This window comes from Streptomyces sp. NPDC051219 (genome assembly GCF_040682335.1).
Lineage (GTDB): Bacteria > Actinomycetota > Actinomycetes > Streptomycetales > Streptomycetaceae > Streptomyces.
In genome coordinates, this window is sequence record NZ_JBFBAS010000029.1 from 1 (window position 1) to 56,113 (window position 56,113).

Annotated in this window: 49 protein-coding genes and 9 pseudogenes (1 of these 58 cut by a window edge); 29 read left to right on the forward strand and 29 right to left on the reverse strand. The window is 68.8% G+C overall.

Annotation, left to right across the window (positions count from 1 at the left end):
• Positions 1 to 367 precede the first annotated feature (367 nt).
• Positions 368 to 934, forward strand: coding sequence for a transposase domain-containing protein (locus tag AB0M62_RS26620; RefSeq protein ID WP_366076829.1), 567 nt, complete (start codon positions 368 to 370; stop codon positions 932 to 934).
• Positions 935 to 939: 5 nt separating this feature from the next.
• A complete protein-coding gene (locus AB0M62_RS26625) occupies positions 940 to 1,461 on the forward strand; it encodes a transposase (RefSeq protein WP_366076891.1) in 522 nt (173 codons plus the stop codon).
• On the opposite strand, the pseudogene AB0M62_RS26630 reads toward AB0M62_RS26625, so the two are convergent.
• From AB0M62_RS26630 to AB0M62_RS26640, 3 genes and pseudogenes are all read right to left on the reverse strand, one after another.
• Positions 1,407 to 1,553 (reverse strand): annotated as a pseudogene (locus AB0M62_RS26630) (RHS repeat domain-containing protein); the annotation flags it as partial. The gene AB0M62_RS26625 and the pseudogene AB0M62_RS26630 overlap by 55 nt on opposite strands.
• A gap of 4 nt (positions 1,554 to 1,557) precedes the next feature.
• The gene (locus tag AB0M62_RS26635) at positions 1,558 to 1,962 is read right to left on the reverse strand and encodes a hypothetical protein (protein ID WP_366076830.1); all 405 of its coding nucleotides are present in this window, start codon (positions 1,960 to 1,962) and stop codon (positions 1,558 to 1,560) included.
• Complete coding sequence (locus tag AB0M62_RS26640; RefSeq protein ID WP_366076831.1) at positions 1,959 to 2,813, reverse strand: IS5 family transposase; 855 nt, start codon at positions 2,811 to 2,813, stop codon at positions 1,959 to 1,961. The genes AB0M62_RS26635 and AB0M62_RS26640 overlap by 4 nt, the downstream gene beginning before the upstream one ends.
• Positions 2,814 to 3,022: 209 nt before the next feature.
• Here AB0M62_RS26640 and AB0M62_RS26645 point away from each other — a divergent pair, with 209 nt between their 5' ends.
• Positions 3,023 to 3,991, forward strand: coding sequence for an SMI1/KNR4 family protein (locus AB0M62_RS26645; RefSeq protein ID WP_366076832.1), 969 nt, complete (start codon positions 3,023 to 3,025; stop codon positions 3,989 to 3,991).
• Positions 3,992 to 4,057: 66 nt separating this feature from the next.
• On the opposite strand, the gene AB0M62_RS26650 is transcribed toward AB0M62_RS26645, so the two are convergent.
• From AB0M62_RS26650 to AB0M62_RS26665, 4 genes and pseudogenes are all read right to left on the reverse strand, one after another.
• The gene (locus AB0M62_RS26650) at positions 4,058 to 6,157 is read right to left on the reverse strand and encodes a hypothetical protein (protein ID WP_366076833.1); all 2,100 of its coding nucleotides are present in this window, start codon (positions 6,155 to 6,157) and stop codon (positions 4,058 to 4,060) included.
• Between the two features lie 293 nt (positions 6,158 to 6,450).
• Entirely contained in the window at positions 6,451 to 7,953 is a 1,503-nt protein-coding gene (locus AB0M62_RS26655; protein WP_366076892.1) for a hypothetical protein, read from the reverse strand.
• Positions 7,954 to 8,199: 246 nt separating this feature from the next.
• Entirely contained in the window at positions 8,200 to 9,873 is a 1,674-nt protein-coding gene (locus AB0M62_RS26660; RefSeq protein ID WP_366076834.1) for a hypothetical protein, read from the reverse strand.
• A gap of 259 nt (positions 9,874 to 10,132) precedes the next feature.
• Positions 10,133 to 10,309 (reverse strand): annotated as a pseudogene (locus tag AB0M62_RS26665) (short-chain fatty acyl-CoA regulator family protein); the annotation flags it as partial.
• A 1-nt stretch (position 10,310) separates the two neighbouring features.
• On the opposite strand from AB0M62_RS26665, the pseudogene AB0M62_RS26670 reads away from it, so the two are divergent.
• The 3 genes and pseudogenes from AB0M62_RS26670 to AB0M62_RS26680 form a co-directional block, all read left to right on the forward strand.
• Positions 10,311 to 10,406, forward strand: a pseudogene (locus AB0M62_RS26670) (3-hydroxybutyryl-CoA dehydrogenase); the annotation flags it as partial.
• A gap of 100 nt (positions 10,407 to 10,506) precedes the next feature.
• Positions 10,507 to 10,877 (forward strand): annotated as a pseudogene (locus AB0M62_RS26675) (5-methyltetrahydropteroyltriglutamate--homocysteine S-methyltransferase); the annotation flags it as partial.
• A gap of 290 nt (positions 10,878 to 11,167) precedes the next feature.
• A complete protein-coding gene (locus tag AB0M62_RS26680; protein ID WP_366076835.1) occupies positions 11,168 to 11,833 on the forward strand; it encodes a DUF4328 domain-containing protein in 666 nt (221 codons plus the stop codon).
• Positions 11,834 to 12,153: 320 nt separating this feature from the next.
• Here the strand turns inward: AB0M62_RS26680 and AB0M62_RS26685 are convergent, their stop codons facing one another.
• Entirely contained in the window at positions 12,154 to 12,792 is a 639-nt protein-coding gene (locus tag AB0M62_RS26685; protein WP_366076836.1) for a helix-turn-helix domain-containing protein, read from the reverse strand.
• A gap of 68 nt (positions 12,793 to 12,860) precedes the next feature.
• Between AB0M62_RS26685 and AB0M62_RS26690 the strand changes: the two genes are divergently transcribed.
• From AB0M62_RS26690 to AB0M62_RS26735, 10 genes are all read left to right on the forward strand, one after another.
• Positions 12,861 to 14,468, forward strand: coding sequence for an FAD-binding oxidoreductase (locus AB0M62_RS26690; protein WP_366076837.1), 1,608 nt, complete (start codon positions 12,861 to 12,863; stop codon positions 14,466 to 14,468).
• A 987-nt stretch (positions 14,469 to 15,455) separates the two neighbouring features.
• Positions 15,456 to 16,652: an ABC transporter permease subunit gene (locus tag AB0M62_RS26695; RefSeq protein WP_366076838.1), complete on the forward strand. Its 1,197-nt coding sequence runs from the start codon at positions 15,456 to 15,458 to the stop codon at positions 16,650 to 16,652.
• Positions 16,538 to 18,073, forward strand: a complete 1,536-nt coding sequence (locus AB0M62_RS26700; protein WP_366076893.1) for an oligopeptide/dipeptide ABC transporter ATP-binding protein — start codon at positions 16,538 to 16,540, stop codon at positions 18,071 to 18,073. Before AB0M62_RS26695 ends, AB0M62_RS26700 begins: the two co-directional genes overlap by 115 nt.
• 132 nt (positions 18,074 to 18,205) lie before the next feature.
• Positions 18,206 to 19,324, forward strand: coding sequence for an ATP-binding cassette domain-containing protein (locus AB0M62_RS26705; protein ID WP_366076894.1), 1,119 nt, complete (start codon positions 18,206 to 18,208; stop codon positions 19,322 to 19,324).
• A gap of 61 nt (positions 19,325 to 19,385) precedes the next feature.
• Entirely contained in the window at positions 19,386 to 19,535 is a 150-nt protein-coding gene (locus tag AB0M62_RS26710; RefSeq protein ID WP_366076839.1) for a hypothetical protein, read from the forward strand.
• Between the two features lie 2 nt (positions 19,536 to 19,537).
• Positions 19,538 to 20,599, forward strand: coding sequence for a succinylglutamate desuccinylase/aspartoacylase family protein (locus AB0M62_RS26715; RefSeq protein WP_366076840.1), 1,062 nt, complete (start codon positions 19,538 to 19,540; stop codon positions 20,597 to 20,599).
• A gap of 93 nt (positions 20,600 to 20,692) precedes the next feature.
• Positions 20,693 to 20,854 carry a hypothetical protein gene (locus tag AB0M62_RS26720; protein ID WP_366076841.1) on the forward strand — a complete coding sequence of 54 codons (162 nt, stop codon included), beginning with the start codon at positions 20,693 to 20,695 and terminating at the stop codon, positions 20,852 to 20,854.
• 39 nt (positions 20,855 to 20,893) lie between these two features.
• Entirely contained in the window at positions 20,894 to 21,370 is a 477-nt protein-coding gene (locus AB0M62_RS26725; protein ID WP_366076842.1) for a hypothetical protein, read from the forward strand.
• An 833-nt stretch (positions 21,371 to 22,203) separates the two neighbouring features.
• The gene (locus AB0M62_RS26730; RefSeq protein ID WP_366076843.1) at positions 22,204 to 23,325 is read left to right on the forward strand and encodes a hypothetical protein; all 1,122 of its coding nucleotides are present in this window, start codon (positions 22,204 to 22,206) and stop codon (positions 23,323 to 23,325) included.
• A 373-nt stretch (positions 23,326 to 23,698) separates the two neighbouring features.
• Positions 23,699 to 24,079, forward strand: a complete 381-nt coding sequence (locus AB0M62_RS26735) for a hypothetical protein (protein ID WP_366076844.1) — start codon at positions 23,699 to 23,701, stop codon at positions 24,077 to 24,079.
• Between the two features lie 81 nt (positions 24,080 to 24,160).
• Here the strand turns inward: AB0M62_RS26735 and AB0M62_RS26740 are convergent, their stop codons facing one another.
• On the reverse strand, positions 24,161 to 24,853 hold the full coding sequence (locus AB0M62_RS26740) for a hypothetical protein (RefSeq protein ID WP_366076845.1): 693 nt from the start codon (positions 24,851 to 24,853) through the stop codon (positions 24,161 to 24,163).
• Positions 24,854 to 25,236: 383 nt separating this feature from the next.
• Here AB0M62_RS26740 and AB0M62_RS26745 point away from each other — a divergent pair, with 383 nt between their 5' ends.
• A complete protein-coding gene (locus tag AB0M62_RS26745; RefSeq protein ID WP_366076846.1) occupies positions 25,237 to 25,929 on the forward strand; it encodes an alpha/beta hydrolase in 693 nt (230 codons plus the stop codon).
• A gap of 1,316 nt (positions 25,930 to 27,245) precedes the next feature.
• On the opposite strand, the gene AB0M62_RS26750 is transcribed toward AB0M62_RS26745, so the two are convergent.
• Positions 27,246 to 27,686: a MarR family transcriptional regulator gene (locus AB0M62_RS26750; RefSeq protein ID WP_366076847.1), complete on the reverse strand. Its 441-nt coding sequence runs from the start codon at positions 27,684 to 27,686 to the stop codon at positions 27,246 to 27,248.
• A gap of 130 nt (positions 27,687 to 27,816) precedes the next feature.
• Here AB0M62_RS26750 and AB0M62_RS26755 point away from each other — a divergent pair, with 130 nt between their 5' ends.
• The gene (locus tag AB0M62_RS26755) at positions 27,817 to 28,839 is read left to right on the forward strand and encodes an NADP-dependent oxidoreductase (RefSeq protein ID WP_366076848.1); all 1,023 of its coding nucleotides are present in this window, start codon (positions 27,817 to 27,819) and stop codon (positions 28,837 to 28,839) included.
• A gap of 1,308 nt (positions 28,840 to 30,147) precedes the next feature.
• Here the strand turns inward: AB0M62_RS26755 and AB0M62_RS26760 are convergent.
• Positions 30,148 to 30,636: pseudogene (locus AB0M62_RS26760) on the reverse strand (MarR family transcriptional regulator); the annotation flags it as partial.
• Positions 30,637 to 30,755: 119 nt separating this feature from the next.
• Here AB0M62_RS26760 and AB0M62_RS26765 point away from each other — a divergent pair.
• Entirely contained in the window at positions 30,756 to 31,271 is a 516-nt protein-coding gene (locus AB0M62_RS26765) for a YceI family protein (RefSeq protein WP_366076849.1), read from the forward strand.
• A gap of 27 nt (positions 31,272 to 31,298) precedes the next feature.
• On the opposite strand, the gene AB0M62_RS26770 is transcribed toward AB0M62_RS26765, so the two are convergent.
• The 6 genes and pseudogenes from AB0M62_RS26770 to AB0M62_RS26795 all read right to left on the reverse strand — a co-directional run bounded on the left by AB0M62_RS26770 (position 31,299) and on the right by AB0M62_RS26795 (position 35,749).
• Entirely contained in the window at positions 31,299 to 31,571 is a 273-nt protein-coding gene (locus AB0M62_RS26770; RefSeq protein WP_366076850.1) for a hypothetical protein, read from the reverse strand.
• Positions 31,572 to 32,733: 1,162 nt separating this feature from the next.
• Positions 32,734 to 33,051, reverse strand: a complete 318-nt coding sequence (locus tag AB0M62_RS26775) for a type II toxin-antitoxin system PemK/MazF family toxin (protein ID WP_366076851.1) — start codon at positions 33,049 to 33,051, stop codon at positions 32,734 to 32,736.
• Positions 33,048 to 33,287: a hypothetical protein gene (locus AB0M62_RS26780; RefSeq protein WP_366076852.1), complete on the reverse strand. Its 240-nt coding sequence runs from the start codon at positions 33,285 to 33,287 to the stop codon at positions 33,048 to 33,050. Before AB0M62_RS26780 ends, AB0M62_RS26775 begins: the two co-directional genes overlap by 4 nt.
• A 189-nt stretch (positions 33,288 to 33,476) precedes the next feature.
• Positions 33,477 to 34,246, reverse strand: a pseudogene (locus AB0M62_RS26785) (transposase).
• A 256-nt stretch (positions 34,247 to 34,502) separates the two neighbouring features.
• Positions 34,503 to 34,949 (reverse strand): annotated as a pseudogene (locus AB0M62_RS26790) (transposase); the annotation flags it as partial.
• A gap of 257 nt (positions 34,950 to 35,206) precedes the next feature.
• Entirely contained in the window at positions 35,207 to 35,749 is a 543-nt protein-coding gene (locus tag AB0M62_RS26795) for a GNAT family N-acetyltransferase (protein WP_366076853.1), read from the reverse strand.
• A 96-nt stretch (positions 35,750 to 35,845) separates the two neighbouring features.
• On the opposite strand from AB0M62_RS26795, the gene AB0M62_RS26800 reads away from it, so the two are divergent.
• Positions 35,846 to 36,559, forward strand: a complete 714-nt coding sequence (locus AB0M62_RS26800) for a hypothetical protein (protein WP_366076854.1) — start codon at positions 35,846 to 35,848, stop codon at positions 36,557 to 36,559.
• A 505-nt stretch (positions 36,560 to 37,064) separates the two neighbouring features.
• On the opposite strand, the gene AB0M62_RS26805 is transcribed toward AB0M62_RS26800, so the two are convergent.
• Entirely contained in the window at positions 37,065 to 37,445 is a 381-nt protein-coding gene (locus AB0M62_RS26805) for a hypothetical protein (RefSeq protein WP_366076855.1), read from the reverse strand.
• Positions 37,446 to 37,932: 487 nt separating this feature from the next.
• On the opposite strand from AB0M62_RS26805, the gene AB0M62_RS26810 reads away from it, so the two are divergent.
• Positions 37,933 to 38,076: a helix-turn-helix domain-containing protein gene (locus AB0M62_RS26810; RefSeq protein ID WP_366076856.1), complete on the forward strand. Its 144-nt coding sequence runs from the start codon at positions 37,933 to 37,935 to the stop codon at positions 38,074 to 38,076.
• Between the two features lie 58 nt (positions 38,077 to 38,134).
• On the opposite strand, the gene AB0M62_RS26815 is transcribed toward AB0M62_RS26810, so the two are convergent.
• The 4 genes from AB0M62_RS26815 to AB0M62_RS26830 form a co-directional block, all read right to left on the reverse strand.
• A complete protein-coding gene (locus AB0M62_RS26815; RefSeq protein WP_366076857.1) occupies positions 38,135 to 39,310 on the reverse strand; it encodes a PQQ-dependent sugar dehydrogenase in 1,176 nt (391 codons plus the stop codon).
• A 569-nt stretch (positions 39,311 to 39,879) separates the two neighbouring features.
• Positions 39,880 to 40,359 (reverse strand): hypothetical protein, encoded by a 480-nt coding sequence (locus tag AB0M62_RS26820; protein WP_366076859.1) that lies wholly within the window; start codon positions 40,357 to 40,359, stop codon positions 39,880 to 39,882.
• Between the two features lie 3 nt (positions 40,360 to 40,362).
• Positions 40,363 to 41,457: a glycosyltransferase gene (locus AB0M62_RS26825; RefSeq protein ID WP_366076860.1), complete on the reverse strand. Its 1,095-nt coding sequence runs from the start codon at positions 41,455 to 41,457 to the stop codon at positions 40,363 to 40,365.
• Between the two features lie 249 nt (positions 41,458 to 41,706).
• Positions 41,707 to 43,014: a glycoside hydrolase family 18 protein gene (locus AB0M62_RS26830; protein ID WP_366076861.1), complete on the reverse strand. Its 1,308-nt coding sequence runs from the start codon at positions 43,012 to 43,014 to the stop codon at positions 41,707 to 41,709.
• A gap of 261 nt (positions 43,015 to 43,275) precedes the next feature.
• Between AB0M62_RS26830 and AB0M62_RS26835 the strand changes: the two genes are divergently transcribed.
• On the forward strand, positions 43,276 to 43,524 hold the full coding sequence (locus AB0M62_RS26835; RefSeq protein ID WP_366076862.1) for a helix-turn-helix domain-containing protein: 249 nt from the start codon (positions 43,276 to 43,278) through the stop codon (positions 43,522 to 43,524).
• A 260-nt stretch (positions 43,525 to 43,784) separates the two neighbouring features.
• Here the strand turns inward: AB0M62_RS26835 and AB0M62_RS26840 are convergent, their stop codons facing one another.
• A complete protein-coding gene (locus AB0M62_RS26840) occupies positions 43,785 to 44,357 on the reverse strand; it encodes an EF-Tu/IF-2/RF-3 family GTPase (RefSeq protein WP_366076863.1) in 573 nt (190 codons plus the stop codon).
• A 234-nt stretch (positions 44,358 to 44,591) separates the two neighbouring features.
• On the opposite strand from AB0M62_RS26840, the pseudogene AB0M62_RS26845 reads away from it, so the two are divergent.
• Positions 44,592 to 45,356 (forward strand): annotated as a pseudogene (locus AB0M62_RS26845) (IS5 family transposase); the annotation flags it as partial.
• Entirely contained in the window at positions 45,353 to 45,676 is a 324-nt protein-coding gene (locus AB0M62_RS26850) for a hypothetical protein (RefSeq protein WP_366076864.1), read from the forward strand. The pseudogene AB0M62_RS26845 and the gene AB0M62_RS26850, both read left to right, overlap by 4 nt.
• A 121-nt stretch (positions 45,677 to 45,797) precedes the next feature.
• Here AB0M62_RS26850 and AB0M62_RS26855 read toward each other — a convergent pair whose 3' ends face one another.
• Positions 45,798 to 46,421 (reverse strand): dihydrofolate reductase family protein, encoded by a 624-nt coding sequence (locus AB0M62_RS26855; RefSeq protein WP_366076865.1) that lies wholly within the window; start codon positions 46,419 to 46,421, stop codon positions 45,798 to 45,800.
• A 103-nt stretch (positions 46,422 to 46,524) separates the two neighbouring features.
• Between AB0M62_RS26855 and AB0M62_RS26860 the strand changes: the two genes are divergently transcribed.
• The 3 genes from AB0M62_RS26860 (at position 46,525) to AB0M62_RS26870 (ending at position 49,611) form a co-directional block, all read left to right on the forward strand.
• A complete protein-coding gene (locus AB0M62_RS26860) occupies positions 46,525 to 46,695 on the forward strand; it encodes a hypothetical protein (RefSeq protein ID WP_366076866.1) in 171 nt (56 codons plus the stop codon).
• A 273-nt stretch (positions 46,696 to 46,968) separates the two neighbouring features.
• A complete protein-coding gene (locus AB0M62_RS26865; protein WP_366076895.1) occupies positions 46,969 to 47,511 on the forward strand; it encodes a hypothetical protein in 543 nt (180 codons plus the stop codon).
• 57 nt (positions 47,512 to 47,568) lie between these two features.
• Positions 47,569 to 49,611 (forward strand): spermidine synthase, encoded by a 2,043-nt coding sequence (locus AB0M62_RS26870; RefSeq protein WP_366076867.1) that lies wholly within the window; start codon positions 47,569 to 47,571, stop codon positions 49,609 to 49,611.
• Between the two features lie 148 nt (positions 49,612 to 49,759).
• On the opposite strand, the gene AB0M62_RS26875 is transcribed toward AB0M62_RS26870, so the two are convergent.
• Positions 49,760 to 52,069, reverse strand: a complete 2,310-nt coding sequence (locus tag AB0M62_RS26875) for an AAA family ATPase (protein ID WP_366076896.1) — start codon at positions 52,067 to 52,069, stop codon at positions 49,760 to 49,762.
• 155 nt (positions 52,070 to 52,224) lie between these two features.
• Positions 52,225 to 52,939 (reverse strand): annotated as a pseudogene (locus AB0M62_RS26880) (IS110 family transposase); the annotation flags it as partial.
• A gap of 314 nt (positions 52,940 to 53,253) precedes the next feature.
• Here AB0M62_RS26880 and AB0M62_RS26885 point away from each other — a divergent pair.
• The gene (locus AB0M62_RS26885; RefSeq protein WP_366076868.1) at positions 53,254 to 53,595 is read left to right on the forward strand and encodes a hypothetical protein; all 342 of its coding nucleotides are present in this window, start codon (positions 53,254 to 53,256) and stop codon (positions 53,593 to 53,595) included.
• 257 nt (positions 53,596 to 53,852) lie between these two features.
• Here the strand turns inward: AB0M62_RS26885 and AB0M62_RS26890 are convergent, their stop codons facing one another.
• Positions 53,853 to 54,932: a winged helix-turn-helix domain-containing protein gene (locus AB0M62_RS26890; protein WP_366076869.1), complete on the reverse strand. Its 1,080-nt coding sequence runs from the start codon at positions 54,930 to 54,932 to the stop codon at positions 53,853 to 53,855.
• Between the two features lie 114 nt (positions 54,933 to 55,046).
• Between AB0M62_RS26890 and AB0M62_RS26895 the strand changes: the two genes are divergently transcribed.
• On the forward strand, positions 55,047 to 55,541 hold the full coding sequence (locus AB0M62_RS26895; protein WP_366076870.1) for a hypothetical protein: 495 nt from the start codon (positions 55,047 to 55,049) through the stop codon (positions 55,539 to 55,541).
• Between the two features lie 3 nt (positions 55,542 to 55,544).
• Here AB0M62_RS26895 and AB0M62_RS26900 read toward each other — a convergent pair whose 3' ends face one another.
• A complete protein-coding gene (locus AB0M62_RS26900; protein WP_366076897.1) occupies positions 55,545 to 56,072 on the reverse strand; it encodes a transposase in 528 nt (175 codons plus the stop codon).
• Positions 56,069 to 56,113, reverse strand: partial view of a winged helix-turn-helix domain-containing protein gene (locus AB0M62_RS26905; RefSeq protein WP_366076871.1) — the final stretch only. Its footprint extends 423 nt past the window's final position; 45 of the gene's 468 nt are visible here — the last part of the coding sequence; the start codon falls outside the window, past its right edge — the gene reads right to left on this strand; it ends in the stop codon at positions 56,069 to 56,071. The genes AB0M62_RS26900 and AB0M62_RS26905 overlap by 4 nt, the downstream gene beginning before the upstream one ends.

Consider the following 56,113-nt stretch of genomic DNA (forward strand, 5'->3'; position numbering starts at 1 on the left):
AGCCGTGTGCGGGAGAACCGCACGCACGGTTCGATGCGGCGGGGGCTGGAAACGGGGCGGACGTACTCCGCAACCGCGCCAGCCCCCGACCCTACGGTTGGGGCGGGTCCGGCCAGCGGCCCGAAACGCGAAAGTGCCTTCTGAACTGCAATGCCGGTGAGTTAGCACGTCGGTGCAGGTCAGGTGATCGACGGTGGGATGTTGGGGCGGCAATATCCCCTGGTGACGTTGCCCAGTTCGTCACCTCTGGTGATGTGCCAGCGGAGGCCGGGACGCAACAACGGAGTTCCCGGTGGGACAGAAGATCGACCAAGATCCGACCGTCCGCGAGGGAACTCCGTTGGGTGCTCAATGTGCCATCGCCCGCATGCCGTCTGCCATCGCCGAGGGTGATCAAGTCCCGTTAAAGGGGCTGGTGGCGCCGCCGGACCGGCGCTTTGGCGAGCATGTCCGTCTCGGCGTGTTGACCGAGGAGATCAGTCCTGAGCTGGTGGACGAGAGCGTGGAGTTGACCGGCTGCGGCGAGCGTCGCCGCCGATTGCTGCCGGCCCGGGCGGTGGTCTACTTCGTCTTGGCGTTGTGTCTGTTCAGCAGCTCCGACAGTGCAGGGCCACCGGGATACCGGTCGGTCCTGCGCGCGCTGAGGGAGAAACTGCGGTACCTGCCGGGCATGTGCGTGCAGTGTCTGCCCGCCAGCTCGGCCCTGACCCGGGCCCGGCAGCGGCTGGGCGACAAGCCGCTGCAGGCACTGTTCGAGCGACGATGCGGCCCGCTGGCCACGACCGCCACCCCGGGCGCGTTCGCCTTCGGGCAGCGTCTGGTGGCCTGGGACGGTACCGCGCTGGACGTCCCCGACACCCCGCCAACGCACGGGAGTTCGGGTTCACCGGCAAAGGTGGTGTCAACCAGAGCGGACACCCACAAGTCCGCCTGACGGCGCTGACCGAGTGCGGCACCCACGCCCTGATCGACGCGGCCTTCGACGCCGTGGCCAAGTTCAGCGAGCACAAACTCGCCCGCCAACTGCTGGCCTCCCTGCGGCCGGACATGCTGCTGGCCGACCGCAACTTCTCCGGCTACGAGCTGTGGGGCCTGGCCCGGGCCACCGGCGCCCACCTGGCCTGGCGGATCAAGAAGAACCTGGCCTTCGTCCCGCTGCGGGTACTGCCCGACGGGCCCTACCTGTCGGTCATGCCGACCCCGAAGGAAACTATCCGGCACGGACAAGCCAGGGCCGCCGGCCGCACACCGGCCGAGCCGCCCAAGGGCCACACCGTCCGTATCATCCAATACACCGTGACGGTCCGGCCCCGGGTCGGCCTGCCCCGCACCGAGACGTTCCGGCTGGTCACCAGCCTGCTGGACCACCGGCTCGCCCCGGCCCGCCAGCTGGCGATGACCTACCGGCCGTCGGTCGACAGCCGCCTCTTGCCGATGCGACGGCCGAGCGGATCGTACTGATAGCGCCAGCGTGTTCCGTCCGGAGTCACGACCGAGACGAGCCGATCCTCGGCGTCCCATTCGTAGCGCCATGTGTCGGGCTTGCGTGAGAGGTCGTTAAGTCCCTTTCTGGTAGAGGCCCCGTCCGGGCTGGGTGAGGAAGCCTTGGCGGGTGAGGCGTCCGAGGCGGCTGCGGGTGACGTTCAGGGCGGGGTCGTCGGTGGGCATGCCGAGGAGTTCGTGCAGGTCTCGGACCCGGAATTCCTGGTCGGGGTGCTGGTTGAAGGCGTTCACGATGGCCTGGTAGGCGGTGGACTGCTCGGCCGGCTCGGATGCGGTTCGGGTCGGTGCAAGCTCGGCGTAGACCTTTCTGGCTGTGGCCAGTTCGGCCAGACGGTCCTCGGCGTCGGCCAGGGCGGTGGCGAGGTGTTCGATCTGCCGGCGCAGGTCATCGGCCCTGACTGCGACCCGGTCGTGCTCGGCCTGCAGGCTGGTGAGGAGGTCGGTGATGTCGTTGTTCATGCGGCCGCCACGATCTCGTCGCGCCAGGCCGGGGAGGGGGTGGTGAGGCGGCGGGTCATGTTCGCGGTGGCCGCCCAGTAGACGCGGGAGACGGAGTTGTCAGGCCGGTGGTCGTACTCGCGCACCAGACGGCGGTGGAGCATCAAGGTGCCGTTGACCTGCTCGACCACCCACCGCTTCGGTTGCGGGATGAACCCTTTGGCCTTGTCCTCGGGGTTGCGGACCACTGTCTCGACGGTGATGCCGAGCAGGGCGCCGTGAATGATGGTCTCGTCCTTGAACCCCTGGTCCACCAGGGCTTTCTCCAATCGGTTCCCGCACCGCTCGGCGGCCTGCGTGAGCAGGCCCGTGCCGGCGGCGTTGTCGTGGGCGGAGGCGGCGAGCACGACGACTCCGATGATCAGGCCCAGGACGTCGACCACGAGCCCGCGCTTGCGGCCCGGTGTCTTCTTGTTCGCGTCCAGTCCCGTCGTTGTCTTGGGGACCCCGGCCGCCGCGCGGACGGACTGGGTGTCGATGACCACGAGGGACGGGTCCTCCAATCGCTTGGCCCTCTCCCGTACCTGGCAGCGCAGAAGTTCCTGTATTCGCTGGTCAAGGCCGTCCTGGCGCCACAGCGTGAAGTAGTAGAACACCGCCGACCACGCGGGCAGGTCGTGCGGGAGGTAGCGCCACTGACACCCCGTCCGGTTCTGGTAGAAGATCGCGTTCACGACCTCCCGCAGGTCACAGGAGCCCGGATCCCCCGTCGCCGACCGCGCCACCCGCCCCTGCTTCCACGACTCGATCATCGGCCTGAGCAGTTCCCACTGCTCGTCCGTCACGTCACTCGGATACGCCGGTCTCTCCATAGCCGCACAACATCACTCACACCCCGGCCAGCACGTCAGTACGTCGAACGACCACACGATCGAGCGATCACGAACCGTAGATAAAGGAACTGGAAGCCCGAAGCCGACGAGTGGGCCGCCGACACGCGCCTTACGTACGGCTCGCGGCAGTAACGTTCCGGGCGTACGCCCAGCCCCTATAACCTCGACACCAGAAAGGTTCCCTCTCCATGCCGCTCGAACTGCCCGATGACATACGTCGCAGCGTCACCCAGGCCACCACTATCACCGCGCCCGGCGTTACGGCGCTGCTGGACTACCTCGGCGGCCTCGCCACCGAACACGCCGCCGATGAGCCGAACGTCAACCGTTCCGCCGCGCTCGAAGCCGCGTCCGTCGTATACATGTGCGCAGCCGGGGCCACCCGCACCGAAGCCGACCGGCCTGGGACCCGTACGACCGTAAGCATCCTCGCCCTCGTCCGCGAGGCCGACCAGCTCGTCTGCTCGGGGATGCGTGAGTACGACGCGCACGCCATCCTCGCCCACCTGGCCGCCGGGTCCGACAACGTGCAGCCCTCCGCCCCCGACCGGCGCTTGAAGCAGCCCGCGGCACGACAGGTGACCGATGCCTGGCGGCGCATCGCCGCATGGCTTGAGGTGAACGCGCCGGCCTCGCATGCTGCGCTGCTGCCCGGCGCGACCAGGCGGGACGTGGATGTCCTGGAGCGGGAGCTCTGGGTGCCTGTTCCTGTGGAGCTGCGGGCGTTGTGGGCCCTGTGTGCAGGGGGCCGGGATGTGCAGGGTGCGGGGCTGGTTCCTGATCACGGGTGGGCGCTGATGCCGCTGGATTCCGTGCACAGGGTGTACCTGCGTCAGTCACGGTGGCAGCGGGAGCACGAGGGCGAGGGCTGGTTGTGGAAGCCGTCCTGGATCCCGTTCGCCTCGTGGTCGGTGACCGACGTCAGTACCGGTCTGTTTATCGACGCCGAGACGGGCGAGGTCGGCCATTGGGACGACACGGCTGTGCGGACCGTGTGGGACAAGTCGCTGACGGAGCTGCTGGAGGAGATCGCTGACACGCTGGAGCACCCGCAGCTTGCTGTCGGCTACCGGCCCGGTCTGATCGGTGACCGTCTGGTGTGGGGTCCTCCGCTCGCTGCGGACGAGGCCGCGCTGTGGCGGCCGTTCACGGGCTGACACGAGAGAAGGGGCGGACAGGCTGCTGCCTGTCCGCCCCTTGTGCTGTCTGCCGTCAGCCGCGGCTTACACCTTGCGCCAGGTGCAGGTCACTGCCACGCCAGAGCAGTGGTTGAACCCCGGCGTGTCGATGAAGAACCCGTCCCCGTCGGTCAGCCGCCACAGGCTGGGCTGGAGCTTGTGGAAGGCGCCCTGGTTCTGCGACGAGTCGATCGCCGCACGTCCGCACCGCTCCGTTCCGGTCGGGCCGTTGGTCGCGACGCGAGTGTCCGCGAGCAGACCGAACGACGTCGACCCGTCACCGACCCCGTTGAACACCCAGTCGGTGTAGAGCTGGGCGCACTGGTTGCCGCTGGTGACCTGGTTGAGCCCGCCCGGGTATCCGCCGCTTTCGTGTGTGGACGCCGGCGCGTACTCGTCACAGTCGGTGGTGCCGACGATGCTGTCGGCAGGGTGCTTGGTCCACGTGGTGGGGCAGACGACCTTGCGGCTGTCGTCGGACGACCAGACCGCCCCCGAGGCGTTCCTCTTGGCGGTCTCCGGACCCAGGTAGTGCGCCAGGCTGTCCCACTTCTTGGAGCCGGCGTGGTCGGGCATCCGCTCCTGCATCAGCCAGTAGTAGGCACCGGCCGCCGGGTACAGGTTGGTGTCGACGGTGAACGTCGGCTTGAAGAACGGCAGCACACAGCCCGGGGTGACCGCACCTCGGGTGATGTCGTCGCACCGCGGCGCGAGTTCCCGCATGGACGCGACGCCGCTGCTGCCGAAGTCCGCCGTCGCATCGACCGAATCACTGGCGTCGACGGTTGCGGTGATCGACCAGTCCAGATCGATCTGCTCCTTCCCGGTGCCGAGCCAGCGGGTCACCACGGTGCCCCACATGCTGCGGTAGTCCTGCGCCGAGTCGTAGTCCCAGCTCGCGCCGTCGACCGGGTTGGCGCCGTCGTCGGTCCACTGGATCGGCGCCACATCGCACGCCGAGCACGACGAGTCGATGTCCCACCGCATCGTGACGCCTTCCAACGCGGGGTCGATGTAGGTGGGTGCGATCACGAGCTGCTGGTCGAACTCGGCGAAGTCGCTGCCGGATTCGGTCTTGTTGCGGTAGGTCTTCATCCGCTGCTCGAACAGGAACGTGCCCCGGCCGATGGCCGGCTTCTTCGGATCGGCGTCGAAGAACCACAGCTCACCCTCGCCCAGGGTCTTCAGGCAGGCTTCGGTGCGGTTCATGTAGTCGAGGCCCTCGGCGGCGTTGGTGCACCAGTCGACCAGGTCGACCGCGTCGTTACCGCCCGGCGTCGACATGATCCCCGCCGACTCGGCCGACTTCGCGGTGAACGTCTGCTTGGTCTCCCGGGTCTTGCCGGGCTTCGGCGGGGCCTGCACCGACTTGGCCTTGTCCCGCTTGACCATGCGGAAGCACACCATGCGGTCGGCCTTGTCCTGCTTGGAGCAGTCGTCCTTGTCGAAGTCCGCCAGCGTCGGCGACGACTGCGCCGTGGCCGTGGACGACGTCGCCGTGGCGGACCCGTCCGGGTCAGTGCGGGTGAACTCCACCGTGGTCTGCGCGGTCGAGTCGATCCCCGACGTGGACTGCGCTGTAGGGAACGTCACGTAGGGCTCAATGCGGAACTTCGCCCACGGGGACCAGGTCGTCTCATACAGGCTGCCGTCGTAGGCGTTGGTGTGCATCAGGTAGGTGGTGCGCGGCTTCAGCCTGCCGTAGTCGACCTTGACCGACGCCGTGCTGCCGGACGTCACATACGGGGACACCAGCACCCCGTACGGGTTGGCGTCGGTCAGGTTGACCTTCGTTCCCGGTGTGCCGTCCGCATTGGCCGTGTACACCTCGAACGTCAACGTCGACTTCTCACCGTCGGCGTCGGTGACGGTGTTGCGCAGCACGACCTCGGGGGCGACGACCCGCCATGTGTCACCGGACTTGGTGAACTTCGGACCGGCGGACGGGGACTGGCCCGACACAGGCCGCGACCCGGCCATGACCGAGAACGGCTCCGCCCCGTGGACCTTGGGCGGTGCGCTCGATGGCCCCGACGGTCCGTCTGCTGCGACGGCGGACGGTATGGCGGAGGCCATCATCAGCCCGGCGACCAGGACAATCCCGGGGCGCAGGCATCGCTTTGCTATGGAGCTGTGCAACGACACGAGCTGCTGTGTCCTTTCCTAGGTAATGAGACATGTGTGCGAATGGCGCACAGTCGCAGGACAGTAGGCACAAGCAGGCAACGTGTAAAGGGTGTTACCTCGGGGGGTGCTCCAACACCCGGCTCTCAGTTCGGAGCCACCAGCGGTCCCCGAGCTAAACGCGCGATACCTCACACACCTCGTCCACGTAGCGGACTCCTCGACCGGCGGATCACCCCCGCGCACGCGGGGATGAGTCGTGTGCCGGCTTTACCTTCCACTCAGCCCGGACGGGGCCTCTACCAGAAAGGGACTTAACGACCTCTGAGATCCGCGCCTTCTGGCGCAACGTGACGCGGCCTTGGGCGTCGTGTTCGTAGCGGACATCGCCCGCCCGGTTGATGCGGGTACCGGAGTAGTCTCGGAAGCCGGTCGCTCTCTCCCCGCCGCCGGAGGGTTCGGCAGGAACGCTCGCTCCAGTCGTGTGCGCTGACCCCCGTGACTCGGCCAACCGGGCTCAGCTCGAGCTGCCGCCGACCGTTCAACTGGTCGTCGACAGCGGTGATATGACCGTCCTGCCGGTAGGAGTACGCGCGGCGCTGGACGACCCGGGCGTCGGCACTAAGCACCAGTTGATCGCTGAGACGCCCCAGTGAGTCGAAGGTGTGGTTGAGGGTTAGTGTCTCGCCGATGCGGCGCGTGATTTCACGTCCGCTCTCGTCGAACTCGAAGGCCAGGCGGTGGCCCGAGGTGTCCAGCTCGACGCGTCGCTGTGCAGGGTAGGTCCATGAGCTGACCGCCCCGCTGGGGGTGGTGCGGCGGGTACCGCGGTCCGTTGCGTCGTAGACATGGATCAGTTCACGGCCGTTGCAAATCTCCTTCAGCACCCGGCCGGCGCTGTCGCGGAGGTAACGCAGTTCGGCATCAGGCCGGCCAGCTCCGGTCATCCGGCCGGAGCGGTCGTAGGTGAAGCTGGTGATTGTGCCTGCCACGTCCTTGGTGACGATCCGGCCGCCTGCGTCGCGCTCGAACCGGAGCGTCTCCCCGAGACCGTTGGTGCGAGAGGCGAGCCTGCCCGCCTCGTCGTGCCGGTAGGCGATCAAGCGCCCGTCGAAGTCGGTCTCGCGCGCCAGTTGCCCGGCCGCGTCGCACTCGTAAATCCAGCGCAGCCCCTGGGGGTTGGTGACGTTGGAGATGCGCAGTTCGGTGTCGTGCGTGAACTCGTGGCGTACACCTTCAGGTGTGGTGCGTGCGGCGAGCAGGTCGAAGTGGGTGTACTCGAACCGGGTTGCACCCCCGAGAGAGTCAGTGCGGATGAGGCAGTTGCCTTCGCCGTCGTAAGTCCAGGACTGCTGCGATCCGTCCGCCTCGATCTGCCGGGCGAGCTTGCCCTCGACCGTCCACTCCATATAGGTCGTATGGCCGTGCGGATCGGTGATCAGAACTGGCCGTCCGAACGCATCGCGCCTGTAATGCGTGACCGTGCCCAGAGGACTCATGATGGCCACGGGAAGTCCGGCGCCGTCGCAGTGCAACCGGTTGACGGGGCCCAGGGAATCACCGAGGCCGGTGAGGTGGCCCGAAGCGTTGTGTGTGAAACGCGTCGTCGATCCGTCCGGGCGGGTGAAGGAGACCGGATTGCCGCGCTCGTCGTATTCCTGCCGCCAGGTCGCGCCATCCGGGCCGGTCACGGCTGTGAACTCCGAGAGCTCGAACAACGCATCCGCGCGCCGGGTCAGACAGGAGTAGAACTCACCCCGGAAGCATGACAGTTCCGCAAACGGATCCTGCCCGACAGCATGATGCAACAGACTCATCCCCACGGCCTTCGTGCTGAGCTTGTGTGTTCCTTGGTCGGATCACATGCTCAGCCGAAGGCCGCCTGCACGCAGGGCAGTTAGCGGACCAGTTGATCAAGTACGAGAAGCCGTTCGACACCCGAGGTTAAAGATCAAGCTAGTGCCGTGCCGACGATGCGAACACGCCAAGGTCCATGGTAGACAAGGGATTTGATGGGTCCTGATGAATCGTCGGGTACGCGTGCGGCTGCGGTTCGCGGGTCGTCAGCAGCAGCCGCCTTCCGCCGCGCCGGCGACGGCTTCGAGACGGCAGTAGCAGGACGCGTTGATCGGTACGTCCGCCATGGCGGAAGCGAGCTTCAGTTGCTGGGCCACGATCTGCGCTTCCGCACTCTTGCCCAGGCGCAGGAGACACTCCTGGAATCCGTGCAGTGCCCACACGTTGCCGGGGTGTTGCGAAGGACGCGGCAGCGTGTCGTCGAGGCCCAGGTCGGCCCGGTAGACGGCCTCCGCCTCTTCCACACGTCCCTGTTCGAGAAGCAGGGCGCCGTACGCGTGCCGTGTGGGCTGCATCCATCCCCACGGCTCGTCGTAGGGAAGGTTGTCGTCGAGTGTGATCGACCGCTCCAGTGCGGCGAAGGCGGCGTCGTGGTTCCCCTTGCGGTACTCCAGTTCGCCGTCGAGCATCTCCGACGCGATCGCGAGGATGTCGACGCAGGTGTTGTTGAACAGCATGCGTGACTCGGGTACGCGGGAGACGGCCTGACGGAACAGTTCGCGTTCGGTCTCCGCCTCGGGAATCCGGCCGGTCGCCGAGAAGGCGACGCCGCGGGCGTAGTGGAGCATCGCCGTGGTCGCGCAGTACAGCTCCGGGTCGGCGGGCAGCGGCAGTTCCAGGATGTCGGTCCAGCGGCCGAAGCGGATGACCACGTGTACCCGCATGGCGAGGAAACCCTCCAGCCAGTCGGCCATGGGCGGACTCTGCACCCTCAGCAGTTCCTCGGGGATGGAGGCTTCGAGCTGTGCGGCGGTCTCCAGGGCGGTCGCCGACTGACCGAGGAACATCGCACCGTAGATCTTGAAGTGGTAGTTGTGCGATCGGTACAGGGTGTAGAAGTTCATCGCGCCGGCCCGCGCGTAGTACTTCTCGTCGGCGGCGATCGCGGTGGTGTTGTCCGACACCACACGCCGGTAGTCCCCGCAGAGCACCTCCAGGTGTGTGGGCATGTGCTGCAGGTGCCCGGCATCCGGCACGAGGCCGCGGAGCCGGTCCGCGACGGGCAGGGCGGCCTCGGGGGTCGGGGACATCTCCATGAGGTGGATGTACATGTGCAGAAGGCCGGGGTGCGTCTTCCCGGGCCCGGTGCCGATCGCCCGATCGAGGACCGCCTTGGCCTCCAGCGTGCGGGAGCCTTCCGCCGGCAGCCCGGTCCGCAGGTCCCACAGCTGCCATGGCGTGAGGTTCATCTGTGCGTCGGCATGGAGTGTGGCGACATCGAGGTCCTCGGGAGCGAGTTCGTACACGGCGCGCATCCTGTCGGCGTAGGGCTTGTTCCACACCGAGCAGTCCTCGACCGCTTCCGCCTGCGGATACCGGTACCGCAGCGCCTGGATCAGGGCCTGCTCGACGGGAGTGGCGCCGGCCGCCCTCTCGTGGGCGCGTTCGACGGACGCGTGGGTGCGTTCGACGGTTCGGGCCAAATCCTCGCCGTCGAAGAACTCCCAGGGCTTGTTGTAGTTCGGACCGAGGGCGTAGGCGATGCCCCAGTAGGCCATCGCGCAGTCCGGATCCGCCGCGGCGGCGGCTTCGAAGCAGGAGACGGCCTCCTCGTGGTGGAAGCCGTACGACCAGAGCAGCCCGCGGTCGAACCACATCTGGGCGGACGGGGAGGACGTCGTCACGGGGCGGGTGTGGGTGCCGAGGTCGTAGTAGTCCATCCGTCTCTCCTGAAGGTACGGTCCGGTCAGCCAGGTGGCGCGTACGAGCCATTCGGCCCGGCCGGACATGTGGACGCGCCGCGACCGGCACGCACGGTCCCAACGTGGTGAGGTCTCCGGGGACACCTGTGGCCGAGGGTAGAACCGATCTCGCCCGGCCGGGAAACGCACGCGTGCGTGCGGGTTCCGCGGGTATGTCGGGGCGGTCCGGCGTCAGCCCGCCTGCTCAGGTAGGTGGCACCCAGGGTGGCGATCCCCGTCAGTCGATGCCCGCCCGCGCGCCCCGGCCACGGCGTAGGGGGACGAAGGTGCTGCTGTTCTCGTCGATCGCCGGCCGGCGGTCCAGGGGCGGTACGGCCCGCTGAGGGCAGTCGGTGCGTTCGCAGAGGCGGCAGCCCATGCCGATGGGCATGACGGAGGAAGCGTTGTCGAGGTCCCTGTACGTACCGCCGCCGCTGCTTCACCGCATGGTGGAGGCGGGGCTTCTCGGCCGTAAGAGCGGTTGCGGGTTCCACACCTGCGACCGGGGCTGAGGCGCCCGGGTCCGTCGCGTGCCGAGGACCCTCCGGCTGCTGTGGAGAGGGGCGCGGAACCAGACTGGTGATCTGTTCCTTGCCCCTCACGCGTTCGGTCGACCGGCCGAAGTTGCTGGCCGCCTCGTACTTCGGGCGGCTCCGCGACGCGCTGACCGTCTGGCCAAGGCTCCGGCCGAGGGCCTCGCCCTCGCTTCACCGAATCGGGCAGCGCCCACCTCGCTGGCCCGCGGGCTGCCCGGCAAGCGCCTGGTCGAGGGTGTCGTCAACGGGCGCAACATCTGGATCAACGACTACGAACAGTCCCTCGCCACCCTCGGCACGCTCCTCGGCCTCGCCGACCGCGTGGTCGTGTCCGCGTCCTGCTCGCTCCTGCACGTTCCGCTGGACGCCACCGTCGAACGCGACATGGCCCCGCAGATCGCCCGCCGGCTCGCTTTCGCACGGCAGACTTCCGCGCCGTTGGCTTCTGCCCGCGCTGGTACGCAACCCCCTACTGACCGGCCCACCTGGGGCAACGACTACGGCGGCGGTCGGTCAGGAGGTGGCGTCAGCGAGCTTGGTGAGCTGTTCGGAGACGACGTCGGGCGCGGCAGCGGCCTGCCGCGAGTTTCGTGGGCCCTTTGCCTCTAAAGCTGGGCAGCGTTCAAGGGCCTGGCGCAGAAGGCCCAGGTAGGGCGGTACTGTTCCGGCCACGGCGGCCGACGGGGTCGCCGTGGTGCCTCGGGGAGGGGCGCCGATTACCCGTGGGGGTCCCGGTCGTGCTCAGAAGTCCTGTCGGTCTGTCCTACGCGGTCGTGTCCCTGCTCGGCGCGATCATCGTGTCTGATGTCCTCGTACTCATCGCGGCGTTCCACGTCCGTGGCATGACGTCCGGGATGTCGGCGGACCGGCTGGACCCGGCGGTGTTCGAGGACCTGAACCTGGCCGTCGCCGAGGGTTTGTCCCTGCTGCTGTATCTGGCGACCGGGGCCCTCTTCATCATCTGGTTTCACCGGGTCCGCAAGAATGCCGGAGTCTTCGGGCCCGATCTGCACAGGGGCGGACCCGGCTGGGCCATCGGCTCGTGGTTCATCCCGATCGCCAACATCTGGCTTCCGCGCGGGGTCGCTGCCGATACCTGGCGGGCCAGCCGCCGTGACCCATACGGCGACGGCAAGGCAGAGCCGCTCACCGTGCTCAACCTGTGGTGGTTGTTCTTCGTCCTGACGCAGATCGCCGACTTTGTCGCGGGCGAGGCGTACGACGACGCCGACACGGCCGAAGAGTTCGCGACCGCGGCCGGTGTGGTGATGGGCTCGGCCGTGCTGGACATCGTGGCGGCCGTACTCGCCGCACTCTTCGTACGGCATCTGACGGCGATGCAGCACGCAAAGGCGCTGCGGGGACCTGCCGTGGGTCACAGTGTGATCCCGCCCGGGGCGTAATGCCGCCTGGCCAGGAAGAACATGGCTGTATTGCGCCGTGGGGAAGGGTGCGGCCTGCTGACAAGACCTCAGCCGTCGTGCTGGGGGGATCTGAGGGTCGCGACAGCTCCCTCGCCTTTATGCCGCCCCTGGGATCTCCAGGTCAACGTGGACCGGCTGAACGCGGCTGCCGACAGTGCGGCCAGCCACACCTCCCGCACGCAGCTGCCGGCCGGATCCGCGGCTGGTCGGACTCTGCCGTCTCCCGAGATCCTGACGCAGTCCGCTGCCCGAGCCGGCTCGCGCCGGCCGGGCCGGACGGAGCGCTTCGCGTCGACCGCTCACGTGCTCTCGTCGCCGGTGGCGAGGATGGTGTGGCAGGCCGCGAAGAGCCGTGCGCAGCGTTGCGCCATGGCTTCGGGTGACTGGTTAGGGTGGTTGACCCACCAGCGGACCAGGGCGGTGCACAGGCCGCGCCAGGCGTATTTGAGGGCGTCGGCGTCAAGTGGGTCGTTGGATCCAGCCGCGTGCAGGAGGTCAGCGGTGCCGATCGCGGCGAGGTCGTCGATGGCGCCGCGGTGGTACGCCGCGCGTTGGGCGGCGTCGCTGTCGGGCGGCAGCGTGGCGTCGTAGAGGACGAACCACGCCTCGCGCTGCCCGTCCAGGGCGGTGAACAGGGCGTGCAGCACGCGCAGGGCGGTGGGCGGCGCGCCGGAGGCGTGTTGGGCCATCGCGGCGCGGATGGCGGCCAGCAGCCGGTCGCCAACCGGGTTCAGGCAGGCGAGGTAGAGGTCTTGCTTGCTGCCGAAGTAGTGGTGCAGCAGTGGCTTGGTGACGCCCACACGGGCGGCGATGGCGGCCACGGTGGTGGCCTCGTAGCCGTGGCGGCTGAACTCCTCGGTGGCCGCGGCCAGGACCTGTCGTTCGCGCGCGGCCCTGGGCACGCCCTTGGTGCCGGCCCTGGAGGGGTGCGTTGTCATGGATTCGATATTACCCTAGGGTAATTTTCTGTTGGGTAAATTGCCTGGACCTCGCTGGGAGCACAGTCATGCCTGCCACCCCGTCCGACTCCGGCACCTCCCGCACGCGATCCTGGTGGGGCTGGGGCTACGCCGACGCCCACCCCGACGACGCCGAATGCGCCGCCATGGGCGCCCTGCTGCCGGGCACCCTGGCCCGCCCGCTGCCGATACCCCGGGTCGCCGACCTGCCCATCGCCCGTCCCGGCGCGACACCCCCGCCCGCACTGGCGCACCTGGTCACCGCCGATCCGGAAGCGCGCGCCGCACACGCCATGGGCAAGGCCTACCGCGACGTCATCCGGGCCCTGCGCGGCCGGCCCGGCCGGATCCCCGACCTGGTCGCCCGACCGACCGACGACCAGGAGGTGGCCGACCTGCTGGACTGGGCCGGCGGGCACGGCGTGGCCGTCATCCCCTTCGGGGGCGGCTCCTCGGTGGTCGGCGGAGTGGAGTACCGCGGCGACGCACACTGCGCCGTGCTGTCGCTGGACCTGACCTCGATGGACCGGGTCCTGGAGATCGACGCCGACAGCCGCTCAGCCCGCATCCAGGCCGGCGCGCTCGGTCCCGTGCTGGAAGAGCAGTTGCGGCCCTACGGCCTCACCCTGCGCCACTTCCCGCAGAGCTTCGAGTTCTCCACCCTCGGCGGCTGGCTGGCCACCCGGGCCGGAGGCCACTACGCCACCGTCCGCACCCACATCGACGACTTCGTCCAGTCCCTGCACGTGGTGACGCCCGCCGGAGCGGGGACGTCCTGGCGGCTGCCCGCATCCGGCGCCGGACCGTCGCCCGACCGGCTGTTCCTCGGCTCTGAAGGCGCGCTCGGCGTCATCACCGAGGCGTGGATGCGCCTGCAGGAGCGCCCCCGGCACAAGGCCTCGGCGTCCGTGGCCTTTGCCGACTTCCACCAGGCGCTGGACGCGGTGCGTGCCATCGCCCAATCCGACCTCTCCCCAGCCAACTGTCGCCTGCTCGATTCCGGCGAGGCCGCGCTGTCCGGCGCCTCGCACGACGGCTCCACCGTCCTGGTCCTGGGCTTCGAATCCGCCACCACCCGCGTCGACGACCGCCTCACGAGCGCCCTGGACCTGGCCCGCGCCCACGGCGGCGGCCGCGGCGGGGCGCCGACGGCGGACCGCGACGCCCCGGCCGACACGGCGGTGAGCGCCTGGCGCTCGGCGTTCCTGCGCATGCCCTACCTACGCGACGGCCTGGCCCGCATGGGCGCCGTCGTCGAGACTTTCGAGACCGCCGCCACCTGGGACAAGATTCCCGCCCTGATCGATGCCGTCCGCACCCAGGTCGGCACCGCCGCCTTGAAGGCCACCGGACACCCGGCCACCATCAACTGCCGCCTGACCCACGTCTACCCTGACGGCGCCGCCCCCTACTTCACCGTGGCCGTCGCCGGCCGACCCGGCGACGAGGTTGAAGTCTGGGACGACATCAAAGCCGCCGCGAGCGACGTCCTGCACCGCTACCGCGCAACCATCACCCACCACCACGCTGTCGGCCGCGACCACCGCCCCGGCTACGACCTCCAGCGCCCGGAGCCCTTCGCGCTGGCCCTGCGCGCCGCCAAGGACGCCCTGGACCCCCATCGCATCCTCAACCCAGGCGTCCTGATCGACTAACAGAACGGCGGCATACGGGCGAGGGCGGCGTGATCTGTCCAACGGCTTTCACGCAATGGCCCCTTCGGCAGCGGGGTACGGATGGCGATGTCCTCCACCCCGTTCGTGTCCTGCCGGACATCGCCACCACACCGATAGCCGCACCTTCGGTGTTGCCTTCTCGGGCTTCGCCCTCGGCCCGGACTGGAAGGTCAAGCCTTGGGGGTGCTGGCGTTCTCGTGAACAGTGACCGAGGCAGAAATGAGGTGCCTCCCGAAGTCGTGCTCGAGTGCTGTCGCTTCTCGGGTTCTGGCTCAGCTTCTGTTTGCGCCGTGAGGCGCTGTTGGTTCGAGTGGAGGTGGAAGACCTGCACCAACCCGCTGTCGCAGCAGCAGGGTTGAAGCTGAGGGCAGCCTGATCCGGGTGATGCCGGGGAGGGCGAGAGCGGCCCTGACAAAGCCGGGACGTACCCAGAACTGCCAGATGGGGCGGGTCCGGCAAGCGTGATGGAGAGGAGTACGCGAGGAACCGGCGTTTTACGTCTCTTAAAGGGACACCGGCTCGAACCTGGCGGATCTGGGCCGGAAGCGGTGCGTATCCAGGTCATCCTTTCGGGTGATCTGACAACTCCTGGGCCGGTCTACAAAAGCTGGCCGGGAGGCCACGAGGAAAGCCTGCGGCGTACTCGTGGCGATGCCGCAGGGACACGGTCGGGCTCCTCCTTCATGGAGCGAACCACGGTGAACACGGGAACCGTCCCGAACCTCGCCCCCTCACCTGCCTCCAGCAGACTGCCCGGGCTGGGCGCATCGACCGCTGATCGGTTGGGGACGGGGCGGAGCCGCCGTAGTACTCCGAGGCCGGGAGAGCCGGCCGCATGGGGAAGGGCGGCAGCGGTATCGAGAAGGGAAGGATGCTGCAATGCCGGAAGACGCCCCGCCGAATGGCGGAGCTCCGGGCCCTCGGGCCCGGGTACTGGAGATGCAGACCAAGCTTCACCGTTGGACGGTGGCCGATCCTGGCCGCCGGTTTGATGACCTGTTCAACTTCGTGCACGACCCGGCGACGCTGTTGGTGGCGTTCGACCGGGTCGCGGGCAACCAGGGAGCCCGGACTCCACATTGGTTCGAACGGCCTTCGGCCACAGCACGTCCGCACTCACTCCCAACGCGGCTTCGATGTCCAGGCGCGTCCGCGGCCGGCGTCGACGGCCTGACTGCCATCGATGTCGAGGAGTCGATTGGTGTTCCCGGAAAGACCGGGCCGGACCGGGAGATCGTCGCCGCGTACCCGTACCGCAACGCCTGCCTGCTGGCGACGGTGCTTCTGATCGCGCTCGGCGTGTGGCTGGACTGGCTGCCGACTTCCGGCTGGCAGGGCCCGCCGAACATGGTGCTGCCCGCGCTGGCGATGGGCGTTCCGGCGGGCGGGCTTCTCGGCCGGCTCGTCGACGACGCCCTGCCCGCCGCGTTCGGCGAACGCTGGGTCGGACTGTGGCGGGCCTCGGGTGTCTTCGCGCGGCGCATCGCATTCGCGGCGCTGCGCCGGTCCGTGCCCGCGATCGTCCCGCAGTTCGGCCTGGTCGCGGTCGGGCTGACCGGCGGGGCGGTCCCGGTGGAGACCGTCTTCGCCGTGCCCGGCATCGGTCGTACGGCGCTGGGGGCCGCCAAGGCACAGGATGTGCCGCTGCTTCAGGGCGCGGTGCTGGTGCTGCTCCTTCTCGGCCTCGCGGCGGGCGTTCTCGCCCACCTGGTGCGGGTACGGCTGCTCGGCCCCGGACTGCGGGACGCCGCCTTGGCATTGCCCGCGCCCCGGCAGGCCCCGGCGGGCCGCCTGGCCCGGGCGGTACCCGTGGCACTCGCGGCGGTCCTGCTGATGGTCACCGGCTGGGGGCTGCTGCGCGACCCGTACACCGTGAAGGCCACCGCCCGCCTATCCGCCCCCTCCTGGCCGCACCCACTGGGCACCGACGGGCTCGGCCGGGACGTACTGGCCCGGCTCGGGCACGGCGCGGCCGCGACGCTCAGCGTGGCGTGGCGGTCCGCCTGGTCAGTTATCTCTTCGCCCTCGCGATCGGCTTCCTGCCGTCGATGTCCGCCGGAGTCGCCGACATCGCCAACGCCCTGCCACCGGTCATCGTCGGCATCCTCGTCGCCGCGGCCTTCGGCCCCGGCACCGCCGGCGCTTCCGTCGCCGTCGGGCTGATCTCCTGGCCACCACTCGCCGCGCACGCCTCCGCCCTCGTCCAGGAGACCCGGGCGGCCGGATTCCTCACCGCGCAGAAGGCGATCGGCTCCACCCCGCGCTGGATCCTCAACCGGCACCTCCTGCCCGCCGTGGCCGGCCCGGTGGCCCGCCACGCGGTGCTGCGGCTGCCGGGCATCGCCCTGGCCCTCGCCTCCCTCGGCTTCCTCGGCCTCGGCGCCCAGCCGCCCGCCCCCGAATGGGGCCTACTGCTCGACGAATCCCGGGCCTACCTCGAACGTGCCCCTGGGCGTCCCTCGCCCCGGCGACAGCCCTCGCGCTGCTCGCCGGCTTCGCTGTGTCCCTGCCCACCCTCACCGCACCCGGCCGCCCGGGCACAAGGAAGGAGGCGAAGTCGTGACCACGCCCCTCAGCCTCTGCTGTCCGTACGCGACCTGCGCATGACCCTCCCCGACGGCGTCCGGCACATCACCCCCGTACGCGGCCTTTCGTTCGACGTCCACGAAGGCGAGGTCCTGGCCGTGGTCGGCGAGTCCGGCGCCGGGAAGTCACTGACCGCCCACGCCGTCCTCGGCATGGCCCCCTACGGGGCGCAGCTCACCGGCAGCGTCCGTCTGCGGGGCCAAGAACTCCTCGGCGCGCCCCGGTCGGTGTATGCCGGGCTCTGGGGCCGGCACCTCGCGCTCGGGCCGCAGGATGCCCTCGCAGTGCTCAGCCCCGTGCACACCGTCGGAGACCAGCTCGCCGCCGCCATACGTTCAGTGCGTGGCCTCGGCCGCAAAACGGCACGGGCCGAGGCTGCGGCGGCACTCGACGGGGTGGGCATCGCGGACGCGGCCCGGCGGGCGAAGGCGTACCCGCACGAGTTCTCCGGCGGCATGCGCCAGCGCGTCGTCATCGCGATGGCGATGGTCAACGATCCGGAGCTGATTGTTGCCGACGAGCCGACCACCGCCCTCGACCCCGCCGTGCAAGAACAGGTCCTCGGCGTGCTGGCCTCGCTCCGTGAGGCGACCGGTGCGGCGATGCTCCTGGTCACCCACGACCTGGGGATAGTCGCCGGACACGCCGACCGGACGCTGGTGATGTACGCCGGACGGCACAGCGAGTCCGGCCCGGTGGAGTGGCTGCTCACCCGGCCGCGGGCCCCCTACACCGCCGGGCTGCTCGCCTCGCTGCCACCGGACGAACCGACGGCGGACCGGCGGCTCCCCGCCATCGGTGGCACACCCCCGTCCCCTTCCGAGCTGTCGGCTGGGTGCGCCTTCGCCCCGCGCTGCCCGCTGGCACAGGAACGCTGCCGTACGGACGAGCCGGAGCCGCAGCCGGTCGGCCCGGCGGGGCATCTGGTGTCCTGCCACCGCTGGGAGGCAGTACCCGCATCGGCGCGGGACCTGTTCCCCGTCGGGGGTATGGCATGAACGCCCTGCTGGAGGTCGCCGACCTCACCGTCAGCTACCCGGCGCGGCGAACCTGGGGCCGGCGAGCGGCCCCCCTACTCGCTGTCGACCACGTCTCGTTCACTCTTTCCCCCCGGCGAAACCCTCGCCCTGATCGGCGAGTCCGGCTCGGGGAAGTCGAGCACCGCCTCCGCCGTGCTGCTGCTGCGCCGCCCGGACAGCGGCCAGGTGCGGTTCGACGGACACGAACTGACTACCCTCGACGAGGCAGCGCTGCGGCCCCTGCGCCCGGCGATCCAGCCGGTCTTCCAGGACCCGTACGGCTCCCTCAGCCCCCGGCTGCGGGTCTGGGACGCGGTGGCCGAGCCCCTGCGCGTCCAGGGACGCTGGGACCCGCGGTCCGGCCCCGACCGGGTCACCGAACTGCTGGAGCTGACCGGGCTGGATCCCCGGCTCGGCGACCGGCTGCCACACGAGCTGTCCGGCGGCCAGTGCCAGCGGGTCGGCATCGCCCGCGCCCTGGCGAGCGAGCCACGGCTGCTCGTACTGGACGAACCGGTCTCCGCGCTCGACCTCTCGGTGCGGGCCGGGATCCTGAACCTCCTCACCGACCTCCAGGAACGGCTCGGGCTGGCGTATCTGTTCATTTGCCACGACCTGCCCTTGGTACGGCACTTCGCCCACCGTGTCGCGGTGATGCACCACGGCCGGATCGTGGAGAGCGCCCCCGCCCACACCCTGTACACCACCCCCGCCCAACCCCTATACCCGCGAGCTGCTCACCGCCGTCCAATCCGCCCGGACCCGCACGACCACCGCCACGGCGTGAAGGCCGCATTTTTCCGCAGGCGTTCGGTGGCGACCAGCTCAACCGCCTCAGGGCCAAGGCGGCTATTCCAGGCATCGGGTGGCGACAGTGTGCCGTGCGGGCAGCCGCTTACCGCCTGCCCGCCTGCCACAACTCCGGGCCCCTGCCGCACTCACCCACCTAGCGATCGTGAAAATCGTTTCCGACTTCGTACCATGGAGGACCTCACTCGCACAGGAGGCCCTCATGAACGACCCCGACCACCCCGCGTCGTACACCATCCGCCCCGCAACGAGTGGGGCCGCCTGCTGTCGGAGAACCAGCCGTACGCGGAACTGGCCCCCTGGACCGTACTGGGCCCGGCCACCGCACTCGTCCTCCTCTCCGTCCTCGCCGTCTCCGGCAGGCCTGGGGACGTGGCTGGGCCGGAAGCCACACCTCCGGGCCCGTTTCCTCTTGAGTAGGGTCGGGGACTTGCGCGGTGGCTGACGCTCCGTTTTCGGTCCCCGCCGCTTCAAACCGTGCATGCAGTTCTCCCGCACACGGCTTTCGGGCATCGTTCACCGACTGGCATGCGCTGTCACCTGCGGAGACATCGCCGCAGGCCTCGCGCTGGACGGCTCCTCGCCGCAGCCCATCGACTTCCTCTCCACCGTCGGCCGTATGGAGGCATGACCATGAGCGACACCACCCTCTCCGTCGGCTCCCTGGAGGCCCAGCCCGGCACCAAGGTCCGCGGCACCGTCCGCGCCGACCTGGGCACGCTCACCGTCGACATCCCGCTGACCCTCGTCAACGGCACCCGCCCGGGCCCCCGGGTCGTCATCACTGCGGGGGTGCATGGCGGCGAGTTCACGCCCATCGACGCCGTCGTACGACTGACGACCCTGCTGAAACCGGGTGAGGTGCGCGGGCAGGTGATCATCTGTCCGGTCGCCAACCCTCCCGCCGTGTACCAGGGTCGGCTCAACGTCTCCCCGGTCGACGGCGTGAACATCAACCGTGTCTTTCCCGGCGACCCGGACGGCAGCCCCACCGAGCGGCTGGCCGCCTGGCTCTTCGCTCACCTGGTCGACGGCGCCGACGTCTATATCGACCTGCACTGCGGCGGCATCGACCAGGTGCTGCGGGACTTCGTCGGCTACCGCCTCACCGGTGACCCGGACCTCGACAAGGTGACGGCCGAGCTGGCCGGGTCCTTCGGTATCGAGGACGTCATCCTCGGGGTGAAGGCCGACGGTGGCAACAGCCACGCGGCCGCCGCCCGCCAGGGCATCTCGGCGGTCCTCGTCGAGGTGGGCGAACTCGGGCAGCGCGACGGGGCCACGACTCGCCGCCGCGTCGACGGTCTGTACCGGGCGCTGCGCCACTTGGGTGTGCTGGACCCGGACGACTCCGCCCCGGCGCCGATCCGCGAGTGGGTCTGGGCCGCCGGTGTCACGGCCGAGGCCACCGGCCTGTGGTACCCGGAGTTCTCCTTCGACGCCGACGTCATCGGCGAAGTGGCGGAGGGCGACGTCCTCGGCCGCATCGTCGACCCGGCCGACGGCCGGGAGCACACGGTCCACGCCCCGGCCGGCGGGCGGGTCTTCTACGGCATGCACGGCCTCACCGTCGCCCCCGGCGCCGAACTGGCTGCCATAGCCGTCCCGTGGGACCCCGACGGGGCCACGCGGCCCGACACCCTCCGGACCCACGGCGCGGGCGTCGCACCCGACGAGGCGGATCCCCGCCCGTAGTGCCCCACTCCAGCCGCCCCCCTTCCCCCGTCGCACCACCCTCAGGAGGCACACGATGAGAGACGCCCGGGATAGACCGCCGACTCTTCCTGCGTGGAGTCGGCGGAGTCGCGGCGGGTCTCGTCGCCGCTCCTCCGCGCCTGCGGCACCGGCACCAGCCGGACCGCTGCCGGCAGCGGCGGCAAGAGCTCCAAGACTCTCGTCGTCCGCAACAGCGGCGGCACTTATGGCGAGGCCAACCAGAAGGCCGTCTAGGACGCTTTCACCAAGCAAACCGGCATCCAGATCAAGGTGGTGAACATCGCGTACGCGCAGCTGCTCGCTCAGATCAAGCAGGGCAGCCCGCAGTTCGACGTGATCGACACCTCCAGGGCCGACGTCGTGCGCTGCAAGGACGAGGACGCGACCGGGGAACTGGACTACGACCGGCTGAAGGAAGCCAAGAACGCGGGCATCGCCGAATCCCATGCGTGGCGGCTGCCCGGCACGATGCCTGCCATTGGGGTCCCGGTCGTCGAGGGGGCCGAGGGCGTCTGCGACGCCGGCGTCGCGGGCACCCGGAGAAACACCTCCACCCCCACCACAGCCGACCGGCATCACCTCCCCCCACCACGCTCACCATCCGGCACCACAGGAGGGGGGCACCACCACGTCACCACCCGACCACCGGTGCCCGTCCCCTTCTCCCTCCCGAGATCGCGCAGATCATCCAGGAGCACTGCGAAGTCCTGGCGTACCTGGAGCTTTTACCGAACGGCATGCCGAGCCTGACCGGCGCAGACAACCTGCCGCCCACGTGAACGACCGGCGGACCCTGCTTGCCGGGCCCGCCCCTGCTGTCGCCGGCCGGGGCGGGCCGGCCGCTACCCGCCTTCAGCTTCGGGCGGTTGCGGGGCTAACCGCCCGCCCGGTCAGGGTTCAGCGGCCGGGCCGGAGCAGCGGTGACCACCCCCGCCCCTCCGGCCCCGGCCCCGGCACCCATCCACCACACCACCTGCCCAGGGGGTCTGCCTTGACCACGCACATCCAGTACCCGCCGATCGTCACCGCCCGTATCGACACCGGCGCTCCCGCGCTTATGATGCCGCCCACCATCCCGGGCGACGCGTACACCGTCACCGCGTACGTGAACATCGAGCGCAGCAGGACTGGCCCGCAGACGTCCGGTCGCTGTCCGTCGGCGACGTTTTGGCGGTCACCGGGCCCGACGGCACGACCATCCACCTCAGCGTCGCCTCGGTGGGCTTCTGCGAGATCGAGCCGCCCGCGGTCCGGGTGGCGCTCTCCGGTACACGCGCGACATCCCGCGCCTCCTGATCCACCCCGACCTGTCCTCCCGCGCGGTGCGCCCCGGCCCCGCCACCCTGCCCGGCGTGCGGCCTCCAGCCGGTCCCGACACGGACCGTCCCCGGGGGCCGCTCCCGTCCCTGGCCCCCGGCCCCGCCCCGCGGGTTGCGCGGCTAGGTTCTGTCTCCTTGGTCATCTGGCGGCCGGAGCGCTTGTCGTTGGTCCATGGGGGTGCCGTCGGGCTTCCGCCCGAAGGCGGCCTCAAGAACGGCGGGGAGGTCTGCCTCGGGGACTGCGGCGCGCACCTCCGCCAGGACATGACGAAAGTCGTCCGCATCGGCTTCAACACGGTCGGGACCTGCGTCGTCCACGTCCGCTGCTCCTGCCCGCACGTCGACGGCCTCGCCGCCCACTTCGAACACGTCAGCCTCGCCGCCGACGGCTGGCTCAACCAGGACACCGCCACGCCGTGGGAGTTCTGCCCCACCTCCGCCACCATCCAGCCCGGCCCAACCCCCTGCACCAACCAGCCCGGAAGCCGACACGGCCCGCAACCGAAGGACCACCATCCCCGGGCGCCCGGCGCTCAACCACCGCGACCCGCCGGCCCGACGGGCCCCCAGGCCTGCGCGGCCGGCCTCCCACCCCCACGCGATCACCACACCCACGCACCCACCCACGCAGCGAACGGAGACACCGTGCGCACCAACGCCACCGCCCAGCTCACCGGCCTTCGCGATACGCAATGCGACGCAACTGCCGTGCGCACCGCCCCCACCGGCGCCCGCGCCTACGTCCTGCTGGACGGCATCGGCTCTTCCGAGGCGGTACGCCAGTGGACGCGCACCGCCGCCCGCCGCCTCGCCCGTGCCGCCGCTCACCGCGGCGACGCCGAGGCCGGCCTGCGCGCCGTCTTCGACGCATACGCCGCCGAACGTGCCCACGGCTCCGGCGGGCCGAAGGCCGCAGCCGTCGTCGCCGTCACCGTCCCCGGCCGCCCGCTCACCCTTGCGTGGTGCGGCGACTCCCGGGCCTACCTCATCACCCAGGAAACCGAGCTGCTCCTCGAACGCTCCAGCAGCGCTGCCGAATCCGCCAACGCCGTGCTCGCCCTGATACCCGCCCACCGCGCCGCGTGCCACACCGCCTGGACCCTGGCCCTCACCTTTCTCGGCACCCTGGTCACCGACGACCCCGCCTACCGCTCCACCGTCATGCCCGCCCCCGACCCGGCTTCCCGCGCAGCCCCCGACACCGACTACGCCTCCGCCGCGGCCACTGTCGCCGAGGCTCTCGCCCTCATCGACGACAACCAAGGCTTCGACGAAGCACGCGACAGCGACCCCTTCTGGCCCGCCGACGACGAAGGCGATGCCGTCCGCGCGCTGCGCCACCTGCGCGACACCCTCGCCACCACCCACAAGACCCCTACGACTTGATCCCGCCCCACACGCGCCATCGGCCCCCGGTACCTCACCCCAGCGGCGCGGGGGCCGCCGCCATGCCCGCCCGTCGCCGCTTGCTGCCCTAACTCCCGCCCGCAGCACGGTGAGCCCGCACCCAGGCCCCGGCCACCGGCCGACGCCCGCACCGAATAGCCCCGAGCCCCGCCCTGTACGGCCCCGTGCCCGGACACCGTCCACCGGCGCCGCTGCGTGTATCCCGCCTGCGGCCCCGCCACCACAACCCGCGTCCCACCTGCTGGCACCCGCGCCCAGGCCAGGCCCCCGACGCCCCCCAGCGCGCCTACCGTCCGATAGGAGACCGTCGCCACCGGGCGCCACACCACAACGAGAAGGGGGGACACCCGCTGTGCAGTACCAAACTACGATCAACGAACTCTTCGACATGCAGGGCTTGTTCAGCGTCGTCGACCACATCAAGGTCCCCGAGACCGACCCGAGCACCGGCATCACCGAGGAGGTCGTCCTCCCCCCGCCCCTGATCCGACGCTCCACCCGCCGCGGCGACACCGTCGTGTGGATCCTCACCCCGCCCGGCCTCCACGAGCGGATCTTCGTCGCCGACCGGGCCGCCGTCACCGTCTACTTCAAGGACGTCGACCCCGGCCGCTTTACCGGCCACCTCCCGCCCCAGGCCGCCCCGCAGCAGGCTCCCGCCGCCTGGCCTCAGCAGCCGGCCGCGCCCCAGCGGCGGCCCGCCGCACCCTGGACTCAGCAGCGCCAGGGCTGACCCACCCCGCACCACCGACGGCCCCGGCCGCCGCACCCCACCCGGGCAGCCGGGGCCGTTGGCACGCCAGGCCCTCGGCGCTCAGTCGGCAGACCCCGGCCAACCCGCTCCCGGCACCGACCCGTCACCCGTCCCCGGCGCCCCGACCGGACCGGCCGCAGGCGCGACGGGCGCAACGACCGGGGGAGCGGGCACAGCAGCCACCGGCCGCACCGGCGCCGGCCGCCCCGCCGACGCCCCCGCCGTCGGCCCGCCCAACTCCGGCGCCCGGGCCGCGTTCTGCCGCTCGCGGCCCGACTCCGGCGCCGCGCCCGACTCCGCACCCGCCTCGGCGGCAGTCTCCCGGCCCAACCGGCGCAGCTCCTTGACCCGGTCCGTCCCCACCCCCAGCCGGCGCGAGCACCCCGACACCGTCTCGCCCTTCACACCCATCGCCACCACCACCCGCGCCGCCACCACCCACGCCTTGTGGATCCGCGCCTGGCCACGCTCCCGCACCCGGCGCAGCTCCCCCTCCACCTCGGCCGCGATCACCTCTTCGTCCTCCCGCGCCAGCTCGAAGTCCGCCACCAGCTCGTCGAACTCCGCCTCCCGCCGCTGCCGCTCCTCCTCCGCCTGAGCCGCCGCCCGCCGCTCCTCGGCCACCCGCGCCGCGGCCCGCTCCAGCGCCGCCCTGTGCCGCGGCTCGCTCCAGCGCCGCCCTGCGCCGCGTCCACTCCTTGCCGCCCCGTGCCCTGCTTCGGCTCGCCGCCACCGCAGCCACCTCCCGGCCATCCGGACCCCGCCCAGCGCGGAACCTCTTGGGGCCAGTCTCAGCCGCCCGCACCGGCAGGATGCGCGCCCGGCACGCCCGCGTCCCGCGCCGTAGTACGCCTGTCGCCGCCCCTGGTCCCTCCTACGGGACAGGGACGGTCTCGGGAGGGTGGGGGAGAGGGGACGGACACCGGTTGTTGGCTGTTCACCAGAAGCAAGCGACAGCGGATGTCGATGGCAAGGAGCAGCACCCCCGGAGACCGGGAAGCCGGTGGTCGATGAGTTTCGACAGCACCCGCCGCCTGCCCCCTGTCGATGCATGGCAGCCAAAGCGTCAGTCAGCCAGACCCCCGAGCGATGCCTGGTGCATCCTGGCTGTCAGCCCCCTCTACTACGGTGCCGGGATGACTGATTTCGTACTCGTAGCGGGCGCGTGGCTCGGATCGTGGGCGTGGGACGACGTCGTCCCGGAGCTGCGGGCGGCCGGGCACGGCGCGCACGCGCTGACGCTGTCCGGGCTCGCGGAGCGACAGAGCGTGCCGGCCGGGCAGCAGACCCATGTGCAGGACATCGTGGGGGAAGTGGAGCGGCTCGGGCTGCGGGACGTCGTCCTCGTTGGGCACAGCTACGCGGGCATCCCCGTCGGGCAGGCTGCCGAGCGGATCGGCGACCGGCTGAACCGGATCGTCTTCGTCGACTCCGGTGTGCCCACGCACGGGGAGTCGATGGTCTCCGCCTGGTGGCAAGGGCAGGCAGTCTTCGAAGCGACACTCGCCCAGAACGACGGGTTCTGGGTCCCGCTCACCGCGCCCGAATATGCGGGGCAGGACCTCACCGACGAGCAGGTCGCCCGGATCGTCAGCAGGTCCACCCCGCACCCAGGTGCGACGGTCACCGAGCCGGCCATCCTGGAGCGGCCGCTCGGCGAGCTCCCGGCGACGTACATCAAGTGCCTGCTCGACGGGCCGGAACCGAGCGAGGACGTGGCGCGGCTGCTCAAGAGCGAGCGCTGGCGGCTGGTGGAAATGGACACCGGGCACTGGCCGATGTTCTCGAAGCCGCGTGAACTCGCACGGATCATGCTCCAGGACATCTGACGCGACCGCCGGGCCCTTTTACTGGGGCCCGGTGCACAGCGTCAAGCCAAGCGAGGCTTGCGACTTGGAGAGGCAGCAAGCCCTGCATCTCGTCACGGGCTCGGTGGAATCTGATTCGAAAATCCAGCACCTCCGCAGTTCAGGCGGTTCTACTGACTGCAGGGACACTTGATAACCGAGCATGTTGAGCTGGCTCACCAGGCGGCGGGTCTGCCGCGTGCGGCCGGTTCTCTGGAGGAAGTAGCGCTGGCGACGGCTTCGGTTGCCTATCAGGCCGAGGTGGAGATCACTGCTAGGACGCCTGCTGATCCGGCGAGAGGCTGCGGTGATGTTGCCCGCATCCCAACCAGCGCTGTAGAAGGGTTGCACGCCGCAAGCTCCGCTGTTTTCGGCCAGGTTCGGCGGTGACCGCCGGTGTCAGCTACTGATGTCAGCGGCTGCACGCGGTCGTGACGTTATGCCGTGTCTGGCACGCAGCGGGCTCAGCTAACTTTGGTGGCCTCCCTCGCCCGCGTCTACCGCCCCCGCGCCCTGAACCACCTGGCAGCAACTATGGCGAGACCTGCGATGGCAACGACCGTGACGGCTGCGCCGATCATGGCTCCCAGGTCCATTGTTCCAAGCATGTTCGTCTCCTTAGCTGCCTGATGGCAGTAGCCCGCGACACACGATCGTGTTCCGCGTGGGAGATGAACATGGCACCCCGCCCCTGCTCGTGGAACCCGATACGGAAAGTCTTGAGGATCATCTGAGCTTGGCTCTCGTTCAGTAGCGCATGCCGCACCTGCCCATGCTCCTCTACCCACCACTTACCCCAGCTCCCATCCCGTCCGCCTTCGACCCACACACCGTGGAGCGGGCGTTCCTGGCGTCAAGGTGGAGCGCGCCACTGTACGAACGACCTGAACGCCCTGGGCCGCGTCTGCTCGGCTCTGTCTGGGTCGAAGGTGGTCGGGATGGGAGCCCACACGACGCACGCCACGCTCCGGCCGGCACTCACGAACGGCGCCCCTCCATCTCCGAGCCCGAGCGCCCCTGCCGGAGGTTCGTTCTGACCGTGGCCGCTTGATGCGGTGATCGACTCATGGCCCCCGGGCCCTATCCATCGTGGGCGCGCGTCGGCGCAGCGCGCGCGGAGCGGGCCGAAGGCAGGAGAAACGGGCGCAGCCAGAGCCGGGAAGCGCGCCGGGCGGAGCGGAGCGCAGCCGGGTGCGATCGCGGTAGAGAAATCCGTAACCGCGTAGGCCCAGTACGAGGACGACCCTCCGCCTCGCGATCGCCCGCACCGGACGACGCGGGCTGCTCCGACGCAGGCCCTAGCTCTCCACGCCCACCATCCGCTGCAGCAGGTCCCGCAGCGTCAGCCGTTCCCCCTCGCTCAGCCCCGCCAGCGGCTCCCGGGCGAAGCGCAGGGATTCGCGCAGGCCGCGGGCCACCCGGCGGCCCTCGTCCGTCGCCGCGGCCAGTTTCACCCGGCGGTCGGCCGGGTCCGGGCGGCGCTCGACGAGGCCCCGGGATTCGAGGCGGTCGACGATGCCCGTGACGTTCGAGGGCTCGCAATTGAGCTTGTGGGCCAGCTTTCGCATGGGCAGGGGTCCGAGGGCGAGCAGGCTGAGCAGCCTCGCCTGGGCGCCGGTCAGAGCGTGCTCGGCGGCAGCATCCTCGTACTCCTCGTGGTAGCGGGCCACGACCGAGCCGATCAGGTCGACGACTTCCATGGTCAGCGCGTCGGGGCGGGTGCTCTGAGGTGTGGCCATGGTCGTCAGGGTACCCGTTTACTTGACACCATGAAATGTTTAGGCGCATGGTTGTTTTGTGTACTGAAATACCTGTGGTACCGATGTATCTGTTGGAACCAGGCACCGAAACATTGAGGAAAGCGCCCCCATGACCAACACCCCCGCACTCCCTGACGTCAACCGCGAGTGGCACCTCCTCAGCCGCCCCGTCGGCTGGCCCAAGCCCGAGGACTTCGCCCTGGTCGAGGCCCCGATGCCCACGCCGGGTGAGGGACAGGTGCTGGTGCGTAACCTGTACGTCTCCGTGGACCCCTACATGCGCGGACGCATGAGCGACGCCAAGTCCTACGTCGCCCCCTTCGAGCTGGGCAAGGTCATGCAGGGCGGCGCCGTCGGCGAGGTCGTCGCCTCCAACGCCGAGGGCATCTCCGCCGGCGACCACGTCCTGCACTTCTTCGGCTGGCGCGAGTACGCCGCCGTCGACGCCGAGAACGCCGTCAAGGTCGACCCGCAGGCCGCGCCCCTGTCGACGTACCTCGGCGTCCTCGGGATGCCCGGGCTCACCGCGTACGCCGGCCTACTGCGCACCGCCGCCTTCAAGGAGGGCGACGTGGTGTTCGTGTCCGGGGCCGCCGGCGCGGTCGGCAGCCAGGTGGGGCAGACCGCGAAGCTCAAGGGCGCCTCCCGGGTCATCGGCTCCGCCGGGTCCGACGCGAAGGTCAAGCTGCTCGTCGAGGAGTACGGCTTCGACGCCGCCTTCAACTACAAGGACGGGCCGGTGAGCGAGCAGCTGCGGGCCGCCGCGCCGGACGGGATCGACGTGTACTTCGACAACGTCGGCGGCGATCACCTGGAGGCGGCCATCGGCTCCCTCAACCAGGGTGGCCGGATCGCCATCTGCGGCATGATCTCCCGCTACAACGACACCGAGCCCGCCCCCGGCCCGCGGAATCTCGTCCGCCTCCTCCAGACCCGCAGTCGCATGGAGGGCTTCCTGGTCAGCGACCACGAGGACCTCCAGCCGCAGTTCGTCCGGGAGGTCGGCCCCTGGGTCGCCTCGGGCGCCCTCAAGTACCGCGAGACCGTCGTCGAGGGCATCGAGAACAACCTGGAGGCCTTCCTCGGCATCCTGCGCGGCGACAACACCGGCAAGATGATCGTCAAGCTCTGACCTGACGGCGCGACGCGCCAGCGGCCACTTGTGGAAGGTCACCTCCGGGCGCTCCGGCGACGGGCCGTCCAGCAGGGGCCAGGCCGGCGCCCTTCAGGTGGAGGTCGAAGAACGCCCGCCACACAGGCGCGCGTGATCTGCTGTGACCGTCTTTCCCGACTTCGACGGACAGCAGGTGAAGACCCCTCGCCCGACAGGGGCTCCTCCGGCGGGAGGAGCCCCGGCCGGTCGCCCAGCACCGGGACGTCGGTGAAGGACAAGACCAGCGGAGACTTTCCGCGTACGGGCAGCGCCCCGGCGCGGGCGGGGTAGTGCACCGGGGACTAGAGGCAAGGCCGTTCAGTTTGCGGGTGGGTGGGATTGTCCAGGGGCCGTTACTCGCGTCAGACCGAAACGGGGGACCGAATGCGGTGGTTATCCACGCATGTCCTGAGGACTGTGCTGCGGGCGGCCTGAGATGGCTTCCACGCCATTTGATGTCGCAGCGGCGCCTTTGATACTCGCGGGCCCGGTGGTCCGCCGGGTCGACGCGCACAGCGCCACCGTCTGGGTGGCTCTGAAGGCCCCCCGCAAGGTGACGTTCGAGGTCCGTGAGGGCGCGGCCGCCGCTGATGCAGGGGACCCGGGTGACCGCCCGGATCGGCGAGCACCTGCACGTGGTGTCCCCGGCCGGGGACACCGGGCTGGACAAGGTCACCCTGCTGGTATCGGCGGCCCCGGTCGTCGGCCATCCCTATCTGTTGGGCTTCGCCACCCCCGCGCTGCGGACGCTGCGCGGCGACGCCGCCGACCTGGTCGCGGACAAGGACGGCGGGACACCGCAAGCGCGCCTTCGAGGCGATGGTGGCGCGGGTGCTGTCCAACGCGGCCGCGGACGACGGCGGCGTGCGCCGGCGCCGGGTGGTGGCCCTCTCCAGGCCGCGGAAGGTGCCCCACGTGTGGATGGTCCGGCGCGGGAAGCGGGGGTGGGGGAGGGCGAGGGGGAGGGGGGAGGGGGAGGGTGGCCGGTTCCGGCGCCGGGCGGCGCCCCGCGACCGTCCGCGGAGGTGATGCCGGCGAGCGGCGGCTCCCTCGCTGTCCGGCCGCGGCAGCCCGGCTCGGCCGCCGGCGGCGCGCCGCGCGGCAGTCACCGGGCACCCGGGCCGGGTGGATCAAGCGCGGGAGACGCGCTCAGTCGGCCACGTCGACGGCCTCCTGTGCTGCTTCCGGCGCCGCCTGCCCCGCTTCCGGCGCGTCCTGCGCCTTCCGGGCGGCGTCGGCCCTCGCCGCATCCGCTCCCCGGGCGGCTGCCGCCTTTCGCGCCCCCGTCTCTCCGGCGAGCCCCGGCAACAGCCCGTACATCGCTTCCCGCTGGTCCGGCCCCATGACATGGGTGAGCGCGTCGACGACCGTGGTGGCCAGCGCCCCGGACGCCTCCTGCAGTAGCAGGCGTGCCTTGTCGGTGAGGGCGACCTCGACGCCCCGCTTGTCGCCGCACACCGACTTGCGGGTGACGAGGCCGGCGTGCTGGAGGCAGGCGATCTGGTAGGTGAGCCGAGTCTTGGGGCGGCCCAGCAACTCCGCGACGCGCGTCATCCGTAGCCCCTCGCCGGGCTGCTCCGCGAGCAGGCACAGCACCAGGAACTCGTCGTGCGAGACGTCGAGCTGCTCCTTCACGGCCGCGCGCAGCCGCTGCTCCACCGCTCCCACCGAGGCGAGCATCACCATCCAGGCCCGAAGCTCGGCGGGCAGTAGGCCGACCCCCTGAGCGGACGGGCATTCGGGCAGGTCGGGGCGGTGCTCCTCGAGGTCGGCCATGGCTCGAGTGTACCTGTTGTCCAAATTTGGAGGAGGGGTTGTCCGGATTTGGATGACCCGTTAATGTGAGGCAGGTCATCCAAATTTGAATCACTCGTTCACTCGCACAGGAGAACACCATGACCGTCGCCGTGGAAACCGGACTGTGGCAGCTTGATGCAAGCGCCTCCACCGTCGCCCTCCGGCACAAGACGATGTGGGGCCTGGTCACCGTCAAGGGCACCATCGCCGCCGTCGCCGGCCAGGGCGAGGTCCGCCCCGACGGGTCCGCCGTCGGCACCCTGACCTTCGGCGTCACCTCCCTGGACACCGGGAACGCCAAGCGGGACGCCCACCTGCGAGGCGCCGACTTCTTCGACGCCGACAACCACCCCGAGATCACCTTCGCGGCCAGCAGCGCCGAACTCCGCGACGGCGACGCCGTGCACGTAGTCGGGCAGCTGACCGTGCGTGGCATCAGCCGGCCGCTCTCCATCACGGCGCGCCTGACGGGCGCGGACGCCGACGTGCTCACGCTGGACGGTGAGTTCACCGTGGACCGCGCACAGTTCGGCATGGGCGGGGGCCTGCTGGGCATGATCCGCGGCTTGGCCACGGTCACCACCACGCTCCGCTTCAAGCGCGCGGCTGCCTGACGCCCTACACGAGTCATTCCGATGTGATCAGTGGTCATAAGCGATCCAGGAGCGCATGACGGGCTGGCCCGTCTTGTGGTTGTGCCAGATCGCGGCGGCCATCGCGAGGATGCATTGGGCGACGCGGACGGCGACACCTTCGAAGGTCCGGCCACCGTGCTGTTCCAGGTCGAGCTGGACTTTGAGGGTGTCGTTGACCGACTCGATCAGCTGCCGCACCGACTTCAGAATGCTCTCGCCCTTGAGCGTCTTCTCGCGCTTGAAGGAAGGACGCAGCAACTCCGCGCCCCGAAAGGCCATCGGCCTCGAACACCTTGGAGGCGAAGCCCCTGTCCGCGATCACCAGCAGGCTCGGCCGGTCCGTGGCCAGGTGCGGTTCGCGGTCCAGCATCGCCGACAGCACCTCCCGCTCGTCCAGCTTCGGGTTCGCCAGTGCCCACAGGATGGGCATCCCGGTCGGGGTCACACCAGAAACAGGCGCAGACCCCAGAAAACCGAGAGTGCGAAGCGCAATACCCGTATCCGGCCCAGCCGGCCATGTCCGACCGCTTCACCGTCGGACGCGAGCGGCCACACTCCACTGGCGTGGAGTCGATGACCCAGTGGTTGTCGAACCAAAAGTCCGTATCAACGGCCAGTAGCCGTATTGCCTTCTTGACCAGCGGCAACGCTGCCCGCAGCAACTTGTTCCAGCCTGGCTGCTCGGGCACGTACGGGAACATCGCTCCCAGCCGGGAGTCCACGAACCGCAGCCAGCGCGACTCCGAGGTGAAGCCCAGCAGAGCCTGCGCCACGGCAAGGGTGACCAGATCGGAATCCGTCAGCTGCGGCGGTCGGCCAATCCATCGGGTACCTCCGAGCTCGTCGTCAATCGGCCGCCCTCGATCGGCAGAAGCGTTCCTGCCTGGCCGGGGCCGCTCCCGCGAGAGTCGGCCTGGACGTTGACGACGGGGAAGCCGGAACGGGCGTTCTCGGGGGCGCGGTACATGCGGCTGGCGTAAACAGGACCCGCTCGCGGACGACGGCGTCGAGCAGGTCGCGGCTGGCCAGCATCATGTAGTGGGACTCGTGCCAGCGCCGGAACCAGCCCTGGGTGGAGAGCGCAACCATTCCGGTCGGCAGCGGGGCGCGCTGAGCTCCACGCTCGACGAGTCGCCGAAGGGTGCCGGGCACGAGGTACTCCATCGCTTCTGCGCCGCCGGACAAGAGCAGGTGGGCGACTCGCTTTCGATGCCGAACACCTCTTCCACAGCCCAGTCCCGCGCCCAGTCATCCCCCGCATAACGGTGCGGGCGCGGCCCTGCCGGAGGAGGAGCCGGGCCTGTACCGTGCACCGCGTCGCGGAAGAAGTCGGGCAGCACGCCGGCGACCTCGGCGGCCGGGTCACCTGGGCATCGCTCGAGGTCAGAACATGACAGCGCCCCCGCCCTGGATACACCGGCGGGGGCGAGGGCTGGTTCACCTACAGGTCGAGCACAGCGCGCACCGCGCGGTCGACGCGCTCCATGTCTTCGCCGGCCAGGAAGCCCAGGCACTTGCCCTGCTCGAACCGCTGAGGCCGGAACGCCGCGATGTCGGGGGCCATGACGACACCGCGCACCGGCTGTTCGATGGGGACCGTGACCAGGGTGTCCAGGGCGTCCTCAGCTTCCTGGATCAGGGCGCACAGGATGCCACCCGGGTGCAGCCGGATCACCGCGTCGTTCTCGATGACCACAACGGTGCGTTCCCGGCCCACGGTGGGCAGGCGCCACACCGACCCCCGCAGAATCTCGGTCACGCAGCGTCCGCCTCTTCGAAGTCTGCCTCTGCGGCCGCGGACACGTCGTCGAGCGGGTCGCCCGCACGCAGTCGCGCGTACTCCGCCATCCCGTCACGCACCAGCTCGTTCCGCAGCGCCTTCTCTACGTAGTGGGAGAACAGCTTGGGACCGACCTTGGCCTTCGCGCGCTCGGCGAGATCCGGCGGGAGCGTGACGCTGTACTTCCCCCGTGCCTGCTCCTTGGGTGTCGTCATGCCAACCATCCTACCGTTCGGAAGACACGGGTGTGAGGTGCGATCGACAACACGAAAAGTAGCGGCAGACACGCAGAAGGGGCGTCAACCTGGCCCGGTTGACGCCCCAACTTCCCACCCAGCACCTCGCCAAAGGGGGGTAAGGACCACTTAGTGGGCGTTTGATGTAGGCGAATTGCGGTTTATTTGCTAGTAGGTTCCTCGCCACGTGGGTGTGGTCTCGTCCGTTATGCGCTTGGCGAGGTTGTCGATCGAGGCGATGTGGATCATGGCTTCGGAGCTGGAGGTCAGGTTTTCGTAGTCGCGTGCGAGACGACGATGCATCATGATCCATCCGATACTCCGTTCCACGACCCAGCGCCTTTTGGCGACATGAAAGCCGCGGATTTCAGGGTTTCTGTTGACGACCTCGACGTCGATTCCGAGCTTCGCTCCGTGCTCGATGACGGCGTTCTTGAAGCCGGTGTCGACCCAGCTCTTGGAGATGGTCGGGTAGGTCTTCTTGGCCTGGCGAGCGTGTCGGTGATGATGCCTCGCTTCCGGCCTACGATCTTCTTGGCGGCGTCGGTTTCCTGCCTGGTCAGGGGCGCGTTCGTGGAGGTCTTCACGCTCTGGGTGTCGATCACGGAGGCGGTCGGTTCGGGCTTGCGCCCCTCTTTCACGCGGGCGAGGCCGGTCAGGTCGTAGTTGAGCTGGGCGAGGATTCCTTCGTCACGCCAGGCGGCGTAGTAGGCGTAGACGGTGCCGTGGTTGGGGAAGTCGTGCGGGAGGTATTTCCACGGGATTCCCGTGCGGTTGATGTACAGGATTGCGTTGAAGACATCGCGCAGTTCGACCTGGGCCGGCTGGCCGGTGGGTCTGCGATCGAGTCGGGCTTTCCTCCAGGCGGATAAGGTCGGTTCGATCAACGCCCATCGGGCGTCGGACAGGTCGCTGGGGTACGGCTTCCGCTGGCTCACGAAAGGGCTCTTACATGAACTGCGGCACCGACAGCGTTACTTGACGAACTGGGCGGGTCTGTGACGTCCGTAGACCAGACGGAATCTGGGTGCGAGACACGGAGCAAATGGACACCGAGGCCGAAGTTCGGAAGGCCGCGAATCTACATGTAGGGCGCAAATCACCTCAGAGAGACCAGGTCGCAAGGGCGACGTAACACCGCAAGGCATGCCTAAATGCCCACTTAGAGCTCGCGCAGATAGGCGTGCGCTCATGAAAGGCGTCGATGACCGTGGCTCGGCGTTCGTAGCAGCGGGCGAGCCGGTGGAAGGCGTTCTGCCAGGCGTGGGTGCGCTCGACGTGCCACCGCTGGCTGGCCTGGATCGGCGCCTTCTCGCCCTTGTGCGCGATGCGGCCGTGCAGACTGCGCGCGGCGAGTTCAGTGCGGGTCTTGTCCGAGTCGTAGCCGGCGTCCAGGTGCACGGTGATGTCGTCGGGTAGTGACCCCAAGTCCTCCAGCCGGTCCAGGGTCGGGGCAAGCAGCGGGGAGTCGTGGCGGTTCGCTCCGGCCAGGACCCTGCCGAGCGGTATTCCGTAGCCATCCGTCATGCCCGAGCGTTTCAAGCCCTGCTTGCCTCGATCGACCGGTGAGCGCCCGGCGACCTCGCCGCCGCCGGGGGCCTTGGTGATGGAGCCGTCGATGGCGATCTGGTCGAGCACGAGCGACGATCCGGTCGGCAGAGTCCGCTGCCGAAGATCCCGGAGAGGTATCTGGCACGTAAGTGGCACGACGTTTCTCCCCCGTTGGCTTGAGCGCCGGAGATAGCCACGGTGGAGTCCATGTATCGCGGTTTCTGAATGCCTGAGGAAGGCGCCGCTCATGATCGGCGTCCTGCTGGAACTCGACGAGGCCCTTGCCGCGACCGGGCCCATGTCAGCCGCGCCATTGTCCCCCTTGACAGCCTGGTGGAGGCAGAGGGTCAAGGGCGGTTCAGACCCCACGTCTGCAGGGCGTAGGGTCGCCCCTTCTCCTCACCCGTGATCAGCGGCACGTCGAGCGGTCGGAAGCCCGCCTTGGTGGCCACGGCGACGCTGGCGGCGTTCTCGGCCTCCAGCTCCAGGATCACCTGCTCTGCGCCCAGCTGCTCGAAGGCGTACGCGGCCATCACCCGCACCGCCCGCGCCGCCAGCCCCTGGCCGCGGTGCGCCGGGCCGATCGCGTAGCCGAGCTCCGGACCCTCGGAGGCACGCCGCAGCATCACCTCGCCGAGCGGTGCGCCGCCGTCGACGGTGATGGCGAGCAGGATGGTCGTGCCCTCCGCCCGCAGCTGCCGGTCCCGGTCCAGCCGTGCGCGAGCGGCCGCTTCGCCGAATGGGGAGACGATCGGTGTCCAGTACGCGATGTCGGGGTGGTCAAACAGCTCCGGCATCGCGGCCAGGTCCGCCTCCGTCCAGTCGCGGAGGACGAGCCCCTCCCCCGAGAGCTCGATCCGCTCGGGAAAGGACGACGTGGTGCTGCTCATGGTGAGGGACCTCCCTGGCCTGTTCAGGACGAGGCAGGATAACCGGGGGCAGGCAAAGGCTCACCAGTATTTTCCGGGGACTCTCACACCCCGGCCGTGGTGGTGCGCTCGGCTTTTCATCAGCCCCCCGCCCAACCCAGCTCCCATCCCGTCCGCCTTCGACCCACACACCGTGGAGCGGGGAGGATCGATGCCAAGGTCCGCCAGGTCGCTGAGGCGCTGGACCTGGATGACCGACTCGACCAGTCCGCCAGGCGCCTCACCGCCGACGACAAGCAGCTGATCTCTCTCGGCCGTGGTCTCGTCCGCAACGACGTGGCGGCCTTGCTGATGGACGAGCCGCTGACCGTCATCGATCCGCAGCTGAAGCACTCGCTGCGGCGCAAGATCCGTGAGATCACCGAGCAGTTCCAGCCCACAGTGATCTACGTGACCCACGACCAGTACGAAGCAATGAGCATTGCGCAGGAAGTGCTGGTCATGAAGGACGGCCGGGCCTTGCAACAGGGCACGCCGGAGCAGCTCTTCGAGGCACCCTCGTCGACGTACGTCGGCTACTTCATCGGATCACCGGCCGTGAACGCCCTGACCGTGGACCGAGAGGCCGGGAACATCACCTTGGGCGGTCGGACCCTAACCGTGGCGTGGGACGTCCCGAAGAGCACCACCGAGGTCCAGGTGGGAGTCCGGCCCGAGTACGTCAAGGTCGTCACGGACCCAGGCCCCAACACGTTTCCCGCCATGCTTCGGGGCGTCCGGGACAGCACGGCCCGCAGCGCGTACTCGAGATGGAGTTGGCCGGCCAGCTGATCAGGGCCAAGGTGCCGCGGGAGGATGGAGTTCCTGCGAACGAGGAACTCCTGGTGCATCTGCCGCGCGCCAAGACCCTCCCCTATACGGAAGGTCACCTGATCCTCCGGTCATAGATCTGTCGCTGCCGACGACGGATCAGCTGCAGTCGGGAAGAGAGAACCGCCCGGCCCTTCGACGGCTCGCCCGCCAGGTGACCATCGCGTCATCGCGGCGGCCCGTCGAAGTCAGCCTCGGTTCAGCAGTCGAGCTACGTCGAGGCGTCCGTCCGGCCGCCGGCGACGCTCAAACGCCCGCCCGCCGGTTGTTCGGGCGGCGCCGTGTGGCGGAGGCCCGTCGTCCCAGTCTCACGGCCGGAGCAGGACGACGGGCCTCCCTCAGACGCCGGCCTCTCTCGTGCTTGGGGAGTCAGACAGGGGGCCAGGGGAAATGAATCGAGCCCCTGCAGTACCGCGCCGGGCGACGCCCCAAGTCCTCAGCCCTGGACCTGCTGTGGCGAGTGAAATCAGCGCACAAGATAGAGGGTGAAGGCTCCACCCGACTCAGAGATGCGGGCGACGTGACCATAGCCACGGGCAGTGACGTACGCGCCGGTGCCGCCGGTGATGGCGAGGTCGAAGTCGCTGGGCGGGGTGCCGACAGGGGTGGTCTGCAGGTGTTGCCACGTCACTTGCCCCCGGGGGAGGCTGAAAGTGCCTGTGCAGAGATTGGTTTGTGCCGCCACTCGGGTGCACACCGCTCCCTCGGTGCCATAGCTGACACCTCTGCGGAAGAGGTTCGCGGTGATGATGATCTGATCGCCGAGCCCGGGTCCGGGTGTCCCGCCGTCGACCACTGTGATTCCTGTGCCCGTCGACGTCAGGCTGATGACCTCCGTGCGCTTCATGTCCCTGTCCCTGTCCCAGTCTCGTGCGTACGGGTCGTTGGACGCAGAGGCGGAACCCGCGAGAGTTGCGAGCGACAACGCCGTTGCTGCCACCACGCCCCACTTCGAAATGGAAAGCATTCTTCCTCACCTAATGAACGCGGATCCTTTGTTACAAGAATTCTCATTGTGTGATGTAGTGTCAATTCTGAAACTCACCAATAGTGCCTGGTTCATCCATCCGGCGGCATCTCCTACAACACACCCAGCACGACCGCGTCTCAGCCCTTCGAACAGCAAGACGCTTGACGGGCCGACCGCTGCCGGCGCCGGGCGTGGAATGCGACCGGCATCCGCGCCCGAAACGGCTGGCGGCATGACCGACTCATCGGAAGCTCCTTGCGTGGAAACCCCGGCCTTCGGGCCGGGGAGGAAACGCATCCTTGGCCCGGAGCCGCGAAGCGGCGGAGCTCGCTGCGTTGTCAGTGGCGGCCGGTAGGTTGATCACATGCATCTGCGGTTCTCCTTCCGGATCGAGCCGACGCCGAGTCAGCGTATTGCGCTGGCCCGTACGTTCGGCTGCGCCCGGGTGGTCTACAACGATGCGCTCGCCGTCCGTAAGGCGGCGTGGAAGGCGGACCGCGGATGCTGACAGTCGACGGCCCGCCGCGCACCCGGCGGGCCGTCAGTGTGCCGCATCGCGTACGCGGCTACTCCTGGACGGTGATGGTGACCTTGAGGATCTTGTCCTTGCCCGGGCCGTGAGCGTTCGTCGCCATCCACAGTTGGTCCTTGCCCGGGACCTTGGCCAGGGCCCGCAGTCGGCCGTACACGTCGCGGTAGTAGGCGCGCGGCACGCCGACCCGGTCACTGTCGCCGTCGATCGGCACTCGCCAGAGCTGACTGCCCAGCAGTGTCGAGACGTAGATGACGTTCGAAACCACCGCGATCTGGCTCGGCACGGCCTCCGCGGGACGCCAGGCGTGCTTGGGGTTGGTCATGCCCTCGACGCGGCAAGGACCTTCGCAGGCAGGCCAGCCGTAGTTCTTGCCAGGCTTGATCAGGTTGAGCTCGTCGTACTTTTCGTCTCCGATCTCCGCCGACCACAGCCGCCCCCTGCGATCCCAGGCCAGGCCCTGCGGATTGCGGTGCCCGTAGCTGTAGACATGGTTACCGAATGGGTTGCCCGGGGCCGGCTCACCCCTCGTGGTGATGCGGAGGATCTTGCCGTTGAGCGATTCCTTGTCCTGAGCCAGCTCGGGCACCCAGGCGTCACCGGTGGTGACGTAGAGGTAGCCGTCCGGGCCGAAGGCGATCTTCCCCCCGTTGTGGTCCCTGGCCTTGCGGATCCCGGTCAGCACCGGGGTGTAGTCGCTCAAAGAGGCCCCGTCGAACCGCATCTTCGCGATCCGGTTACCGGTGGCCGTGGTGTGCATGAAGAACACGTCCTGGTCGGTGACGCCGTCCCAGGTCGGCGACGGTGCAACTCCCAACAGCCCGCCGTCGCCCTTGGTCTTCTCGTCCGCGGTGACTACAGAATGCGGGATCCTGCCCACCAGCTCCTTGGAACCGTCACGCAAGACGTGCCACACCTTGAAGCTGTTGCGCTCGGTGGTCAGAGCCGACTGCCCGTCCGGCAGGAAGCTGATGGTCCACGGCTCTGTGAAGCCATCGGCGATCTCGGTGACACTGGTCGGCGCACCACCGGGCTCCGAGCCCTGCCCCTGCGAGTCGGCCGCACGGCTCACCGCCCGAGGAGCGGCCGGCTGCGCCGCGCCCGCCGAGGGCATGGGTGTCAGGCCGGCTGCCAGCGTGGTGGCGATGAGAGCGAGCGAGGCCGTACCCAGACGTCCGGGATGCAGCGCCGCACGAGTCGAGCGGAGCATGAAGAAACCCTTCTCTAGCGGGGGGAGGCGGCCACGGGGCACAGGCACCGGGAACTGTCCGTTGTCCTACGCCGTCCGCAGGGCCGACACACCGAAGGGCAACGGCGAGTTACCACGGGAACCACGCCCGCTTCTGCACAGGAGTCTTCGCCGGCTGCCACAGCACGCCAACTTGTGTTGAGCCATCCACCACCACCGGCAGGCCCCTGCCCGCACCCCTACGGCTCATCCGGTCGCGCCGATGCCGGATTGGGCGACCTCTACCGATGAGTGTGCGGCGAGACCGGTCGGTATGGGTGAACAGGAGAAACCCTTGACCATCAAGATCCACTGCATGGATCAGGCGAAGGTGGACCACTGCTGGAACAAGCTCTCCGAGTGGGCGAAGAAATCGCCTGCGTCTGACTGAACGACTAGTTCGGCGTGTCCTGGCAGGGCGTCACCACCGTGCTCATTGACATGAGCGGCGACCCGGACCCAGACCCAACCGGAGACGGCCGAGCGGGCCACTGAGTTAATGCTCACGAAGGTCTCGCATGCCGACCGGATAGTTTCCGGGCAACGCCTCGCTACGCCTGCTTGACGACACCGCCCATCTTCGAAAGGGACAGCTTCTCCTGTACCTGGAACATCAGCCTCCCGCAGTCGGGGCACAGCTCGGCCAGAATCGAGGGATGGGGCTTGGTGGGGTGGGGATGCCGACTGTGGGCGCAGGCCCAGCCCAGGAAGTGGTAGGCGCGGCGCACCACCCGGACGAGCCAGGGGGCGAGGACCAGCAGCACCAGCAGGCCGCCGCCGATGTACTGCGCCCACCGGAACGTGTCGTACAGCACGCCGTCCCGCCTCAGCGCGCCGATGGCCGGATAGCGCTCGGCCACCAGCCAGACGCATGTCACGATGGCGGCGACGATGGCCACATGACGAAGCATCGTCCGCCAACGCTGCCAGGTGCTGCGGCCGTGCACTGCCTTGGCCAGCTCGGTCACCGGCATCACCAGGACCGAGAGAACGTAAAAGAGTGTCGACAGCCCTGGGATGCCGAAGATCATCTGTCAATGACCTTTCTCGTAGACAACGAGCCGTTGGCGGAGGACAAACTCCTTCCACACGGCTGCGAGCAGATGCCATCCGTTCACGAGGCGCACTACAAAGAATGACGGGAAGCTGATGAGTGCCTTCCCCATCTCTGCGCGTCCTCGGGCAGCGAGCAGCACTGGCACGAGAATCACCGGTGCATCGACCACGTAGCCGATCATGAACAGCGGACTGAAGACGACGGCAAGAATCGGCAGCGCCACCAGAAAGAACAGCGACCCGACGATGCCGTCGATGAGGGAGGCCATGACGGCCCAAAAGAGATAGGGGATCTTGAGGATACCCCGCCAGTGCAGCTGTACGTTCTGCAGATACGCATGGGACCACCGCTTGAGTTGCTTGTTCATGAACTCGTAGGTGCGTGGTTCCACGGGGTAGCAGACGGCCTGCGGCACAAAGCGGACCGTCCAGCCGAGCTGGTACAGCGTCCAGGTCAGATCCATGTCTTCGGCCATGGTGCGCGTCGACCAGCCGCCGGCAGCGCGGAGCGCGTCGCTGCGGTACATCGACAGGCAGCCGGAGGAGATCATCGGCTTCCGGTAAAAGTCCTGGACCTGTTTGAAGAAGGAGAACGCGAAGAGGTATTCGATGTATCGGCCGCGTTCCCACACCGACCGCACGTGCCGTGGCACCACAAACCCACAGGCCGCGGCCACATCGGGGTCGTCGAACACTTCGGAAAGCTTCTCGATGGCGTCCGGTGCCAGGGCGGTGTCCGCGTCGAGGATCATCGTCAGCGGAGTGTCGACATGCCCGTTCAGGGCGAAATTCTGTGCCCCCGCCTTGGTTCCGGTGTTGGCCTCCGGACGGATGACCCTGACGCCGTAGAGACGCGCCACATCGCCGGTGCCGTCGCTCGAGCAGTCGTCGACGACGATGATTTCGGCGGCCTCCAGAGTTTGCGTCTGCAGAGACCGGACGGTATCCCCGACGTGTTCGGCTTCGTTGTATGCCGGCACGATGACGGTCACATCCAGACGGCCATCCGGCCGTCGGTACGGACGCATCGGAGGTGAATCGGCGTCGGTTGCCGCAGGAAGGTGATTAGTCACCTAATCACGGTAAAGCGGCCTCACCCGTCCCGCGCGCTCCCTCCCCCATTCGGCCGCATGTTGCGGCGGTCACGGGCTATTTGAGAGTTCCTCACATGGGTCCTCGCACACATGCTCCACCTCAGTATCCGATATCGGCGATGCCGCCGGGGCGTCGGCGCCGCGGACGGCCCGGGCGCGGCGCGGGTTGTCCGTATGGGGAAGCCGGGGTAGGCGCCGGCATTGGTCAGCTCCCGCGGACGCCCGGGGTCAGCGCCCGTTCCGCAGTCCCTCGTGGACGGCGTTGACGAGCGTTCCCCTGTCGTCGTCCCCGCTGAGCGTCCACATCATGACACCGCCGAATCCTTGCTTCCTGACGAAGGCGGCCTTGGCTTTCAAGGTCGTGGCGTCGTCATACGTCCAGAACGTCTTGCTCGCCGTGTCGTACTTCCAGGCGGCTTGGGCGGCGGGGTCGCGGAAGACCTTGCCGGGCTGCCGGGTGATGAACTGGTACTCGTTCGCCTGCACCGCAGACTCGGCCGCCTGGTACAACCCGTTATTCTTCGGCTCGACGCCCTTCCAGCCGTAGCCGTAGAAGGGGACGCCCAGGACGACCTTTCGCGCGGGAGCGCCCATCTTCACATAGCTCCGGGCCGCCTCGGCGAGGCTGAGCCGCCTGCTTTCGGCGTCCTTGTTCGTGCTGAGGTGGAGGTTGGCACTGTGGTCGGTCGGCCCGTGGAAGGACCACGGACCGGCGAAGTCGTACGTCATGACGTTGAGGAAGTCGGAGTACCGGGCGACCTCGCCGACCTCGATTCTGTCCCGCTTCCCTGGCCCCGGCGGGAGGGCCGCAGTGAGCAGGTACGTGCGCTGCTTCTGCCGGCCCACATCGTCGAGCTGTCGACGGAACTCGGCCATGAGGCGGGTGAAGTTACGGGTGTCCTCAGGGCGGTACCGGTGCCCGTGAGCATTCCGGGAGGCCGGGTACTCCCAGTCGATGTCGATGCCGTCGAAGACCCCGAAGGCGGAGCCCGGCCCCCCCTCGGTCTTCTCCTCCCCGGGGAGCTCCGGCAGATCGCCCCTGATGAACAGCTTCAGGCAGGAAGAGACGAGTTGTCTGCGGGACTCGGGCGTCAGGGCGCTGTCGGAGAAGTGCGAGGACATCAGTGACATGACGACCTTGAGATGGGGATGGCGCTTCTTGAGCTTGTGCAGCTGATTGAAGTTCCCCTTGAGGTTCTGCTCCGGACGGTCTGCGACGCCGTCCACGGACTCGGCGGCGGATGCCGGGCGCTGGTAGTCGGCCCAGGCGTCGCTCAGGGGGGTGTTGTTCGCCTCGATGCAGACACCATCCTCGGTCACCTGTGCGAAGGCATAGTTGACAACGGTGAGCTTGGAGGCGAGGTGGTCGATGTCCTTGACCCGAAAGCCCTCCCAGATGCCCCATCCAGGGAAGTAGCCGACACGTTCCAAGACGATCCGGTCCGGAGCATCCGGGGGACCCGGCGATGCGGCGGCGATCAGCGCCGCCGACGCGCCCGCGGCGATCAGCGCGGTCCTGAACGGTCCGATACGCATGTGTCGTGATGCAAAGGCCATGAGGCTCCCGGATCCGTTCGGCGGCGAAACCATGATCGGGAGCACGCTGTCACATTCGGCGATGCACCGGTCGAATCATCGAAAAGACCGCCGAAACGGCCGTAAGAGCGTGCTCCGATGGGAGGACGGCTGCGCGGCCGAGTTGCTGAGCACTGGCGAAGGCGCTCCCGCGCTGTCGCTGGAGCGAGTCACCCGTGACCAGCACGCGGTAGGTCCCCCGGACGGCCGGTTCGTGGTTGGGTGCGCACCGCCCGGCAGGGCCTGAACGCCGCCCGCGCCCGCGGCGCCCGCCCGCCGGCCATGACACCCGAGCAGGTACGTCACGCCCGCGACTTGCTCACCCGCCCGGAAAACACCGTGACCTCGATTGCGAAGCTGCTCGGCGTCTCCCGCAACACCATCTGCAACTACCTGCCCGAGCTGAAGGGGGGCCGCCTCGCGCTCGCCCTCAACGCCTTCATCACCGCAGCCACTACCCATATCCATTGATCCACAAGACCTGGGGCATCCACGGTGCCCGCTGATCACTCCGCCGAAGGCGTTGGCCGTGCGACTCGGCGTACGCTGCCGCCCGCCCGGTCGCTTCCGGCATCTGCGGCCACAGCCAACGAGCGTCACAACCGACCAGCAACGGAATTGGCCAGCAGGATCGGTGACACGGTTCTTACCGGCACCCAGTCTTCCACGGCACGGCACGGCACGGCACGGTCACTGTCGCAGCGATACGACTGTGGCTCCGCCCATGAGATTCAGGGCAGGAGCCGGGTCCCGGTCCCCGAGCCGGCGGCGCGACCGTGGTGACGGACAATTAAAGACTGGCCGTCCTCAAGAGCGGCGGGTCGTTCGAGCGTGACTGTCACTGCGGCCTTGTGAAGCGGCTGCAGCGCGTCCATTCCGAGAGGCAAAGTCACGATGCCCCGCACCGCTCCGGCGCGTATGTAGAAGTCGAGGCCCTCACCAGTGCGCACCTCCGCACCGCCCTGATCCTCCGGCAGCAGTGCGACGTCCGCACTGAAGGCGACGTGAGCGCCGATCGAGCCCGGTGCTGCAAGCACCTGCCCCCGTTTAACCGCTCCCGCCGCTGCACCCGGAAGCAGTAGCCCCACGTTCATGCCCGCAACCGCCTCCTCGACGCGTAGCTCGCACCCGTCGATACCGGTGACGCGGGTGATCGCACCGCCGCCGAAACCAACGATCTCCACGTCGTCGGCCGTGCAGACCCGCCCGCGCTCGATCCGGCCAGTCGCCCGGACCACCCTGCCCTGGTTCAGACAGAAGACATCCTCGACGACCAGCAAGAACGGCTTCTCCGCAGCATCCATCGATCCCCCGCCACCCAGCATCCGGCGTTCCCGGACATCCGAGACTAGCAACGATCACCATTCGTCCCGGCCCACGCTTGACAGCGGCAGCACCGATGGCCAGAGCGTGCGCGAGCTTTCCCGGCGTCGGACAACACATGCGCACTGCGGTACCGCCGTGCCGGCGGGCGGTAGGCTCCGGGCCGGCGCTCGCCGTGCACGCCGTGAACCTGTCGGGCCACTTCGGGTAACAGGAGGTCGGTCAGCGGGCACGCGGGCCAGTACGAGATGTGCGTAATCGTCAACGCGATCCTTTACCAGGGCCGTACCGGCTGTCAGTGGCGCTATCTGCCGCACGACCTGCCGCCGAAGAGCGCGGTGTATTATCACTTCGCCCTGTGGCGCGACGACGGCACCGCCGAGACCATCCACGACCTGCTGCGCTGGCAGGTCCGCGAGGTGCGCCGGCGGCGCGAGGACCCCACCGCCGTCGTCCTGGACTCGCAGACGGTGCGGGCCTCGGCGAACGCGCCGAAGGACACAACCGGACTGGATCCGGGCAAGAAGAGCCCGGGCCGCAAGCGGGGCATCGCCACCGACGTGCTCGGCCTGATCATCGCCGTGGTCGTGACCGCCGCGAGCGTGTACGACAACGCGATCGGGATCGCTCTGCTGGACAAGGTCGCCGCCACCGCGCCCACGGTGACGAAGGGCTGGGTGGACTCGGGGTTCAAGCAGGCCGTGGTCGAGCACGGCGCCCGCCTCGGCATCGACGTGGAGATCGTCCAGCATGAGCCCGGCAGGCGGGGGTTCGCCCCGGAGCCGAAGAGATGGGTGGTGGAGCAGACGTTCGGCACCCTCATGCTCCACCGCAGACTCGTGCGGGACTACGAGAGGCGGCCGGCCAGCTCGGTGGCGATGGTCCACTAGTCCATGAGCGACGTCATGCTCCGCCGCCTCACCCGCACCAACGCCTCGACCTGGCGCCGATGCCCCCAGGCGAGCGGGAGCTCCCGGTGAGACAGCTCCTGGACAAGATCGAGACCCGACAGCGGCTGGTGCAGGAGACCGCCGAGCGGCTGCGTGAGCAGATCGCCCGGCTCACCGAGCAACTCACCGCCGTTGAGAAGACCCTTCAACGCCTGGAAATTGCCCGGGAGACCATCCTGGAACTGACCGCCGAGAACGGCGCCCCACAGCCCGAGCCGCTGCCGCCCGGCTACCGCGAGATCCTGGCCCTCTTCGAACAGCACACCGACGGACTCCGCGCAAGGACGTCTGCCACACGCCCGGCACCGGCACCGAGCCGCGGCACACCGAAGGCATGCGCGCCAAGCTAAACGCCTGGTCAACCGCGGCATCTCGCCGAACCCGAACCCGGCCTGTTCACGCTCTCCCAGCCGGCACCGGCCGCCTCAGAGACCGGCTCAAGCTGAAACCCGAGACCCACAGAACACGAGCTCAGGAGTGCGCGCCGGCCTCGTAGGTCCCGTATTTGGGCAGTCCTGTCGGCTCGTAGACCTGGGCCGTGACTCCACTCGGTGTCGTCTCGTTGCGCAGCAACCGCAGCCCGGCCGGAGCGCCGTTGTCCGGGAACAGCCGCCGGCCACTGCCCACGACCACCGGCGCGATCATCAGCCGCAACTCGTCGACCAGTCCGGCTGCCAGCAGCGACGCGCCGAGGCGGGCACTTCCGTGGATCTGCAGCTCCCGCCCGGGTTGCTGCTTCAACTCGGCGACCTGGGCCGGCGCGTCCCCGGAGAGGATCGTGGTCGGCTCCCAGTCGGCCTTGGCCAGGCTGTGCGAGGCCACGTACTTCGGCAGGCCGTTCAGCTTGGCGGCGATCGGGTCGTCCGGGTCGTTCATCTCCGGCCAGTCACGCGCGAAGTTGTCATAGGTGCGGCGCCCGAACAGGAACGCGTCCACCTCGTCGAGCCAGCCCGTGACGATCCGCATGAACTCGTCGTCCAGATGCGGCACGAGCCAGCCTCCCCGGGTGAACCCGTCGCTGGTGTCCTCCTCCGGGGACCCAGGACCCTGCGCCACGCTGTCCAGCGACAGGAACTCCTGCACAATCAACCTCACGGTGCACTGCCCTTCCTCAGCCCCGAGACGCTTGCCGCCCCGGCCCAGTGGAGACCGCGCGACTGGCGAAAACTCATCGCGCTCTTCGGCGGGAGGCTATGCGGTGAACAGGCCCACTGGCAGCTGGTCCCGCTACCGGGACGGCCGGTGCGTGCTGCACTTCAGTTTCGAGGATCTGGGCCAGCGGGTGGGGGACAACCCGGACTGCCTGTCGGCCGAGCTGCTGAATGCCGGGCTGATAGGACCGGCCGCGTACTGCGGTATGGAGGACTAGGACGGGCACGACTGCTTCGACCATCACTATGACGACGACGACCGCTTGGTGCGGGCGATAGCGGCCGCCTTCGGCCTGCCGTCGTCGCCGCTGGCCGCGGAGGAACTGGCGCGACCCGCCGCGGGCAGCATTACGGGACTGTCCTCATTGACTGCGATACCAGCCAGCCTCTCGACCTGCTGCCCGGCCGGGACGCCGCCACACTGGCAGGCTGGCCTACACGAAGATCCCGGCGCCGAGATCATCTGCCGTGACCGGGCCGGTTCCTACGCCGTGGGCGCCCGCACCGGTGCCCCAAACGCGGTCCAGGTGGCCGACCGGTTCCACCTCTGGCAGAACGTCGGCACCGCCGTCGAAGCCAGCATCCGACTCCACAGCAAATGCCGCCAGATGGCTGTCACCAGCCCTGATGGCCCGACGAACGATGACGACAGCGTGGGTGCCACGACGGCGATGTCGCCCATCGAAACCGGCATCCGAGAGCGGCATGCGACCGTCCATGCCCTGCTAGCCCAGGGACACGGCACCCGCGAGATCGCCAGAGAACTGCAGCCTCGATCGTTCATGAGTCACCGTCAGTTCGCTGATGGATTGTTGGTGCGGTCTTTTCGGGGCTGGGGCAGGCTGAGGGGCCCGGCTCTCGCGTCGGGCGGGCGCACGGTGAAGCGGAGCCAGTGCCGGCGGCCGGTGTGCACGTGGGCGTGCACACGCCAGACGTGTCCGGTGCGGGTGAGGTTTGCGCCGGCAGCGCGTAGTGGGCCGGGCTGCCGGCGGGACGGCGGGACGGCGGGGCGGCGGGGCGGCGGGAAAATGTAGCCGTCGACCGCACGCCGGGTGCTCGACTCGGTGGGTGGGAAGTGGCAACGTGCCGCCATGGCATACCGCACCGGCGGGTTGGGAACACGCGGGAAACTACTCCTGGCCAGCGCGACCATGCTGTTCGTGGAACTGGCGCTGATCCGGTGGACGGGTGCCAATATCGTCCATCTGAGTTACTTCTCGAATTTTATTCTCCTCGGTTCCTTTCTCGGTATCGGGCTGGGATTTTTGATTCCGGCTGGTCGTGGGCAGTGGCTGAAACGCTGGGCGCCTCTTCCGCTGGCTGTGCTGGTGGTGCTGGTGCGGGGGTTCCCGGTCCAGGTGCAGCAGACCAGTGCAGAGGTCATCTACTTCACCGCGGTGAGGACCACAGGTCTGCCCGAGTGGGTGACCCTGCCCGCGCTGTTCCTGCTGGTGGCGGTCGTGATGGCGGCGATCGGGAAAATCACCGCGGACCTGTTCCGCCGGCTGCCGTCGCTGGAGGCCTACCGGTACGACCTCGTCGGCGCTCTGAGCGGTTCGGTGGCGTTCGCCGTGCTGTCCTGGCTGAGCGCTCCGTCGGTGGTGTGGGGAGTCATCGCCGCCGCGGCGCTGCTCGTTCTCGGCGGGCGCCGTAACCTTTTCCGCTACACCGTCCCGCTGGCGGCGATGGTGACGGCCTTGCTGCTGGAGTCGCTGGGGCCGGGCGTGTGGTGGTCGCCGTATTACAAACTCGAGGTCACGCGTGCGGCTTCTGGCACGCGGGCGTACAAGATTTCCGCCAACGGCGTCCCGCACCAGAGCATCGCGCCGATGAAGGTCTTGATGCGGCCTGGTTCGCCCTATGCCCAGCCGTATCGGCAGACGCCGCGCAACCCTCACCGCCGTGTGCTCATCATCGGAGCGGGTAACGGCAACGATGTCGCCGTCGCCCTGGCCCACGGGGCACAGCGGGTGGATGCCGTCGAGATCGATCCGAAGCTGCAGCAGGCCGGCGCACGGCTGCACCCCGCCAAGCCCTACGACGACCCCCGGGTGCACGTGCACATCAACGACGGCAGGGCGTTCCTCGAGCAGACGCATCTGCGCTACGACCTGATCGTCATGGCACTGCCGGACTCACTGACCCTGGTGTCCGGGGCGAACAATCTGCGGCTGGAGAGCTATCTGTTCACCCGGCAGGCATTCGAATCGGCGCACGAGCACCTCGCCCCGCACGGCGCGTTCACCATGTACAACTACTACCGGCAGCACTGGCTGATCGACCGCTTCGCCGGAAATCTCACCACGGTGTTCGGGCACACGCCCTGCATGACGCAGTACGGCGGCAACAAGGCGGCCGTCCTGCTGGCCGGCGAAACGGCGGCGGACCAGTCCTGCGCGAAGATTTGGCACCGAAGCGGTCCCGTGCCGGCGGCGGCCACCGACGACCACCCGTTCCCCTACCTGCTGCATCGGACCATTCCCGGTCTCTACCTGGGCGCACTCGCCGCGATTGTGCTCGTGACACTCCTGTCGGTACGCCTGGCCGGAGTCCGCATCCGGCGCACGGTCCGATACCTCGACATGTTCCTGCTCGGCGCGGCGTTCATGCTGCTCGAGACGAAGAACGTCATCGGGTTCGCCCTCTACTTCGGCACCACCTGGCTGGTCAACGCCCTCGTTTTCATCGGGGTCCTTCTCGCCGTCCTGGCGGGCGTGGAAGTCCGCCGCCGCATGCGCCGGCTCAACCAGCCTTTCATGCAAGTCGTCCTCTTCGCCGCCCTGGCCCTCGCCTGGCTCGTCCCGGCGGACCTTGTCCTCTCGCTGCCCTTCGCGCAACGGCTCGCCGCTGCCATCGCCCTGGCGTTCGCGCCGATTTTCTGCGCCAACCTCATCTTCTCCGACCGCCTGGCAGACGCCCCCGATCCCACGGCAGCCTTCGGAGCGAACCTGCTCGGCGCCCTGACCGGCGGCACTCTCGAATACCTCGCGCTCCTCACCGGCTACCAGGCATTGCTACTCCTCATCGCCCTGCTCTACGCCGCGGCGTTCATCGCCATGCGCATCGTCGCCAAACGAGCGGCCCCGCGCGGGCACCCCGACCCTCAGCCCGTGCACAGGCAGGTGCGTACCTGAGGCGACTGCCCGGCCTTCGAACGTGCGAACGCGGCGGCACAACCGCTCGGCGGCCTCCTGCAGGACCTGCTCGATCTCCTTGCCAGGGGTGAGCGTTCCGGCAGTTGCGGCACGGCCGGCCCGAGCCTGGCCGCTTTCATGGCCCGCTTCAGCCAGGCGCCCCGGGCCGGCTCCCGGGCCGCGATCGCCTCGGCGTTCTGGATGCATGCCGAGCGCGAACAGCGCACACATCTGCGGCTCGCTCACCACACCCGGCTGTGTTTGGCGCGGAACATCCGTACAGCGGCCTGGCGCCGCTGTGTTGGGTCGGTAGTGCCTTGAACGCTGCTTCCTGCTCCTCCCGCGCCGCCTTGAAAGCCTCTCTGTCCTTACGCTGGGTGGCCTGCCGATTTGAAAGCCGTCTCTTCGCTGCGGCGAGCTGCTGCTCCGCAGCCCCCTGCCGAGACCTCGCTGGAGGTCGGTCTGCTTCCCTAGCTCCTCTGCCAAGGCCCGAGCGGCTACCACCTGAAGCTGGTTTTCTGTCTCCTTCAGCCGCCGTGTTGCCTCTTCGACGCTGAAGGGGCGCCGATCCTGGCCGCTCCCTCGCCGCACTGAACTTCCGCTGCGCGTCGCGCTGCTTCCGGGCCTTGCGGTAGGTCCCACTGCTGCGAAGGAAGCTCTGCTCGAGAGCCTGACGCCGGCGGCTGGCGGCTTTGTACGCCTCGTGCGCCTGGCCGACCCGACGCCTGCGCCTTGTCGCAGGCTGCCTGCTCCTTCTGGCCCTGCCTGGTTTCCTGGTGAAATCGCTCCTGTGCCGCGTAGAACCGACTCTGCGCGGTTTCGAACCGCGCCCATGCCGAAGCGCCTTCGAACGGGGCTTCGGATCCCGAGCCGTGTGCCTGGCGTCGTCCAGGAGCTTTTGGGCGCTGGGCAGCGCTCCGGTGGATTCGGCGCCGACGTAGGCCGCCTCCGCGAGTCGGCGGGCGCGGTCGGGGCCGGGCGGGGTGAGGTCTGCAGACCGGATGAACGTACGCATGCCGCCCACGGCGTCACCGCGGCGCAATGTGATCCGCGCCGCGTGCTCCAGCAGGGCGGCCACGTTCTCGTCCGGTTCCAGGGTTGCCTCGCCCAGGTGCCAGGCCCGTCGTTCGGGCTGATCCACCAGGACGTGGGCGAGCGCGGCGTGCACCGCACGCCGTTCGCCGCTGGTGGAGTTCTCCACCACTGCCACGCGGATGAGGGGGTGACGAAACCTCAGCCGTCGCGCTTCTTCGTCGATGTGGACCAGTTGGTCACGTTCGGCAGGTGCCAGGTCGTCCAGCTCGTATCCGTCGTTCGCCTGCCGCGAGGCCGCCTGCAGCACCCCAAGATCGCCGTCACCTTCCAGTGCGGCCAGCAGCAGAAGACGCTGCGACGGCTGCGGCAGACTCGTAATCCGGGAGCCGAACACTGCCTCCAGGCGCTGGCTGAGCGGCAGCACGGCGGGGACTTCGCCGAGGGCCGGGCCCCGCTCCGCGGACAGCGCGGACGGCAGCTCCAGCAGAGCCAGTGGGTTGCCATGCGCCACGGTCAGCAGGCGCTGACGGGCACTGGCGACCAGGTCCGGGAACCTCGTACTGACCAGGTGGTCCGCCGACGCTTCGTCCAGCGGCTGCAGCCAGACTTCGGGCAGGACACCGGTGTCGTGCAGGCTCCGCGAACCGGAACGCGATGCGGCGAGAAAGCTCACGCGGATGCCGGCCGCCCGTCGCGCGACGAAACCCAGTACGGCAGCACTTGCCCGATCGAGCCAGGGCAGGTCGTCGATGACGAGCAGAAGCGGGTCACCGGCTGCGAGCGTGCGCAGTAGGAGCAGGAAGGCATTGGGGACCATGAGCCGTTCCGGCGGTGAGCCGCTTTCGAAACCGAGCGCGACGCCCAGGGCGTCACGGAAGGGCGTCTCCAGTTCGCCGAGCGCGTCCTGGAAGGGGAACAGGATCTGATTGAGACCCGAGTAGCTGCAGTTCGCCTCGAACTCCACACCGACAGCGCGCAGAACCCGGGTTCCCTCTGCCTGGGCCGCCTCGGCGAGGGCGTCCAGCACTGCCGTCTTCCCGACGCCCGCTTCTCCCGACAGCAGAAGCGCTCCGCCTCCGGCTCCGAGGCCGAGAAGGTCACGGATCCGCTGAAGGTCGCGGTCCCGACCGATCAGGCGGTCGGCCGTGCCGCGTGGGGGGGTGCCTCTATGTTCTTCGTCAAGCGTGTGGGCAGCTTCTGCCCGGGGTTCGATCTTCTCTGTGGGGCATGAGACTGTCTGGTCGTGCCAGAGATGACGAGTGGGTTGGAGGAGGCTTTGGCGAGGCGTCGTCTCCTTCGTGGACGCAACGTGTTCGTGCCGGGCGTGACCTTGCTTCCTTCGCTGATGTTCCTGAGGCTGCGGAAACGCTGGTGGGGCTGCTGCTGGACGTCGAGGACACGGCGGTGACCCGGCAGACGGCAGAGGCCCTGGCCCGGGTGGGGACGGTGGCCGCCATAAGGCTTATCGCTCTCGCGGTTGCCGAGGCTGACGACAACCAGGCCGACTGGCTGCAGACCGGGGTGCATGACGCGCTCGTGGGACTGGGCGGTGCCCCGGACTTCGCAGCGGCCTGCGGGCAGCAGGGTCTTGATCTGGGTTTCCAGGGCCCGGCGCTGTTCGTGAACCGAGGCAAGGGAGGGGACGACTGTGTCGAGGGTGCCGGTTCCGGGGACCACGACGGTCTGTTCGTCGAGGGCGTCGAAGATGTCGTCGATGAGCCGGGTGGCCATGCGCGGGGCCTTGGGCCGGATCAGCTCGACCAGTCTGCGGCGTCCGGCTTTCCGCAGGGCGGCCGGGGAGCCGTGGCGTTCGAGCAGCCAGGTCACCGCCGGATGGTCCAGGCGTGGGCCGAGGACGCGTTCCAGGCTGGGGTGGAACTGGGTGAGCAGGCCGCGTATCCGGTTGGAGGTGCGGGTGGCCTCGGCCGCGAGGTCCTGATCGAAGCCGACGAGCACCGTCAGCTCGGCGGTGATCTCGTCGGTCAGCTCCAGCGAGCGCAGGGTGTGGGGCATGGTGCGTGCGGCGTCCGCGATCACCGCGGCGTCCTTGGCGTCGGTCTTTGCCTCGCCGGGGTAGAGGTCGGCGATCCGGCGCATCGCCAGTCCGGGCAGGTAGGCGACCTTGCAGCCTGCGTTGCGTGCGACGGTCAGCGGGAGGGCGCCGATGGAGGCGGGCTGGTCCACGATGACGAGGACCGTGCCGAACTTCGCGGGGGGTGAGCCCGTGGCCGTGGTGAGCACTCTTGCCGACGTCCAGGCCGAGGAACACGCCCACGTCTTCGGTGTCGAACATCGCACCCTTCCCGGGGAGTTGAACGTGCCGGCCTCGGCAGTGGTGTCGTACGCGCGCATCCACGTTATGCAGACCTGTCGCCCGCGAGCTGGCCGGCGTTGCGCCGAACCGGGCGGTGGCCGGACCTCTCATCAGCGTCTCCGACGGCACCTCCCGGGCCCGGTGACACCACCCCCCCAGGTCATCCATCCGACAGGGGGACACAGTCATGCCGGGCCCGGAGGCCAGCGGCCCCCTTGCGGGGCCGCGGAAAACATAACGGGGGAGAGGGGAGCACTGCCGCTCATCTCGGTGCCACCGGGCGGACCGCGTTGATGGACGCCACCGAGATCAAGGTCCGCCGGCTGTCCGCGCACCGTGGTGGACGCAGCCGGTTCGTGTCCGGCAAGAGCCGCATCAACGCGTTGAAAGCCCTCGTCCTCACCGATGAGCGTGGACGATTGTTGTTCTGCGGTGAGGCGCGGGCGGGGTCGGTTGCCGACATCACTCACGCCCGCGACGCCGGCCTAATCGACCTGCGCTGGTCGACCGCGACGACCCGATACCGGGAGCTGGAGCACCGTGCCAACACACGTCCCATTCACTCGCATGGCCGGCCAAGTCGTGCAGCAGGTACGCCCTTCGCGTGCTCCTCAAGCTCGATTCACAGGTCTTGAGCATTGCTCGGCGTCTCTCCACACGTCCGGAGGGAAGCCCCGAGGTACAGCCGCGCTGGCACCGGCCCTGCTGAAGGGCACCCCGAAGGAGCCCGGGCCGCAGAGGGCTCGGTTGCGCATGGTGTTCCGAGCTTCGGTCTGGTTGCGCCTCCGCAAGGCTCACCGGTCAAGGACAGGAAGACCTCACTGCCCGGCAGATGGCCGCCCTCAAGCGAAACGGCGAGGGGAGGAGGCACCTCGCCGTACCCGAGAGGGTCTCAGCCTTCCTGTCGGGCATTGAGGACCGCTAGGCCGAGAGGGGTAAGGGTGTGAAGCACGGAATTCCGGTGGCGCAGTGAACGGGCCAGGCCGGCTTCGCGGAGAACGGTGGCATGCTCGCTCGCGCTCGCGGGCGCGATTCCTGCCCGAGCGGCCAGTTCCTTGGTCGTACAGCCTTGGTGCTCTGCGATGGTGGTGAGCACCGCGGTGCGAGTGCGGCCCAGGAGGCTGGACACAGCGGGGGATCGGTCCTGGCCCGGCGTGGAAGCAGGGATCGTGAGCTCAAGGGGACGCTGCTGGTTCGGGTATGCGGGATAACTGACGGCTGCGGGCCGGCCCCGGGTGACGATGGCGCGATCGCAGAACATCGACGGAACGAGTAGGAAGCCCTGACCTTCCAGATGAAGGTCGCGATCGGCTCCGCTCAACATCCGGATCTCGAGAATGGGCGGGTTCCACCGCATCCACAGCGGGTTGACCTGGGTCAGCAGATACTCGACGCCGCCGGTGAGCAATTGCTGCAGTCGCAGAGCCCGGTCGACTGCGAGCTGTTCCGTGAACTGAGCCCAGTACGGCGCGAGCAGGCATGCGTGCAGGTGCCCAAGCCCCGTGCAGAGCTCGGCAAACAGAGATGCATCGTCCGCCAGCCGGTGAGCCCACTCAGGTAAGGAAGGACGATGAGGTGCGACTTCCAGCAGATTCCTCCTGACACGTTCGCCAGGCGTGCTGCGCACCTGGTCCAGGAGCTCTTCTACCGGGCCCACCTTGGCGGGGCTGAAGAAAGCTGGCGAAGACCCCACCGCAGGCATGAGTGAGAGGGCCATGCGAATGGCAGACAGCTGAGCGCGGGCGCGATGCCGCCAGGCACCGAATCGTGCCGACTGGCTGCGGCTCTGTACGGCCCGCGCCGCAAGTTCCAGTTCGTGCAGCGGCATCGGCCCCTCGGCCACACGAGTTCGGGCGAGATCCTGAACCGTGAAGTGTATGCGGTAGACCATGGCAGGCTGCGGCGATCCTTCCGGAATGTCGTTCTTCGGTGCAGGCCGAATCAGATCGAGATCGTAGCGGTCGATGATCATGCTGGACCCACACACGCTGCTGCTACTTGAACTTGAATGGGTGTTGTCGGGGCACGGTGAGCGTGGTGGTACCCCGAGCCGCTCCGCGTGTGGCTGTCGCGTCAGGATGAGGACATGACCGAGAGTGAAGCGGATCTGCTGGCGTTGCTGCGCGAGCTCGACGATCCGGAGTGGTTGGAGTGGCCGCAGCACTACAACCGCGGTGAGATCGCAGCCCTCTTCGGCGGTCTGGTGACCCGGCTCGAAGGTGACTTCGCAGCTCGCTGCACGGCTGAGCAGGACACTCAGGACTCCAGCGAGTACGGACGCGTCGTCGTCCCCGGGGACGCGACCGTATGCGGAACCCGGATCGTCGTCTGTGTGAGCAAGTTCGGCTCGCTGGCTCTGGTCTGCGCGGACAACCCCGGCGCCTTCCTTGGGACGGAGGACGCCCAGGCCGAGGGCGAGCTGGACAGCGCTGACCTTGCCAAGGTCAATCGAGCGTTGGTCGAGCTCGGCTATGTGGTGTTTGCCGAGGAGCTGTTGGAGCTCGACTACGACGGGCCGAGCCAGCTGCCCTGGCACGTTCAGCGGCCCAGTTGGTGGCATCGCTTCTTCGGCATCTTCTGACGATCACGCCGACAGGGTCAGGCCGGTGCCCGCCAGGCAGCCGTCGATCACCTCCGGCCGGTACTGCAGCATGTTGAGCTTGCGCTTCACGGCGCGGGTGACCTGGCCGAGGTCAGCGGCGGCAAGGTTGCCGATGTCGCGTTTGACCAGGGACCAGATACCCTCCTGCGGGTTGAGGTCCGGAGCGCACGTCGGTAACTGGAACACGGTGAGCCAGTGGGCGTTGGCCTCGAAGAACTCCCGCAGTGGCGCGACCAGGTGCATGCGCGGGTTGTCCCACACCAGCGCGATCGGACCGCCGAGCTGCGCATGGGCGCGGAGGGCCAGATCGCGGTAGTCCTTCCAGCCGAAGCCCTTCGGTTCGTCCTTGCGGCCCCGGCACTCGCGGATCGCGTAGATCAGACGGGACCGCTGACCGGACTTGTAGCAGGTCATGCCCGCCATCGACACCCGGCCCGATCCCCGTCCGCGGACCCGGACGACCGGGGTGCTGCCCCTGCGGCCCCAGGTCCTGGCACGCGGCGGCGTCATCGACTGGCCGGCCTCGTCTTCGAAGACCACCCAGGCTCCGT

Excerpts from the sequence above, each read along its gene's own strand:
- AB0M62_RS26885 (WP_366076868.1), top strand. The coding sequence starts at position 53,254 with ATGGACGCCACCGAGATCAAGGTCCGCCGGCTGTCCGCGCACCGTGGT.
- AB0M62_RS26830 (WP_366076861.1), bottom strand. The coding sequence starts at position 43,014 with ATGCGTATCGGACCGTTCAGGACCGCGCTGATCGCCGCGGGCGCGTCG.
- AB0M62_RS26815 (WP_366076857.1), bottom strand. The coding sequence starts at position 39,310 with ATGCTCCGCTCGACTCGTGCGGCGCTGCATCCCGGACGTCTGGGTACG.
- AB0M62_RS26805 (WP_366076855.1), bottom strand. The coding sequence starts at position 37,445 with ATGAAGCGCACGGAGGTCATCAGCCTGACGTCGACGGGCACAGGAATC.
- AB0M62_RS26780 (WP_366076852.1), bottom strand. The coding sequence starts at position 33,287 with ATGACGACACCCAAGGAGCAGGCACGGGGGAAGTACAGCGTCACGCTC.
- AB0M62_RS26730 (WP_366076843.1), top strand. The coding sequence starts at position 22,204 with ATGACGAAAGTCGTCCGCATCGGCTTCAACACGGTCGGGACCTGCGTC.
- AB0M62_RS26690 (WP_366076837.1), top strand. The coding sequence starts at position 12,861 with ATGCCTGCCACCCCGTCCGACTCCGGCACCTCCCGCACGCGATCCTGG.
- AB0M62_RS26895 (WP_366076870.1), top strand. The coding sequence starts at position 55,047 with ATGACCGAGAGTGAAGCGGATCTGCTGGCGTTGCTGCGCGAGCTCGAC.
- AB0M62_RS26820 (WP_366076859.1), bottom strand. The coding sequence starts at position 40,359 with ATGATCTTCGGCATCCCAGGGCTGTCGACACTCTTTTACGTTCTCTCG.
- AB0M62_RS26770 (WP_366076850.1), bottom strand. The coding sequence starts at position 31,571 with ATGGCCTTTCGGGGCGCGGAGTTGCTGCGTCCTTCCTTCAAGCGCGAG.
- AB0M62_RS26640 (WP_366076831.1), bottom strand. The coding sequence starts at position 2,813 with ATGGAGAGACCGGCGTATCCGAGTGACGTGACGGACGAGCAGTGGGAA.
- AB0M62_RS26660 (WP_366076834.1), bottom strand. The coding sequence starts at position 9,873 with ATGGACTACTACGACCTCGGCACCCACACCCGCCCCGTGACGACGTCC.
- AB0M62_RS26620 (WP_366076829.1), top strand. The coding sequence starts at position 368 with ATGCCGTCTGCCATCGCCGAGGGTGATCAAGTCCCGTTAAAGGGGCTG.
- AB0M62_RS26840 (WP_366076863.1), bottom strand. The coding sequence starts at position 44,357 with ATGGATGCTGCGGAGAAGCCGTTCTTGCTGGTCGTCGAGGATGTCTTC.
- AB0M62_RS26635 (WP_366076830.1), bottom strand. The coding sequence starts at position 1,962 with ATGAACAACGACATCACCGACCTCCTCACCAGCCTGCAGGCCGAGCAC.
- AB0M62_RS26810 (WP_366076856.1), top strand. The coding sequence starts at position 37,933 with ATGCATCTGCGGTTCTCCTTCCGGATCGAGCCGACGCCGAGTCAGCGT.
- AB0M62_RS26795 (WP_366076853.1), bottom strand. The coding sequence starts at position 35,749 with ATGAGCAGCACCACGTCGTCCTTTCCCGAGCGGATCGAGCTCTCGGGG.
- AB0M62_RS26900 (WP_366076897.1), bottom strand. The coding sequence starts at position 56,072 with ATGACGCCGCCGCGTGCCAGGACCTGGGGCCGCAGGGGCAGCACCCCG.
- AB0M62_RS26655 (WP_366076892.1), bottom strand. The coding sequence starts at position 7,953 with ATGAGTCTGTTGCATCATGCTGTCGGGCAGGATCCGTTTGCGGAACTG.
- AB0M62_RS26645 (WP_366076832.1), top strand. The coding sequence starts at position 3,023 with ATGCCGCTCGAACTGCCCGATGACATACGTCGCAGCGTCACCCAGGCC.
- AB0M62_RS26745 (WP_366076846.1), top strand. The coding sequence starts at position 25,237 with ATGACTGATTTCGTACTCGTAGCGGGCGCGTGGCTCGGATCGTGGGCG.
- AB0M62_RS26890 (WP_366076869.1), bottom strand. The coding sequence starts at position 54,932 with ATGATCATCGACCGCTACGATCTCGATCTGATTCGGCCTGCACCGAAG.
- AB0M62_RS26870 (WP_366076867.1), top strand. The coding sequence starts at position 47,569 with ATGGCATACCGCACCGGCGGGTTGGGAACACGCGGGAAACTACTCCTG.
- AB0M62_RS26740 (WP_366076845.1), bottom strand. The coding sequence starts at position 24,853 with ATGGCCGGGAGGTGGCTGCGGTGGCGGCGAGCCGAAGCAGGGCACGGG.
- AB0M62_RS26750 (WP_366076847.1), bottom strand. The coding sequence starts at position 27,686 with ATGGCCACACCTCAGAGCACCCGCCCCGACGCGCTGACCATGGAAGTC.
- AB0M62_RS26710 (WP_366076839.1), top strand. The coding sequence starts at position 19,386 with ATGCAGTTCTCCCGCACACGGCTTTCGGGCATCGTTCACCGACTGGCA.
- AB0M62_RS26685 (WP_366076836.1), bottom strand. The coding sequence starts at position 12,792 with ATGACAACGCACCCCTCCAGGGCCGGCACCAAGGGCGTGCCCAGGGCC.
- AB0M62_RS26700 (WP_366076893.1), top strand. The coding sequence starts at position 16,538 with ATGTCCGCCGGAGTCGCCGACATCGCCAACGCCCTGCCACCGGTCATC.
- AB0M62_RS26715 (WP_366076840.1), top strand. The coding sequence starts at position 19,538 with ATGAGCGACACCACCCTCTCCGTCGGCTCCCTGGAGGCCCAGCCCGGC.
- AB0M62_RS26755 (WP_366076848.1), top strand. The coding sequence starts at position 27,817 with ATGACCAACACCCCCGCACTCCCTGACGTCAACCGCGAGTGGCACCTC.
- AB0M62_RS26765 (WP_366076849.1), top strand. The coding sequence starts at position 30,756 with ATGACCGTCGCCGTGGAAACCGGACTGTGGCAGCTTGATGCAAGCGCC.